At 72.5% G+C, this 55507-nt stretch carries 54 protein-coding genes (2 of these 54 only partly in view); 21 read left to right on the top strand and 33 right to left on the bottom strand.

Annotated features, from left to right (window positions below):
• The 3 genes from ABZX61_RS34990 to ABZX61_RS35000 all read right to left on the bottom strand — a co-directional run.
• A protein-coding gene (locus tag ABZX61_RS34990) for a phospholipase D-like domain-containing protein (protein ID WP_355200361.1) crosses the window boundary here: on the bottom strand, positions 1-937 show its 5' portion. 620 nt of this gene lie to the left of the window's left edge; only the first 937 of its 1557 coding nucleotides appear in the window; it begins with the start codon at positions 935-937; the stop codon falls past the left edge of the window.
• A complete protein-coding gene (locus ABZX61_RS34995; protein WP_355200362.1) occupies positions 934-1725 on the bottom strand; it encodes a DUF1206 domain-containing protein in 792 nt (263 codons plus the stop codon). The genes ABZX61_RS34990 and ABZX61_RS34995 overlap by 4 nt, the downstream gene beginning before the upstream one ends.
• Before the next feature lie 95 nt (positions 1726-1820).
• A complete protein-coding gene (locus ABZX61_RS35000) occupies positions 1821-2357 on the bottom strand; it encodes a DUF3592 domain-containing protein (protein ID WP_350727366.1) in 537 nt (178 codons plus the stop codon).
• Between the two features lie 94 nt (positions 2358-2451).
• Between ABZX61_RS35000 and ABZX61_RS35005 the strand changes: the two genes are divergently transcribed.
• Entirely contained in the window at positions 2452-3201 is a 750-nt protein-coding gene (locus ABZX61_RS35005; RefSeq protein ID WP_355200363.1) for a hypothetical protein, read from the top strand.
• On the opposite strand, the gene ABZX61_RS35010 is transcribed toward ABZX61_RS35005, so the two are convergent.
• Complete coding sequence (locus tag ABZX61_RS35010; RefSeq protein ID WP_355200364.1) at positions 3182-4405, bottom strand: hypothetical protein; 1224 nt, start codon at positions 4403-4405, stop codon at positions 3182-3184. The two genes, ABZX61_RS35005 and ABZX61_RS35010, sit on opposite strands and share 20 nt — an antisense overlap.
• Positions 4406-4488: 83 nt before the next feature.
• Here ABZX61_RS35010 and ABZX61_RS35015 point away from each other — a divergent pair, with 83 nt between their 5' ends.
• From ABZX61_RS35015 to ABZX61_RS35025, 3 genes are all read left to right on the top strand, one after another.
• Positions 4489-5415 (top strand): hypothetical protein, encoded by a 927-nt coding sequence (locus ABZX61_RS35015; protein WP_355200365.1) that lies wholly within the window; start codon positions 4489-4491, stop codon positions 5413-5415.
• Positions 5416-5418: 3 nt separating this feature from the next.
• A complete protein-coding gene (locus ABZX61_RS35020) occupies positions 5419-6264 on the top strand; it encodes a hypothetical protein (RefSeq protein WP_355200366.1) in 846 nt (281 codons plus the stop codon).
• A 101-nt stretch (positions 6265-6365) separates the two neighbouring features.
• Positions 6366-6767: a hypothetical protein gene (locus ABZX61_RS35025; RefSeq protein WP_350727361.1), complete on the top strand. Its 402-nt coding sequence runs from the start codon at positions 6366-6368 to the stop codon at positions 6765-6767.
• 142 nt (positions 6768-6909) lie between these two features.
• On the opposite strand, the gene ABZX61_RS35030 is transcribed toward ABZX61_RS35025, so the two are convergent.
• From ABZX61_RS35030 to ABZX61_RS35045, 4 genes are all read right to left on the bottom strand, one after another.
• Entirely contained in the window at positions 6910-8085 is a 1176-nt protein-coding gene (locus ABZX61_RS35030) for an MFS transporter (protein WP_355200367.1), read from the bottom strand.
• Positions 8082-8681: an SRPBCC domain-containing protein gene (locus ABZX61_RS35035; RefSeq protein ID WP_355200368.1), complete on the bottom strand. Its 600-nt coding sequence runs from the start codon at positions 8679-8681 to the stop codon at positions 8082-8084. Before ABZX61_RS35035 ends, ABZX61_RS35030 begins: the two co-directional genes overlap by 4 nt.
• A gap of 248 nt (positions 8682-8929) precedes the next feature.
• Positions 8930-9838, bottom strand: a complete 909-nt coding sequence (locus ABZX61_RS35040) for a lysophospholipid acyltransferase family protein (RefSeq protein ID WP_355200369.1) — start codon at positions 9836-9838, stop codon at positions 8930-8932.
• The gene (locus ABZX61_RS35045) at positions 9835-10551 is read right to left on the bottom strand and encodes a GNAT family N-acyltransferase (protein ID WP_355200370.1); all 717 of its coding nucleotides are present in this window, start codon (positions 10549-10551) and stop codon (positions 9835-9837) included. Before ABZX61_RS35045 ends, ABZX61_RS35040 begins: the two co-directional genes overlap by 4 nt.
• A 375-nt stretch (positions 10552-10926) precedes the next feature.
• Here ABZX61_RS35045 and fusA point away from each other — a divergent pair, with 375 nt between their 5' ends.
• Entirely contained in the window at positions 10927-12981 is a 2055-nt protein-coding gene (gene fusA, locus ABZX61_RS35050) for an elongation factor G (protein WP_355200371.1), read from the top strand.
• A gap of 72 nt (positions 12982-13053) precedes the next feature.
• Positions 13054-14460, top strand: coding sequence for an FGGY family carbohydrate kinase (locus ABZX61_RS35055; RefSeq protein WP_355200372.1), 1407 nt, complete (start codon positions 13054-13056; stop codon positions 14458-14460).
• A 37-nt stretch (positions 14461-14497) separates the two neighbouring features.
• On the opposite strand, the gene ABZX61_RS35060 is transcribed toward ABZX61_RS35055, so the two are convergent.
• The 5 genes from ABZX61_RS35060 to ABZX61_RS35080 are packed head-to-tail and all read right to left on the bottom strand — an operon-like array spanning position 14498 to position 18749.
• Positions 14498-15475 (bottom strand): zinc-binding alcohol dehydrogenase family protein, encoded by a 978-nt coding sequence (locus ABZX61_RS35060; RefSeq protein ID WP_355200373.1) that lies wholly within the window; start codon positions 15473-15475, stop codon positions 14498-14500.
• Positions 15475-15834, bottom strand: a complete 360-nt coding sequence (locus ABZX61_RS35065) for a hypothetical protein (protein ID WP_350727352.1) — start codon at positions 15832-15834, stop codon at positions 15475-15477. Before ABZX61_RS35065 ends, ABZX61_RS35060 begins: the two co-directional genes overlap by 1 nt.
• Positions 15831-16694, bottom strand: coding sequence for an extradiol ring-cleavage dioxygenase (locus ABZX61_RS35070; protein WP_355200374.1), 864 nt, complete (start codon positions 16692-16694; stop codon positions 15831-15833). Before ABZX61_RS35070 ends, ABZX61_RS35065 begins: the two co-directional genes overlap by 4 nt.
• Positions 16687-17574, bottom strand: coding sequence for a citryl-CoA lyase (locus ABZX61_RS35075; protein ID WP_355200375.1), 888 nt, complete (start codon positions 17572-17574; stop codon positions 16687-16689). The genes ABZX61_RS35070 and ABZX61_RS35075 overlap by 8 nt, the downstream gene beginning before the upstream one ends.
• Positions 17571-18749, bottom strand: coding sequence for a CoA transferase (locus tag ABZX61_RS35080; RefSeq protein ID WP_355200376.1), 1179 nt, complete (start codon positions 18747-18749; stop codon positions 17571-17573). The genes ABZX61_RS35075 and ABZX61_RS35080 overlap by 4 nt, the downstream gene beginning before the upstream one ends.
• A gap of 161 nt (positions 18750-18910) precedes the next feature.
• Here ABZX61_RS35080 and ABZX61_RS35085 point away from each other — a divergent pair, with 161 nt between their 5' ends.
• The 4 genes from ABZX61_RS35085 (at position 18911) to ABZX61_RS35100 (ending at position 25970) form a co-directional block, all read left to right on the top strand.
• Complete coding sequence (locus ABZX61_RS35085) at positions 18911-20353, top strand: amidohydrolase family protein (RefSeq protein WP_355200377.1); 1443 nt, start codon at positions 18911-18913, stop codon at positions 20351-20353.
• Between the two features lie 70 nt (positions 20354-20423).
• Positions 20424-21224, top strand: coding sequence for an IclR family transcriptional regulator C-terminal domain-containing protein (locus ABZX61_RS35090; protein WP_350727347.1), 801 nt, complete (start codon positions 20424-20426; stop codon positions 21222-21224).
• 118 nt (positions 21225-21342) lie between these two features.
• On the top strand, positions 21343-23355 hold the full coding sequence (locus tag ABZX61_RS35095; RefSeq protein ID WP_355200378.1) for a M14 family zinc carboxypeptidase: 2013 nt from the start codon (positions 21343-21345) through the stop codon (positions 23353-23355).
• Positions 23356-23378: 23 nt separating this feature from the next.
• Positions 23379-25970 carry a M14 family zinc carboxypeptidase gene (locus ABZX61_RS35100; protein WP_355200379.1) on the top strand — a complete coding sequence of 864 codons (2592 nt, stop codon included), beginning with the start codon at positions 23379-23381 and terminating at the stop codon, positions 25968-25970.
• On the opposite strand, the gene ABZX61_RS35105 is transcribed toward ABZX61_RS35100, so the two are convergent.
• The 3 genes from ABZX61_RS35105 to ABZX61_RS35115 are packed head-to-tail and all read right to left on the bottom strand — an operon-like array spanning position 25960 to position 30472.
• Complete coding sequence (locus ABZX61_RS35105; protein WP_355200380.1) at positions 25960-28770, bottom strand: FAD-binding and (Fe-S)-binding domain-containing protein; 2811 nt, start codon at positions 28768-28770, stop codon at positions 25960-25962. The genes ABZX61_RS35100 and ABZX61_RS35105 overlap by 11 nt on opposite strands.
• A 36-nt stretch (positions 28771-28806) precedes the next feature.
• Positions 28807-29655, bottom strand: coding sequence for a fumarylacetoacetate hydrolase family protein (locus ABZX61_RS35110; protein WP_350727343.1), 849 nt, complete (start codon positions 29653-29655; stop codon positions 28807-28809).
• A 46-nt stretch (positions 29656-29701) separates the two neighbouring features.
• Positions 29702-30472, bottom strand: a complete 771-nt coding sequence (locus ABZX61_RS35115; protein WP_355200381.1) for an IclR family transcriptional regulator — start codon at positions 30470-30472, stop codon at positions 29702-29704.
• A gap of 177 nt (positions 30473-30649) precedes the next feature.
• On the opposite strand from ABZX61_RS35115, the gene ABZX61_RS35120 reads away from it, so the two are divergent.
• Genes ABZX61_RS35120 through ABZX61_RS35130 form a run of 3 tightly spaced genes read left to right on the top strand, consistent with a single transcriptional unit; the run spans position 30650 to position 32111 of the window.
• Entirely contained in the window at positions 30650-31114 is a 465-nt protein-coding gene (locus tag ABZX61_RS35120; protein WP_355200382.1) for a hypothetical protein, read from the top strand.
• 5 nt (positions 31115-31119) lie between these two features.
• Positions 31120-31362 carry a hypothetical protein gene (locus tag ABZX61_RS35125; RefSeq protein WP_355200383.1) on the top strand — a complete coding sequence of 81 codons (243 nt, stop codon included), beginning with the start codon at positions 31120-31122 and terminating at the stop codon, positions 31360-31362.
• Positions 31363-31397: 35 nt separating this feature from the next.
• On the top strand, positions 31398-32111 hold the full coding sequence (locus ABZX61_RS35130; protein WP_355200384.1) for a phosphatase PAP2 family protein: 714 nt from the start codon (positions 31398-31400) through the stop codon (positions 32109-32111).
• Positions 32112-32157: 46 nt separating this feature from the next.
• Here the strand turns inward: ABZX61_RS35130 and ABZX61_RS35135 are convergent, their stop codons facing one another.
• Positions 32158-32904 (bottom strand): MBL fold metallo-hydrolase, encoded by a 747-nt coding sequence (locus ABZX61_RS35135; RefSeq protein ID WP_355200385.1) that lies wholly within the window; start codon positions 32902-32904, stop codon positions 32158-32160.
• A gap of 27 nt (positions 32905-32931) precedes the next feature.
• On the opposite strand from ABZX61_RS35135, the gene ABZX61_RS35140 reads away from it, so the two are divergent.
• From ABZX61_RS35140 to ABZX61_RS35150, 3 genes are all read left to right on the top strand, one after another.
• Positions 32932-33339 (top strand): MerR family transcriptional regulator, encoded by a 408-nt coding sequence (locus ABZX61_RS35140; RefSeq protein ID WP_355200386.1) that lies wholly within the window; start codon positions 32932-32934, stop codon positions 33337-33339.
• 5 nt (positions 33340-33344) lie between these two features.
• Entirely contained in the window at positions 33345-34154 is an 810-nt protein-coding gene (locus tag ABZX61_RS35145) for an NAD(P)-dependent oxidoreductase (protein ID WP_355200387.1), read from the top strand.
• Between the two features lie 81 nt (positions 34155-34235).
• Positions 34236-34973 (top strand): IclR family transcriptional regulator, encoded by a 738-nt coding sequence (locus ABZX61_RS35150; RefSeq protein WP_350727335.1) that lies wholly within the window; start codon positions 34236-34238, stop codon positions 34971-34973.
• A 63-nt stretch (positions 34974-35036) separates the two neighbouring features.
• On the opposite strand, the gene ABZX61_RS35155 is transcribed toward ABZX61_RS35150, so the two are convergent.
• The 4 genes from ABZX61_RS35155 to ABZX61_RS35170 are packed head-to-tail and all read right to left on the bottom strand — an operon-like array spanning position 35037 to position 39338.
• Positions 35037-35846, bottom strand: coding sequence for a carbohydrate ABC transporter permease (locus tag ABZX61_RS35155; RefSeq protein ID WP_355200388.1), 810 nt, complete (start codon positions 35844-35846; stop codon positions 35037-35039).
• Positions 35843-36769 (bottom strand): sugar ABC transporter permease, encoded by a 927-nt coding sequence (locus ABZX61_RS35160; protein ID WP_355200389.1) that lies wholly within the window; start codon positions 36767-36769, stop codon positions 35843-35845. Before ABZX61_RS35160 ends, ABZX61_RS35155 begins: the two co-directional genes overlap by 4 nt.
• Positions 36766-38052, bottom strand: coding sequence for an ABC transporter substrate-binding protein (locus ABZX61_RS35165; RefSeq protein WP_355200390.1), 1287 nt, complete (start codon positions 38050-38052; stop codon positions 36766-36768). Before ABZX61_RS35165 ends, ABZX61_RS35160 begins: the two co-directional genes overlap by 4 nt.
• Positions 38049-39338, bottom strand: a complete 1290-nt coding sequence (locus tag ABZX61_RS35170) for an alpha-glucosidase/alpha-galactosidase (RefSeq protein WP_355200391.1) — start codon at positions 39336-39338, stop codon at positions 38049-38051. The genes ABZX61_RS35165 and ABZX61_RS35170 overlap by 4 nt, the downstream gene beginning before the upstream one ends.
• Before the next feature lie 241 nt (positions 39339-39579).
• Here ABZX61_RS35170 and ABZX61_RS35175 point away from each other — a divergent pair, with 241 nt between their 5' ends.
• The 3 genes from ABZX61_RS35175 (at position 39580) to ABZX61_RS35185 (ending at position 43051) form a co-directional block, all read left to right on the top strand.
• Complete coding sequence (locus ABZX61_RS35175) at positions 39580-40527, top strand: endo alpha-1,4 polygalactosaminidase (RefSeq protein ID WP_355200392.1); 948 nt, start codon at positions 39580-39582, stop codon at positions 40525-40527.
• A 660-nt stretch (positions 40528-41187) separates the two neighbouring features.
• Positions 41188-42270 carry an alanine racemase gene (locus tag ABZX61_RS35180; RefSeq protein ID WP_355200393.1) on the top strand — a complete coding sequence of 361 codons (1083 nt, stop codon included), beginning with the start codon at positions 41188-41190 and terminating at the stop codon, positions 42268-42270.
• Between the two features lie 16 nt (positions 42271-42286).
• Positions 42287-43051, top strand: a complete 765-nt coding sequence (locus ABZX61_RS35185) for an SDR family oxidoreductase (protein WP_355200394.1) — start codon at positions 42287-42289, stop codon at positions 43049-43051.
• Positions 43052-43069: 18 nt separating this feature from the next.
• Here the strand turns inward: ABZX61_RS35185 and ABZX61_RS35190 are convergent, their stop codons facing one another.
• The 3 genes from ABZX61_RS35190 to ABZX61_RS35200 form a co-directional block, all read right to left on the bottom strand.
• Positions 43070-43513 (bottom strand): MarR family transcriptional regulator, encoded by a 444-nt coding sequence (locus ABZX61_RS35190; RefSeq protein ID WP_355200395.1) that lies wholly within the window; start codon positions 43511-43513, stop codon positions 43070-43072.
• Entirely contained in the window at positions 43510-43722 is a 213-nt protein-coding gene (locus ABZX61_RS35195) for a hypothetical protein (protein ID WP_355200396.1), read from the bottom strand. The genes ABZX61_RS35190 and ABZX61_RS35195 overlap by 4 nt, the downstream gene beginning before the upstream one ends.
• 308 nt (positions 43723-44030) lie before the next feature.
• Positions 44031-44642 (bottom strand): TetR/AcrR family transcriptional regulator, encoded by a 612-nt coding sequence (locus ABZX61_RS35200; RefSeq protein ID WP_350727325.1) that lies wholly within the window; start codon positions 44640-44642, stop codon positions 44031-44033.
• Between the two features lie 22 nt (positions 44643-44664).
• On the opposite strand from ABZX61_RS35200, the gene ABZX61_RS35205 reads away from it, so the two are divergent.
• The gene (locus tag ABZX61_RS35205; RefSeq protein WP_355200397.1) at positions 44665-45582 is read left to right on the top strand and encodes an NAD(P)-dependent oxidoreductase; all 918 of its coding nucleotides are present in this window, start codon (positions 44665-44667) and stop codon (positions 45580-45582) included.
• Here the strand turns inward: ABZX61_RS35205 and ABZX61_RS35210 are convergent.
• The 8 genes from ABZX61_RS35210 to ABZX61_RS35245 form a co-directional block, all read right to left on the bottom strand.
• Positions 45577-46662, bottom strand: coding sequence for a VWA domain-containing protein (locus tag ABZX61_RS35210; RefSeq protein ID WP_355200398.1), 1086 nt, complete (start codon positions 46660-46662; stop codon positions 45577-45579). The two genes, ABZX61_RS35205 and ABZX61_RS35210, sit on opposite strands and share 6 nt — an antisense overlap.
• Complete coding sequence (locus ABZX61_RS35215) at positions 46663-47625, bottom strand: VWA domain-containing protein (RefSeq protein ID WP_355200399.1); 963 nt, start codon at positions 47623-47625, stop codon at positions 46663-46665. It lies immediately after the preceding gene.
• 31 nt (positions 47626-47656) lie between these two features.
• Entirely contained in the window at positions 47657-48544 is an 888-nt protein-coding gene (locus tag ABZX61_RS35220) for a DUF58 domain-containing protein (protein WP_355200400.1), read from the bottom strand.
• A gap of 6 nt (positions 48545-48550) precedes the next feature.
• On the bottom strand, positions 48551-49540 hold the full coding sequence (locus ABZX61_RS35225) for a MoxR family ATPase (RefSeq protein ID WP_355200401.1): 990 nt from the start codon (positions 49538-49540) through the stop codon (positions 48551-48553).
• Positions 49541-49566: 26 nt separating this feature from the next.
• Positions 49567-50361, bottom strand: a complete 795-nt coding sequence (locus ABZX61_RS35230) for a trypsin-like peptidase domain-containing protein (RefSeq protein WP_355200402.1) — start codon at positions 50359-50361, stop codon at positions 49567-49569.
• Between the two features lie 167 nt (positions 50362-50528).
• On the bottom strand, positions 50529-51695 hold the full coding sequence (locus ABZX61_RS35235) for an erythromycin esterase family protein (RefSeq protein WP_355200403.1): 1167 nt from the start codon (positions 51693-51695) through the stop codon (positions 50529-50531).
• 120 nt (positions 51696-51815) lie between these two features.
• The gene (locus tag ABZX61_RS35240; RefSeq protein ID WP_355200404.1) at positions 51816-53306 is read right to left on the bottom strand and encodes a serine hydrolase domain-containing protein; all 1491 of its coding nucleotides are present in this window, start codon (positions 53304-53306) and stop codon (positions 51816-51818) included.
• A 145-nt stretch (positions 53307-53451) separates the two neighbouring features.
• Entirely contained in the window at positions 53452-53799 is a 348-nt protein-coding gene (locus ABZX61_RS35245; RefSeq protein WP_355200405.1) for a DoxX family protein, read from the bottom strand.
• Positions 53800-54139: 340 nt separating this feature from the next.
• Between ABZX61_RS35245 and ABZX61_RS35250 the strand changes: the two genes are divergently transcribed.
• Positions 54140-54934 (top strand): CPBP family intramembrane glutamic endopeptidase, encoded by a 795-nt coding sequence (locus tag ABZX61_RS35250; protein WP_355200406.1) that lies wholly within the window; start codon positions 54140-54142, stop codon positions 54932-54934.
• On the opposite strand, the gene ABZX61_RS35255 is transcribed toward ABZX61_RS35250, so the two are convergent.
• Positions 54900-55507, bottom strand: the 3' portion of a protein-coding gene (locus ABZX61_RS35255; protein ID WP_355200407.1) for a response regulator transcription factor. It continues 79 nt past the right edge of the window; the window shows 608 of its 687 coding nt (coding positions 80-687); its start codon lies off the right edge, out of view; its stop codon occupies positions 54900-54902. The two genes, ABZX61_RS35250 and ABZX61_RS35255, sit on opposite strands and share 35 nt — an antisense overlap.

Consider the following 55507-nt stretch of genomic DNA (forward strand, 5'->3'; position numbering starts at 1 on the left):
GCTCCAGCGCCTCGGCGAACGGCTCGATCACCTCCGTGGACCACAGGTACTGGTCCTCCAGGTAGACCAGCGAGCTCGCCCGCGTCAGAACCTTGCGGTACGCCCTGGCCACGCTGCGCTCCCCCTCCGGCGCGAACGGATAGGCGTGGCGCAGGTGGGGATAGGTCCTCAGGAGCTGCACGGCATGCGTCCCGGCCGCCGGCGGCGCGGGGCCGGGCTCCGGCAGCGGCGGCACGTCGGCCATCCGGGTCATGCGGTCACGCAGCCGCCTGAACGGCTGGCGGGTCTCCGGCGCCGGGTCCTCCCAGCGTTCGCAGAAGACCTTCTCCACCTCGGCCACCGCCGGGCCGCTGATCGCCACCTGGACGTCGTGCCACGGCGGGCGATCGCCGTACGCGCCCGGCATCGGCGCCGCCTGCGGGTCGCCCAGGTGCTCGGCGTCGTCGCGGCGGCTGTGGCACAGGTCGATGCCGCCGACGAACGCCACGTCCCGGCCCGGTCCCCGGTCATGGCGCAGGACGACGAACTTCTGGTGGTGCGAGCCCCCACGCCGCACCCGGGTGTCGAGCAGCGCCTGGCCGCCGGCCGCCTCGATGTCCTCGCCGAGGTGCCGGTTCTCGGCCGAGCTGAAGCGCAGGAAGTCCAGGTGCGAGCGCCAGATCAGCCCTCGGACCAGGGCTCCCCTCTCGGCCGCCCGCGCCATCGCGGCCGCCACCTCGGGGCCGTCCGGCGTGAGCCGCTCGTCGGGGTCGCCGCGCCAGTCGGAGAACAGCAGCAGGTCGTCCTTGTCGAGGCCCGCCAGCCGCGCGGCGAGCTCGGCGAAGTAGGTGGCGCCGTGGACGAGCGGGCGCACCAGGTTGCCCTCCGTCCAGGGTGCGAGCCTGGTCGCGTCGTTCCCGCGTTCGGGGCCGGTGAGGAACCAGTCGTCCAGCCTCATGTACGCCGCCAGCGGGCCTCTCCGAAGCAGTATCCGGCGAACAGCAGCAGCCCGAGGGCCACCACCGCCAGCAGCCAGGGCCCGGCCGGAGTGTCGGCGAACGCCCTGAGCGTGGCGTCGATGCCCCCGGCCTTGTCAGGGTCGAAGGTGACGGCCGCCTGGACCAGGAAGACGCCGGCCAGCCCGGCGATCAGCCCGCGCGCGAGGTAGCCGGCGAGCCCGAGCCGGTCCATCACCGAGCCGGCCCGCCTCGGCATCGGCCTGAGCTCCCTGCGGAACTCCTTCTTGACGCCGTACCGCAGCCAATAGACGCCGAGCGCGACGACGCCGAGCCCGATCACGCCCACGAGGATCTGTCCCGCGGGCAGGTCGAGCAGCTTTCCCGTGAGGTCCTGGGTCCGCTGGTCGTCGGAGGCGGTCTCGTGCGTCAGCAGCATGGTCAGCAGCGCGGTGCACACGAACGCGTAGACCACGACCCGGCCGGCCGACTCCGCCCGGTCCTTGAGCCCGTGGGCGCCGAAGATCGCCTCCGACGCCTGCCACAGGGTCAGGGCGGCGAACCCCACGACCATGACCCACAAGATCACGGCCCCGAACGGCAGCGACGCGACCGTGCTGATCGCCCCGCTCTTGTCGGCCTCCCGCCCGCCGTCCCCGAACGCGATCTGCACGGCCAGCACCCCGATCAGCCCGTACAGCACACCGCGGCAGACCAGCCCGACCCGCGCCAGCCTGTCCATGGCAGGGCTGTCCGCCGCCTGGCGCGCCTTGGCTCCAGCTTCGGTCATGACTTCTCCCAAGAGCTCGTCAAAACCGGCGAACTGCCCTGAATTGCGCGTCCTAGACCTTCACCCGCCGGGACCGGCGGATTTGAGCGTCGGGATCACTCGCCGAGGTCGAGATCGGGCGGGCAGTCGATGGGCTCGTAGGAGCCATCGGGCCGCTGCATCTCGCACTGGGTCTGCCGGTCGCCCTGCTGGTCGCTCTCCCCCGGGCCGGAGGAGGCGGCAAAGCCGGAGAAGCCCGCGAAGAAGGCCAGGCCGATGACGACGGCGACGCATCCGACGATGATCCCGCCGTAGCCTCCGCCGGGGTTGGCCGCGGGCACGGCCCTGGTCGGGTTCTGCGGGTCGTAGAGCACCTCGGTCTCGTTGCCGACGCCGAGGCCGGAGGTGGTCGCCGCTTCGGTGGTGATCTCCTGCCCCTCCAGGGTCGTGAAGGTCAGGACCGGCCGCTGCCTCGCCCTCAGGTGCTCCCCTTGCCCCGTGAACGTGGTCCGGACGTCGCTGACCACGCCCGGCACCCGCTGCGCCCGCCGGACGAACTGCCTGCTGTCGACGGTCCCCTTGATCGAGCCCAGAACGATCACTATGCCCACCGCCACGAACAGCAGCGGGAAGTACTGGAACAGATTTTCCACCGCGGATCTCCTTGGGTCGGCCTGCACTTTAGAACGTCCGGGCGAGCGACAGGTTCCCGGCGGGAGATCTCGGTGGCGGCGGCGCGGAGTACCGTTGATCGACGGGCCGAGTGGCCTGGCGGCGGGACTGACGGGGGCGGCTTTGACCGAGGGCGAGCTCGAACAGCGCTTACGCGGGCATCCGGCGGTGACCGAGTGTGTCGTGGTCGAGGGCGAGCAGCTGATTGCCTACATCGTGGCCGACGAGAAGGACCGGGAACGGGTCACCGAGTTCCTGACGGAGTTGGTGCCGCGGCGGCGGCTGCCCGAGGTGGTCGCGGTGGTACCCGCGTTGCCGCGCACGCCTGAGGGCGAGATCGACGTCGCGGCGCTGCCCCTGCCGGTGGCGGAGGGGCAGCGGCCCGCGGGCGGCAAGGGCGGCGGCGCGACGGCCGGGAGCGGGTCGATGGTGGTCGGGGGCACGCTCCTGTTCGGCTTCCTGGCTTTTTCGACCACCAACGTCTTCTGGCCCTATTCCACCGACCTGTCCGGTGTGCCGCTGCCGTGGGCGGCCCTGTTCTTCGGGCTCTACCTTTTCGAGTGCGCCTCGTTCGGGCTGGGCGTGATGGTCCTGCTGCGGGGCCGCTCGGCGCTGGCCCGACGGGGCCGCTCCGCACCGCTGACCACGGCGGCCTGGCTGGCGCTCGCCTGGCTGCTGCTGGCGTGGTGGCCGCAGGACAACTTCTACCGCCTGGCCGCCAAGACCGACTGGCCGCAACAGGCCGCCCTGGTCTACGGGTTCAACGTCACCCTGATGATCGCCGCGGCGGTGCTCGTCGCCTTCGTCACCGACCGACGGCGATGAACATGGCGCGGAGCGCCTCGTTGGCGGCCCGCACGGCCCGCTCCGCCGCGTCGAGCTCCCGGATCGTCCGGGCGGCGAGCGCGATCCCCAGGTAGGGAAAGGGGTCGAACGCGGCGGTCGGGATGGTGACCAGGAGGATCGCGCCGAGCTCCCGGCAGTGCGCGGCCAGCCGCGTGACGTGCTCGCGCAGCGCGGTCGACGGCAGCCGGGCGCCCAGCGGCAGGCAGTCCCGGGTGCGCACCAGGTGCCCGGCGCCGTGCAGACCGTCCAGCGCTGTCTGAATGGTGAACGCCGCGCAGGGTCCGGTGAGCCGCAGATTGATCTCGGTGGGCGCCAGCAGGCCCGCCCGGTCGGCCACGAAGTCCACGTCGTACCAGCCGCGGTAGCCGTGGCGGGCCAGTGCCGCGCCCACGTCGGCGCCGAACGCGGCCGCGGTCCGCGCCTGCTCGGCGGGCAGCGTGCCGGGTCCGACGGTGACGCCCTGGTAGCGGGTGCCGTCGATCGCCATCGCGCCCGTACCGACCGGGTGCACCTGCCCGTCGGCGTCGATGACGGCGTCGAACGTGGGGTTGGCGACGCCCGCGATGTACTCCTCCAGCAGCAGGCCGCGCACCCTGCGGGGCGGCGGGGACGTGGTCACGACCTGGGTGCCCGTCCCACCCACTCCGTACTCGGTTTTCAGCACGTACGGCATGGCCGCCCCTCGCAGCTCCCGGCGCGCGGCGATCCGGCGTTGTGCCGCGATCCGGATCCCGCGATGGCCCGGAGCCAGCTCGCGGAAGAGCTCGTGGGAGCCGCGTTTGGACTCGAAGCGGCGGACGCACTCCAGCACCCCGGCGGGAGCGGGCCGGATCCGGTCGAACGCGGGCGTGCGGCCCCAGGACAGCACCGCCATCCCGGGCGGGACGAGCTCGGGCAGGCCCGCCAGAGCCGCCGACACCTGCCCGTCCGCTGCGATCCCGCCGCGTACCCGCACCTCGCCCCAGCCCAGCGTCTCGGCCAGGTGCCGGACCCACCAGTCCGGCACGGGCAGCGGCAGCACGACGAGGGCGGGCCGCGGACTGGCGAAGGCCGCCAGGCACGAGTAGTGGTCACGCGCGGCCGGTATCCCGCCGAAGGCGGCGTTGAACTCGGCGGCGTTGCCGACATGAACGGCGGGCAGCCCACCCGTCCAGGCCTTCACCCACGACGGCTCGGCACTCATCCGGCCAGGAAATCCCATGGATCACCCGACGTGCAAGTGGCCCGCAAGCGCGCGGAAACGGCTTGTGGGGATAGTCACGGTTCGTGAGCGCGATCGTCCTTGACCCCGGCCTCCCTGAGGGGCACCGCCGGCTGATGGCCACCCGGCCGGAGCTCCTGCCGCCTGCTCCCGAGCGGCCCGCCTGGGGCGGGCGGACGCTCGGTGACGTCCTGGCCGTCCTGCCTCAGTCGGCGCTGTGGGGTTTCCTCCCCCTCGTCGTCGGCCTGGCCCACCGTGGCCGGATCGTGCTCCTCACCGGGCTGCTGCTGCAGGGGGCCATGCTCGGCGTCTGGATCCGGTACGGCTTCACGACCTTCTTCCTCGCCGGATTGGCCGTGCAGGCATTGGCCTTCCTCGCGCTCCTGGCGCTGGCGGGCGAGTCGCCGGTGGCGGGGTACGGCCGCCGCCACCGCGGCAGGTACGTGACCGCCGCGATGCTGGAGCCGCCGGACGCCGCGCTGCTGGAGCGGACGGTGGCCGCCACCGCGACGGTCCTGCGGTCCAGGCTCGATCGGGACGGCCTGCTCGACGGCATCGCCAACCGGATGATCCTGCCCCGCCAGGCGTGGGAGATCGCCGAGACGCTGACCGAGCTGACCCGGCTGCGGCGCGAGCAGGCGGGCGCGCGGTCGGGACGTGTCACCGAGCGCATCTCCGCCATGCTCGAATCCCAGGAGGAGGCGCTCGACGTGGCGACCCGCGCGCTGGCCCGGCGGATCTCCTCCCTGGAGGAGTACGCGCGGCGTACCGAGGAGGCCGAGGAGGTGTACGCGGAGTGGCGGACCCTGCGGGACCTGGCGGATGACGGCGACGCCTACCGCGAGCTGCTCTCCAGGACCGTACGCGACGACCTGGCGGCCGGCGAGGTCGGCGAGCTGGCCGAGCGCGCCGAGCTCCTCGAGGCGTCCCTGCGCGAGAGCGTCGAGCAGGCCCGGCTCGCCGGCCTCACCCTGATCCCCCGGGAGGGCTGACCCATGCCGCGCACCTCCGACCGCATGAAGCGGCTCCTGGCGCCGTTCCCGAGGTGGGTCCCGCTCCTCGGCACCGCGGTCCTCCTCGCCGAGCTCGTCATCGGCCTCCCCATGGCGGTCGGCGGCGGATCCGCCCGGGAGCCCCGTTCGATGCCGAGCCCTCCCCCGAGCGTGACGGCCGTTCCGCCGAGTCCCGCGTCCGCCGAGCCGGCGCCCACCCCCACCCTCGCGACGGCCACCCCGTCGCCGAGCGGGCTCGCGGTCACGCGGATCCCCGAGGGGAGCGTCGTCAAGCTCCCCCGCCGGCCGGGCCAGGGCTCGCCCGTCATCGACAGGGTGACCGACCCCAAGACCGGCCTGTCGTTCGCCGAGCTGGGCTCCCCGTGGCGGCCGAGCCGCCCGATCGGCGACGGCCCCATCCAGGACGGCCGCTACAACCTCCGCCAGACGCTGCTGACCGAGACCTACGGAACGGACGGCGATCGCGAGTGGTGGGCCGACATCGACTCCCAGCACCTGTGGTCCGACCTCGACGCCGGCGACAGCCTCTACGACGCCGCCCGGGCGATGCTGGACTACAAGCAGGGCAGCGCCTTCCCCTCCGGGACGACGGGCCGTGACATCGCCTCGCAGCCGGTACGGCGTGGCTGGCTGCTCGCCCGGATGATCCGGATGCCGCCGAGCCCGGACGGCCGCAAGGCCAGGCAGGAGCTGTCGGTCGTCATCGCGGTCGACACGGGACGCCCCCGGCCCGCGATCCTGTGGATCACCATTCCCGACACGCACCGGCGCCTGTGGCCGGACGTCGACACGCTGGTGAAGTCCCTCAAGATCGTTCCCCGGCGCTGAGCCGCCGGCCCGGCCGAAAGTCCGTTGAATGCCCTGCTGCCGCCCTGGTCGGCCCTGTTCCCCGTGCCGAGAATCAGTGCGGGAAACCTGAGGAGGCGGACATGGCACACACCGGATCGCGATCGAAGAAGCCGACCATCGTCCTGAGCACGGCGGCAATGCTGAGCACGGCCATCGCGCTGCTCGCGGGCGGGACGGCGCGCGCCGATCAGGCGTCATCGCACGTGGCGCTCGCGGTCACCTGCGGAGACGGCTCGCTGTCGGCCGACTGGTACTTCGACTCCTCGCACTACAACCCCAACGCGTGCGCCAAGTGCCAGGAGGCGGGCGCCAGGCTCGAGGCGACAGGTATCTGGCGCGCCTACTGCAAACGGCGGTACAACCCGGCCGGCACGCTCACCCGGGTGGACCTCTATCGCTACTGCGTGGGTTGCCGGAGCACCGAGGCGGCCCTCACCACGGAGCCGTCGCTCCAGCGGGTCAGCCGTCCGGTCCCCGCCTGACGAGGACGAGCACCAGGACCAGCACGGCCACGCCGGCCAGGCCCACGACGTTGCAGGTGAAGGTCACCGCGGGCGGCGGCGTCGCGGACACCGTCGACGACGCTGCCCACCGACGCCGTACGCCTCACGGTGAGTTGCATCATCATGGTTCCACACGGGTCGAGGGGGCCCTGCGGGCCCGGGGGACGAAGACGCCGGCGAGCGCCATCAGGGCCGCGGTGACCAGCAGCGCAGGCGGGTAGCCGGTCAGGGGTGCCAGGAGGCCGACCGCGAACGCGCCGGCGGCCATGCCGCTGTCGTAGGCGGCGTTCCACAGGGCGCTGACGGTGCTGAACATCTCCGGACGGACGCGCCCGTACATGACGGTCATCGTGGCGTTCTGCAGGACGCCGAACCCGGCGCCGAAGACGGCGGCGCCGCCGACGACGCTCAGGCTCCAGTGCGTCAGCGACACGGCGGCCATCCCGGCCGAGGACAGGACGAGCCCGGCGAGCAGCAGCCCCTCGTGCCCGCGGCGGTCGCCGACGCGGCCGGCGACCCACTTGGCCAGCGTCGCGGTGGCCGACTGGGCCAGCAGCGCGGCCGGCGCGACCCAGACGGGTCCGCCGCGCACCGCGAGCGGCACGAAGGTGCACAGGATCCCGGTCCCGGCGGCCGACGCGGCGAACACCGCCGCCGGCCACATCAGGTACGGCGCGCGCAACCCGGCCATCACCCCCGCGGCCCGCCCCACGACGGCCGGACGACCCGGCAGGAACGGGACGGTGAGGACGGACAGGACGGGGACCGCGGCGGTGGCGACGAAGACGGCGTCGTAGCCCGCGACCTGCGCGAGCCACGTGCCTGCGGGCAGCGCCAGCAGCGCGCTGACGCCGCTGACCAGGCCCACCAGCGCGAGCCCCTCGCCGCGCCGCTCGGCTGGCACGAGCTCGGCGGTGAGCGCGCCGCCCGCCACGACCGTGACCGCGAAGCCGACGCCGCGCAGCGCGCTGACGGCGATGATGGCCGCGGCGTCCGAGGACGTCAGCAACACGAGAGTGGGCCCGCCCAGGGCGACGAGGCCCAGGCCGAGCGTCCACCGGTAGCCGAGCCTGGCCACCAGGGCCGGTGCGGCCAGTTCGACGGCCACGGTGGTCACCAGCAGCGCGGCGTTCGCGGCGCCGGCGACGGTGGCGCCCGCCGACCGCTCGGCGTACTCGGGGACGACGGCGAACGGCAGGAAGAACCCGATCGACGAGGCCACCACGGTGGCCATCCGCACCAGCAGCGCCCCGCTGACGATCGGCGGTCGCGCCGGCGCGCGGGTGGCGGCGATCACGGCCGCGGCTCCCCGCCGGGGAGGGGCCCGGCGGCGTCCCGCCGGGCGGCCGATGGCGCCGGCCCGCCCAGCAGGGTGGCGGCGTCCCGCCCGGTAGCGGATGGCGCCGGCCCGCCCAGCAGCCTGGCGGCGTCCCGCCCGGTGGCCGATGGTGCCTGCCCGCCCAGCTCCGCCTCCAGCGACTTCAGCGCCTCGCGCATGTGCTGCTCGAACTGGGAGGTGTCGTCCTCGGTGAGGAAGGCGGCCTGCTCGGTGTGGACGAGCCTGGTGCCCGGCCCGTGCCGGGCGAACTCGATCGTGGCCAGCGAGACCAGGACGCGTACCTGGTCGAGCAGCACGTCGTAGCTGTAGACGATGCGTTTGCTCGGCACGATGTCGAGGTAGCGGGCCTGGACCGTGCGCGCGGGACCGCCGGCCCGGGTGCCGTGGCAGCGCTCCACTCCGTCGACGCGGAAGTCCAGGTCGAGGCGCGGATTCCAGCCGGGGGGACCACCGGCCCAGCGGGCCTTGACGGCCGGGTCGGCCCAGGCGGAGAAGACCTCGACCGGCGGGACGGCGTACACGTGCTCGGCCACGAAGATGGCGTGCCTGATCATGGGAGCCTCTCGTCGTCGGTTCGCTGCCTGCGACTCTGGCCTGCCACGACCGGCCGCGACATCCGTGGGGACCCCCTGATCGCCACGGAGGAGGTACGGATCCGCCGCGGAAAGAGCACGGAGCCACCGGTCCCCCGACGAGGAGGGCTACTCGTCGATGATCTCCAGCTCGGTCAGCGCCGTCGCCGGCGTGCCCCTGCCTGGCCTCTGAGCCTCGTCTCCCGAGCTCGGCCCGTACGAGGTCCCGCTCAGCGCCGATGCCTGGTGGGAGCGGCGTGGACAAGATCGTCAACGCCGGTGCGGACACGGGCCTCGGCCATCCTGGCCAGCGCCGCGCGGGGCTCGGACCGCCTGCCTTCCAGCCGCACGGGCGGTACGGGGGCGGACAGCGTCACCTCGACGACCAGGTCACGGGTCCCGGCCACCCGGACCATGGAGGCGAGCAGCGAGTCGTCACCGACGTAGCAGGCGCGGGTCGAGGTCACCGTCCCTTCGCGGTAGCGCAGCGTGGCCGGGCGGACCGCGGCGCCCGTGTCGACGGCCGCCTGGAACACCGCGGGCCGGAACCGGCCCATCCCCCGCCCGCACCACGTGGTGCCCTCAGGGAAGGCGACGACGGTGTCGCCTTCCCTGAGCGCGTCCGCGACGGCCGCGACGGCCGCGGGCAGCGCGGAGAGCCGTTCCCGGTCGATGAACAGCGCCCCCGAGCCCCTCGCCAGCGTGCGGATGACCGGCCACTCGCCGATCTCGCGCTTGGCCAGCGGCCTGGACGGCAGCGTGGCCGCGACGACCAGCGGGTCGAGCCAGGACACGTGGTTGGCCACGACCAGGGCTCCCCCGTCCGAGACGGCCGGGGCGCCGGTGACCTCGAGCCGGATCCCGAGCGCGCGCAGGAGCAGCCGCGCCCAGGCCATGGTCAGCTTCGCCCGCCACGCCGTCCGTACCCGCCCCACGAGGGACACCGGCACCCCGGCGAGCACCACGAGGAGCGCGGCGCACAGGCGGGCGACCAGGAGGAAGGGCCTGGTCGCGCGGGCGGCGGGCGCGAGGCAGGCCTGCGCGGTGCAGGGGGCGAACGGGTGCCAGGGGCCGGGGGCGGCCGCCGGAGCCGGTGCCGAGGCGGGGGCCGGGGCCAGGATGTCGACGGCCGTGTTCACAGCGGCTCTCCCAGGAAGTGGCGCAGGTAGCGGGTGTTCACGTTGGCCATCGAGAGCAGGACGAAGAAGTCGGCGGTGCCGAAGTCCCGGTCGTGCGCGGGGGCCCCGCACACCCACGACCCCAGCCGCAGGTAGCCGCGCAGGAGGGCGGGCGGCACGAACCGGTCGGAGCGCACCGCGCCCCGGGGACGCCACGGCACGCGCGGCGTGACCCGGTACTCCTCCGGGCCCAGCGGCACCCGCTCCACCACGGCGGCGGCCACCTCGCCCCCGTCGTCGAGCGGCACCGAGCAGCAGCCCGCCAGCCACTGGTGACCGCCGGAGACCATGTAGCGCGCGATGCCCGCCCACATCAGCGCGACGACCGCGCCGCCCCGGTGGTCGGGGTGCACACACGTGCGGCCCGCCTCGACCAGCCCCTTCCTGATGGGCGCGAGGTTGGCCAGGTCGAACTCGCCGTCGGAGTAGAGCCGCTCCGTGCGCCCCGGGGGAAGCAGCCGGTAGGTGCCGACGACCTCGCGGCCGTCGCGCACGAGGAGGTGGTCGCAGTACGCGTCGAACCTGTCCACGTCGAGGCCGGAGACCGGGCTGTCGAGCCGCGCCCCCATCTCCTCGGCGAAGACCTCGTGCCGCAGCCGCTGCGCGGCCTGGACGTCGGCGGGGCCGGTGGCCATGCCGATCGTGTAGCGACCGGTGTCAAGAGAGATCGTCATGGGCGCGGGTCCTTCCCTGAAAGCGTCTCACGCCTATGTCGACATGCGGAAATGACGGCTGAGCCGCACATCGGGGTCAGCGAGGCGACCGCGTGGTGAACCTCGCACGCACGCGATAAATCGCTTTCTCCACCCGCCGCCGGTTCACTACACTCGCCACTGATCATCGACGAGGGAGAGGAGTACGGCCGTGCGCAACAGCACCGCTGCCGTCATTCCCCCGTCGCGCTACGAGGTGATCCTGGTGTCTCCGTCGTCCCGGTGCCGGCTGCGCGGCCGCCACTGGACGACGCCCTGACGACACCCGCCTCCTGGCCTTTCGTCAGGGGAATCGCGCTGTCCCGCTGAAGAATCCTCCCGAAAGGGTCTTGGGCCGTGCGTCCCCGAATACCTGACAATTCCCTTGCCATCGTCCGCAACCTCGGCATCCTCGCCCACGTCGATGCCGGCAAGACCACCGTCACCGAGCGCATGCTGTTCCTGGGCGGCGCCACGTACAAGCGCGGTGAGGTGCACGACGGCACGACCGTCACCGACTTCGACCCCCTGGAGCGCGACCGCGGCATCACGATCTTCGCCGCCGCGGTGAGCTTCGCCTGGGACGGGCACCGCGTCAACCTGATCGACACCCCCGGCCACGTCGACTTCTCCGACGAGGTGGAGCGCTCGCTGCGGGTGCTGGACGGGGCGATCGCGGTGTTCGACGCCGTCGCGGGAGTCGAGCCGCAGAGCGAGTCTGTGTGGCGGCTGGCCGACCGGTACGGCGTGCCGCGCATCGCGTTCGTCAACAAGCTCGACCGGGCCGGCGCCGACCTGGACACGGCCGTCGAGTCGATCCGCCGCCGGCTGCACAAGGCCCCGCTGGTGGTCCAGCTGCCGATCGGGCAGGAGGGCCGGTTCACCGGGGTCGTCGACCTGGTGCGGATGCGTTCGCTGGTGTGGGCGGGCGGGGGCTGCTCCGCCGGGCCGGTGCCGGAGGACCTGCTGGCGGAGGCGCGGCGGCGACGCCGGCTGCTCGAGGAGTCGGTGGCCGAGCTGCACGCCGGCGCGCTGGAGGAGTTCTGCGTGCGGCCGTCGATCTCCGACGAGACGCTGGCCGGCGCGCTGCGCGACCTCACGCGCAGCGGCGCGGGCCTGGTGGTGCTCTGCGGGTCGGCCTACCGCGACCGCGGGATCGAGCCGCTGCTCGACGCCGTGGTGGCGTACCTGCCGTCGCCGCTGGACGTGCCGCCGGTGCGCGGCGAGGACGGCGCGGAACGGGCCGCCGACCCGGAGGCGCCGCTGGCGGCGCTGGCGTTCAAGGTGAACGCCACCGCCACCGGGCGGCTGACCTACGTGCGGATCTACTCGGGAACGATGCGGAAAGGGGACACGGTACTGGTCACTGGGCTGGACACCGGCGCGGGGCGCACCGAGCGTGTCAGCCGCATCCTGCGCGTGCAGGCCGACCGGCACACCGAGGTGGACGTGGCGACGGCCGGGGACATCGTCGCGGTCGTCGGCCTCAAGTCGGCCCGCCTCGGGACCACGCTGTGCGCGCCCGGCGCGCCGCTGGTGCTCGAGCCGCCGAGCACGGCCGAGCCGGTGGTGTCCGTGGCGGTCGAGGCCCGCAGGAGCACCGACGCCGAGCGGCTGGCCTCCGGGCTGGCGCGGATGGCCGAGGAGGATCCGTCGCTGGCGGTCCGTACGGACGCCGAGACCGGGCAGACGCTGCTGTCCGGGATGGGCGAGCTGCACCTGGAGGTCGCGGTGGACAAGCTCCGGCGCGAGCACGTCCTGGACGTCGCCGTGGGCCGGCCGCAGGTGGCCCACCGGGAGAGGGTCGTGGGCGGCGTGTCCGGGCTGCTGTACCGGCACGTCAAGCAGGACGGCGGCGCCGGGCAGTTCGCCCACGTCGTGCTGGACGTGGAGCCGCTGGACGGCGCCTTGGACGGTGCCGTGGACGGAGGCGGTTTCGCGTTCGCCTCGACCGTCGTCGGCGGCCGGGTGCCGCGCGAGTACGTGCGCGCGGTGGAGGCCGGTTGCCGGGACGCCCTGGCCGACGGCCCGCTCGGCGGCCACCCGGTGACCGGCCTGCGGGTCACGCTGACCGACGGGGCCACCCACCCGAAGGACTCCTCGGACCTGGCGTTCCGCACGGCCGGGCGGCTCGCGCTGCGCGAGGCGCTGCGGGCGAGCGCCATGGAGCTGCTGGAGCCGGTGGTGGAGGTCACGGTCACCGTGCCCGACGACGCGGCCGGCGCCGTGCTCGGCGACCTGGCCGCCAGGCGCGGCCGGATCTCGGGCTCGTCGGCACGGGCCGGGACCGTGGTGATCAGCGCCGTGGTGCCGCTGGCCGAGGTGTTCGGGTACGCGACCCGGCTGCGCAGCCGTACGCAGGGCCGTGGCACGTTCACCACCCGGCCCGCCGGTTACGCCCCCGCCAGGTAAGAGGTGGCCCCGCCCGTACGCGGGCGGGGCCACGCGCCGGGGAGGGCGATCGGATCGGCCATAGTGTGACCCATGAGGTTGCTGGCCGGGGTCGACGTGGGGACCACGCATGTCAAGGTGGGCTTCTTCGACGAGCGGGGCGGCTGCGTCGCGGCCGTGCGGCAGCCGACCCCGCGCGAGCTGCCCGCCCTCGTCGCCGCGGTGACGGGGGCGCTCGGCGAGTGCGCCGCGCGGGCCGGGCGGGGGCCGGCGGCGATCGGGGTCGCGGGCATGGCCGAGACCGGCGTGCCCCTCGACCGCGCGGGGCGGCCGCTCACCCCGCTGCTGTGGTGGAACGACCCCCGGGCCGCGCACGAGGCCGCCGAGCTGGCCCGTGACGCCGTGCGGTTGTACGCGCTGACCGGCCGCCGCGCCGACCCCAAATCGCCGCTGGCCAAGTGGCTGTGGCTGCGGGCCCACTCGCCCGAGGTGCTGGAGTCGATGCGGTGGTGGGCGCACGTGCCGGACGCCGTGGCGTACGCGCTCACGGGGCGCCTGCGGACGCACGGGACGCTGGCCGCCCGCACCCTGGCCTACGACCTGGAGGCCGGAGACTACGACCCGGAGCTGCTCGCGCGGGCCGGGCTGCGCGGCGGGCAACTGCCGGCTCCGGCCGGGTCCGTGGAGCCGGTCGGGCCGCTGACCGCGGAGGTCAGCGGGGTGACGGCCGGGGTCCCCGTGGTGATCGCGGGCCACGACCACGCGGTGGGGTCATGGGCGGCGGGGGTGCGGCGGCCCGGCGACGTGGCCGACTCCCTCGGCACGGCGGAGGCGGTGATGGTGCTGTCGGACTCCCGCCCGGACGCGCGTACGGGACTGGCCCTCGGCATCACGACCGACCCGTCGCTGGACGGGACCCGCAAGGTGGTGGTCGGCGGCCTGCCCACCAGCGGCGCCATGCTCGACTGGCTGCTCTCCCTCACGGGGTACGGCGAGGCCGGGTACGCGGCGCTGCCCGGGCTGCTGGGCGGAGTGCGGTTGCCGACGGGGATCGTGGTGGAGCCGTACCTGCGGGGCCGGGTCGCGCCCGCGCCCGACCCGGCCCGGCGCGTGACGGTGTCGGGGCTCGGGACCGAGCACACCCCGGGCGACCTGCTGGCGGCGGCCGTCGAGGGCACCTGCCTGCACGCCCGCTGGATGCTCGACGAGCTCGCCGCCGTCACCGGCACCGCTCCCGAGCGCCTCGTGGTCCTCGGCGGGCAGGTCAGGATCCCGCTGTGGATGCGGGTCAAGGCCGCGGTCTCGCCTGTCCCGGTCGAGGTGGTGCGATCCGATGACGCGGTCTGCGCGGGCGCGGCGCTCGTCGCCGGGCAGGCGGGCGGGTCGCTCGACGACGTACCCGTGCTCCCCCGTGATCGCCTGCCGCCCGAACCCGAGCTCGCCGCCGCCTACGTCCCCCTCTACGAGCGCTTCCTGGCCTCGGCCCGCACACCCCGATGACGGACCCCGCCTCACACCCCGATGACGGACCGGCGCCTCAGGTGACGCGCAGGACGATCCGGCCGCCGGCCGCGCCCGCCGCCTGGCGCCGCCAGGCCGCTCCCGCCTCCTCCAGCGGCACCACCTCGTGGGCCACCGACAGCCGCCCCCGCGCCGCGTGTTCCGCGATCAGCGTGATGGCCTGGGCGCGTTGCTCCCGGGTCAGCTCGTTGTTGGTGTAGCCGAGCACCCGCAACGACCGGCCGCGCAGGGTGGAGGAGTCGAGCGGGCACGTCTCGGAGGCCGAGCCGCCGAGGTTGACGAGCCGGCCGCCCGGCCGGAGGGTGCGGGCCGCCGCGGCGGCCGGGGCGCCGAAGAGCGGGTCGAGCACCAGGTCCACCGGCCCGTCGCAGGCGGCCGAGAGGTGGGCGGCGAGGCCGGCCATGTCCTGCGTGCCGAGCTCCACCACCGCGTCCGCGCCCGCCCGCTTCGCCCGTTCCCGGCCTTCGGGAGAGCGGGCGGCCGCGACGACCCGGCGCGCTCCGGCGAGGCGGGCGAGCTGGACGGCCGCCTGGCCCACCACGCCCCCGGCGCCCAGCACCATCACCTGCTCCCCCGCCGTGAGCTCGCCGCGCCAGGTCAGGGCCATGTGGGCGGCCACGGCCGACAGTCCGAGCGCGGCGACGGCGTACGGGTCGGCGCCGGCGGGCAGCTCCACCAGGTCCTCCGAACGCACCACCGCCAGCCCGGCCATGCTCCCGTCGCCGGGCGCCATCCCCGCCGGGGTCGGGAACCACACGGCCGTCTCCCCGACGGCCCCGACACCCTGGACGCCGGGCACGTAGGGGACGGCGGGCGTGCCGAAGTAGGAGGCGCCGCCCGCGCACAGCAGGTCCAGCGGCGTGACCGGGGCGGCACGTACACGCACCAGGCTCTCCCCCGGCCCAGCCACCGGCACGGGGACGTCGCCGACCACGGGAGGCCGGCCGCACGTCTCGACCCGGGCCGCGCGCATCCGGCCGTGCTCGCCGGTCATCAGGTCGCGATGTCCGGGTACGGAAGCCGAAAATCCGCCAGCCGCCGCGCGTACTCCGTCTGGAAGCCCAGCGGCGGGTGGTCGCGCTCGAACATCGCGATGAACAGGGTCAGCGTGAGGAACGGGTGCGCCCCCAGCTCGAACAGCTTCGGGTAGTCGTGCGCGGCCAGCGCCTCGCGCTCGGCGTCGTCGAGGCGCAACCAGGTGGAGGACTCGCCGGTGTGGCAGCCGAGGATGCGGTTGGCGTACTCGGACTCCCACCACTCGACGGTGGCGCGCGGCTCCTCGCGGTAACGCTCGACCAGCTCGGGGTCGCGGTCGACGGTGAAGAGGAACTTGTTCAGCAGATATTTGCTCACGAAGACCCTCCGCTCGGATACCAGGTGAAGTACGCCTCCATGGTGTGGAACAGGTCGTACGTGTCCACGTAGTCGGCCTTGCGGCCCTCCCCCGCCACCCCCATCATCAGCATGAAGTCCATGAACCCGTGCGTGGCGTTCCCCGGCTGGTGGAGGCTGTCCAGGGTGACCTCCGACAGGCAGCCCTCGATGTCCCCGGTGGAGATCCACTCGACGGCCTTGCGGTCGAACTCCGGGTCGGGCCCGTGCGGCCCGAACTGGCGCGGCCCGCCCAGCTCCAGCGACAGGTGCCCGGTGCCGATGACCGCCACCCGCCGGTCCGCCGGCCAGGACTCCACGAGCTGCCTGATCGTCCGTCCGAGCTGCACGAACCGCTGGGGACGCGGCAGCGGCGGGGCGAAGATGTTGGTGTAGACGGGCACGATCGGCAGGTCGGCCTCGGGACGCAGGGTGATGATCGGGCACGTGATCGAGTGGTCGATGCGCAGCTCGTTGCTGAAGGCGAGGTCGAAGCCGGCGTCCAGGCCCTCGCGCAGGATGTACGCCGACAGGTCCTCCTGGCCCTTCAGCACCATCCGCGGCAACCCGAACTCGCGTTCCTCGTTGTAGAAGTTCGCGTCGTAGAAGGGCGCCTTGCCGACCAGGAACTGCGGCATGTTGTCCAGCCACAGCTGGTGGAAGTGGTCGGAGCCGACCATCACCAGCACGTCGGGCCGCGCCTTCGTGAGGGTCTCCCTGAACGCCTCCACCTTGCGCACCCACTCGTCGGCGAACGGCGGGCGGTCCTCGCCGGTGGAGGTGCTGGCGCGGTGGTAGAAGGGGTGGTGGGTGGATGCGATGACCGCGACGAGTTCAGCCATGCGTACCTCCGTTGGCGGCATACGGCTCGGGCGGGACGGGACGGTTGTTGAGGTCCACCGAGAGGAAGATGTCGTTGGCCACGGGACGGCGCAGCTCCTCGGCGAGCTGCCCGATCAGCCCGGCCGTCCTGGCCAGCAGCGCGAAGCCGCGCAGCAGCTCCAGCGGCAGCCCCAGGTCGGCCAGCGCCGCGCCGCACGCGCCCGCCCCGTTGAGCGGCAGCGTCCGGCCCAGGACCTGGGGGTGCACGCGGCCGACGGCGGCGAAGAGCGACAGGTGCGGCCCGAACAGGCCCTCCTCGGCCGCGATCTCGAACAGCCGGGCGGTGCGCGGGTCGCCGTCCTTGTGCACGTGGTGGCCGAGGCCGGGGACGCGCCCGCCCGCCTCGCGCCGGGCCCGTACGGTCTCCAGCGCCAGGGCGTCCCAGCCGGCGTCGTCGGCCGGGAGGGGGTCCTGGTCCCGCAGCATGTCGTTGAGGAAGCGGCCACAGTCCTCGGTGACGCCGAGGAAGCGGGAGCCGCCGCCGAGCAGCCCGGCCGCCAGCGCACCCTGGACGGAGTCGGGCGCCGACAGGTACGTCAGCCGCGTCACGATCGCGGTGGGCGTGAACCCGTGGTCGGCCAGCGCGGCCAGCACGGCCTCGAACACGCGCACCTCGCCGCGGGCCGGGCGGCGCTGCGTGGCCAGCCAGAACGCCAGCTCTCCGAAGCCCACCTCGCCCATGACGTCGGCGGCCAGGTCATGGCCGAGCAGGGTGATCGTCTTCAGCGAGGACGCCCCGAGCGCGGTCGGATACTCCTTCGGCTCCCCGCCACGACCACCGACCCCGGCGACCGCCTCCTCCGCGTTCCCGCCGGTGCCGACCCCGTCGCCGCCGCTCACGACCGCGCCTCTTCGGAGGATCCCGAGGTCGGCTCGGTGAGGGTGAGCCACTTGCGCAGCTCCGTGCCGTGCTCGTCGAGCTCCGGCGGCGGCAGCCGGTAGCCCGCGGGCGTCTCCGAGAACCGGATCGGATGCCGCGTCGTCGGCACGGCCCGCTCCCCCTCCCCCACCACGACCACCGGTTCGAGCCCGAACCGCTCGGCCACCGCGAACCCGCCGTCGATCGTGTTGATCGGCCCGCTCGGCACCCCCGCCTCCACCAGCAGGTCGAACCACTCCTCCGCCCGCCGGGTCACGAGCCGCTCCACGAGGATCGGCCTCAGCTCCTCCCGCCGCGCGGTCCGGTCGGCGTTGCGGGCGAAGCGCGGGTCGTCGGCCACCTCGGGGATGCCCAGCACCTCGCACAGCTTGCGGAACTGCCCGTCGTTGGCGGCCGCGACGATCAGCTCGTGGTCCGCCGTCGGCAACGGCTCGTACGGGAACACGCTCGGATGCGCGTTGCCCATCCGGTACGGCACCACGCCCCCGGCCACGTACGCCGAGCTCTGGTTGACCAGCCCCGTCAGCGCCGACGACAGCAGGTTGACCTCGACGTGCTGCCCCTGCCCGGTGGCCTCCCGGTGCCGCAGCGCGGCGAGGATGCCGATGACGGCGTGGTTGCCCGCCATCACGTCGAACACCGAGATCCCGGCCCGGTACGGCGGCCCGCCGGGATCGCCGGTCAGGCTCATCAGCCCCGACATGGCCTGCACCATCAGGTCGTACCCCGGCACCCGCGCGCCCGCCCCGGCGCCGAACCCGCTGATGGAGGCGTACACGACGCCGGGGTTCAGGGCCCGCACGGCCGGGAAGTCCAGCCCGTACTTGGTGAGCCCGCCCGGCCGGAAGTTCTCCACCAGCACGTCCGCGCGCCGGGCCAGCTCCCTGGCCGCCTCCGCGTCGGCCGGGTCGCGCAGGTCGAGGGCGATCGACCGCTTCCCCCGGTTGACCCCGAGGTAGTACGTGGACACCTCGCCCCGCGCGGGCGGCGTCCACGACCGGGTGTCGTCCCCGCCGGGAGACTCGACCTTGACGACGTCGGCCCCCAGGTCGGCCAGGAGCATCGTGGCGTACGGCCCCGCCAGGACCCTGGAGAAGTCGGCCACCAGCAGGCCGGACAGCGGCCCCTCAGGCACGATGGAACTCCCCTTCCCGCGTCCGTTCAACGGACATCTGTCCGCTGAGCCCGATCTCATCACCGACGCGAGCCCGCGTCAACCGTCTTGACACGTAGGCGAGCGCTCATCACAGTGACTTTGACCGTATAGCGGACAATCGTTCGCAAGGAGCGTGTGCCATGAACGAGTTCGAGGCCGGACGGCCCGTGGTGCTGCGCGGCGGCACCGTGCTGCCCATGTCACCCAGTGGGAGCAGGCGGGTTCTGCCCCGTACGGACGTCCTCGTGACCGGGGACAGGATCGCCGCCGTCGGCCCCGAGCTGGAGGCGCCCGAGGACGCGGTCGTGATCGACGCGTCCGGCGGCCTGGTCATGCCGGGCATGATCGACACCCACCGGCACATGTGGCAGACGGCGCTGCGCGGCTACGGCGCCGACTGGACGCTCACCCAGTACTTCGTCTGGTTCTACCTGGAGCACGGCAAGCTGTTCCGGCCCGAGGACATCCACGCGGGCAACACCCTGGCCGCGATCGAGGCGCTGGACGCCGGCGTCACCACCGTCGTGGACTGGTCGCACGGCCTGCGGACCGTCGACCACGCCGACGCCGCGGCCGACGCGCTGGAGTCCGTGCCCGGCCGGTACGTGCTCGCCTACGGCAACATCCAGCAGCCGCCAGCTGAGTGGACGGCCGCGCCCGAGTTCCGCGACTTCGTGCGCCGGCGTGTCTCCGGCGGCGACATGCTCGGCTTCCAGATCGCCTTCGATGTGCTCGGCGACCCCTCCTTCCCGGAGAGGCCCGCGTTCGAGGTCGCCCGCGAGCTCGGCGCCGCCGTCACCACGCACGCCGGTGTGTGGGGCGCCACCAGCGACGACGGCATCCGCCTGATGCACGAGCACGGCTTCATGACGCCGGAGACGATCTACGTGCACGCCGCCTCGCTGTCGGCCGACTCCTACCACCGCATCGCGGCCACCGGCGGCTCGATCTCGGTCTCCACGGAGAGCGAGCAGAGCGCCGGCCAGGGTTACCCGCCCACCTGGGCCGTCCGCGCCCACGGCATCCCGGTGTCGCTGTCCATGGACACCAGCGTGTGGTGGAGCGGCGACCTGTTCTCGGCCATGCGCACCACGCTCGGCGCCGACCGCTCGCGCGAGCACCTGGAGGCGCACGCCAAGGGCGAGACGGTCACGCACTGCGGCCTGCGCGCCGACCAGGTCGTGGAGTGGGCGACCCGGGGCGGCGCCCGGGCGCTGGGCCGCGACGACCTGGGCGTCATCGAGCCCGGTAAGAAGGCCGACCTCGTGCTCGTCAAGAACGAGCACTCGCCGGTGTCGTTCCCGATCCTCAACCCGTTCGGGCACGTCGCGTTCCAGGCCCAGCGCGGCGACGTGCACACCGTGATCGTCGACGGCCGCGTGGTCAAGCACGAGCACCGCCTGCTCGGCGTCGACCTCGCCGGGGCCCGTGCGCAGGTCGAGCGCACGGTCGAGCACCTGCGCTCGACGATGGGCGACGAGGCCTGGGAGAAGGGCATGAACCCGGACATCCCCTCGGCGAAGGTCCTCGACAACCCGTACACGTACACCGACTACCGCAGCGACGCCACCCACCGCCTCTGATCGGCCGCTCTGCGGACGGGCGACCGTCTAGAGTCTGATCGAACGGATTCCGAGCGAGGCGAGGGCGTAGATGGCACGTGGTGACACCGGACCTGACTTCATCGAGGCGCTGGCCCGCGGCCTCGATGTCATCAGGGCATTCCAGCCGGGGCGCCCGGTCATGTCCCTGACGGAGGTGGCGACGGCCGCCGGCCTGGCCCGGCCGACGGCCCGCCGCATCCTGCTCACCCTCCAGGAGCTGGGGTACGCCAGGTCGGAGCAGGGCGGGTTCGCGCTCACGCCGAGGGTGCTGGAGCTGGGCGTCACCTACGTCCGCTCGATGGGGCTGTGGGAGGTGGCCAGGCCGCACCTGGAGCGGCTCGTCACCCAGACCAACGAGTCGTCCTCGATCGCCCAGCTCGACGGCTCCGACATCGTCTACGTCGCCCGGGTCGCGGTGCCGAAGATCGTGTCGCTCCAGGTGCAGATCGGCACCCGCTTCCCCGCGCTCCAGACGTCGCTGGGCAAGGTGCTGCTGGCCGCGCTGCCACCGGCCGAGGTGGAGCGGGTGCTGGCCGAGCCGGGCCGCTCGGGCATCGAGCCGCGCTGGCGCCCGGACGCCAAGGAGCGCGAGGCGGCGCTGCGCGCGGTCCGCGCCAAGGGGTGGGCCGCCACGGACGAGCAGCTCGCGCTGGGGATCCGGTCGGTGGCGGCGCCACTCAGGGACGGGCTCGGCAACGTCATCGCGGCCGTCAACGTCAACGCCCACGCCGCCGAGACGTCCATGGAGAAGCTAACCGAGGAATACCTGCCGCTGCTGCTGACGACGGCCGGCGCGATCAGCGCCGACTGGGCGCTCTACCAGGCGGTCCCGCACGTCACGGCCTCCTGAGATCCATTCCCGCGCCGCCTGGGTCTTGCCGGTTGGGGCAACTCCGCCTTGAATGTGCCCCATACGGGTGATCCAGGAGGGGCAGATGCGTGGTTTACGGGCGTCCGCAGTCGTTCTGTTGATCGTTCTCACGACGTTCGTGGCCGCGGAGCCATCCGTCCCGGCGGTCGCCGGGCCGGGTGACCCGGAGCCGGCCTCGCTGGTCACGCTCTCCGTGCCCGACCGCGCCGCGATGGAGCGGCTGGTGGCCTCGGGAGCCGACCTCACCGAGCGGGTGCGCCCGCAGGCGGACGGCAGCGTCCAGGTGGACGCGGTGGCCACGCCCAGCCAGCTCACCTCCTACGCCGCGCTCGGCGCGACCCTGGCGCCGGGCACGCCGCCCCAGGCGAAGGCCAAGGCCACCACCGCCCAGGACCAGCTCGTCATCGAACGGGCCGTCTGGATGAAGTCCCGCGACGGCTACTTCCTGTCGGTGGAGGCGTCCAGCAGCGCGGGCGAGGCGGCCACGCTCACCGTGACGTGGAAGGGCAAGGGCGGCTCGACCGGCCAGGCGCCGATGGTCGCGTACGTGGACGCGGGCGCGTACCTGGGCCACCAGTTCAGCACCCCGGTGCCCGCCGACGCCCGGCCGCAGTGGGTCACCGTGACCTCCGCCGGCGGCGGCACGGCCGAGGCGAGGGTCAAGGAGTGGCCCGACGGCGACCAGCCGGACCGCGCCGGTCCCGGCTACCAGAAGGACTTCGTCACCCAGTACATGCCGCCGGCGCAGCTCAACGAGCGGATCAAGGCGCTGCACCAGCGCTACCCCAAGCTCACCGAGCTGATCACGCTGCCGTACCCGACCAACGGCTACCGGCGGCACGCCCAGGCGCTGATCGGCACGCCGCCCGCCGCCGCCGTCGTGATCACCTCGGACGCGTACGGCTCCGAAGGCGGCAACGACCTGGCCGCCGAGCTGGTGAACCCCGGCGCGCCCGGCCGCCCGCTGCAGGTCACCGTGAACGGCAAGCTCATCACCGTCAGCCTGGCCACCGACGCCTCGGGCGCCCCCGCCAGCACCGCCGCGCAGGTCACGGCCGCGATCAACGCCACCGTGCCGAACTCCACTGGCGGCACCGGCGTCAAGGCCACGACCTACCGCGGCAACGCGGGCGACGGCGTCATGGCAACCGCGCCGCTCACCCAGCTCAGCGACTTCCTCAACGCGCCCGCGAGCGTCTCCCGCGCGCCCGCCCGGGTGCTGGCCCTGCGGATCGGCGCGCACCGCGACGGCAGCCGCACCGGAGTGCTGGCCTACGCCCAGGAGCACGCCCGCGAGTGGGTGGCGCCGCTCGTCGTGGTCGAGGCGGCCGAGCGGCTGCTGCGCAACTACGCCCGCGACAAGGCCACCCGCAGGCTGCTGGAGCGCACCGACGTCTTCATCGTGCCGACCGTCAACCCGGACGGCGCCAACTACAGCTTCTACGACTTCAACGGCCAGCGGAAGAACATGACGAACCACTGCCCGGCGCAGCAGTCCGACCCGGCGCTGCGCAACACCTGGGGTGTGGACGTCAACCGCAACTACGCCGTCGGCTCGCTGTCCGACGGGTACTTCGGCGCCTCGGCCAACTGCCAGAGCGGCACGTACGCGGGCCCCGCCGAGCACTCCGAGCCCGAGAGCCGCAACGTCATGTGGCTGGCCGAGAAGCACCGCAACATCAGGTTCGCCATGAACGTGCACAGCTACGGCGGCTACTTCATGTGGCCGCCCGGCGCGTACCGGCTCGACGGCCGCGTCACCCTGCCCAGGCCCACGGCGCAGCAGGAGGCGTACTTCCTGCGCTCGGCCCGCACGATCGAGCAGGCCATCGCCGCCGAGCGCGGCACCGTCATCTGGCCCCAGCAGACCGGGCCCGTGACGGACGTGCTCTACTCCGCGGCCGGCAACTCCGCCGACGAGCTCTGGTACGACCACGGCGTCTACGGGTGGGACTTCGAGGTGGGCGCCGACCTGTGGGACCCCGGCACGCGGACGTGGCAGGCCGTGGGCTTCCAGCCGCCGTTCGCAGAGGGGCACGCGGAGGCGCTGGAGTTCGCGTCCGGGCTGATCTCCCTGGTGGGGGTCGCCGCCGACTACCGGGAACCCTGATCCGCACCCTCTGGAGGACTCCCTTGCGCCTGCCCCCTGCCCTGCTCCCGGCTCTGCTCACCGGGCTCCTCGTGAGCCCGCTCGTCCCGCACGCGGTGTCGGCCGACCCGGTCGCGCCGCCGGCCCCGGCCGTGCGCGACTTCGGCAACGGCCCGGAGCGGAACGAGGTCGCCGCCGACGTGCCCGAGCGGGCCGAGGCGCGCGCGGCCGCCCGGTCCGAGCAGGCCGAGCAGCCCGGCATCCTGTCGCACGACCGGGGCTACCCCCGCCGGACCCGGCTGCCGGTGCCCCCCGAGAACCCGGCCGACGCCTCGATCAAGCTGGGCCTGGTGCCCCACCACGGCATCGCGCCCCGGCTGAACGACCTGCAGCAGCGCGGCGACCGGGTCAGCGCGCAGGTCATCGGCCGCTCGTACGGGGGCCGCGACCTCTACCTGGTGACCGTCACCGCGCCGGAGAGCGCCGCCGAGACGCGCGAGCAGGAGCGCATCCGCGACCGCATCGAGAACGACCCGGCCGCCGCCGCCCGCGACCGGAAGCTGGTCAAGAGGTACAAGGCGCCGGTGTTCGTCAACGCCAACATCCACGGCAACGAGTGGGAGGGCACCGACGCCGCCCTGCGCGTCATCGAGGAGCTCGCCACCAGCAAGGATCCCAAGGTCGCCGACCTGCTGGCGCGCACCCGCCTGTACTTCAACATCACCGCCAACCCCGACGGCCGCGTCACCGGCGTGCGCCAGAACGGCGCCGGCTTCGACCTGAACCGCGACTTCGTCACCGCCTCCCAGCCCGAGGTGCGGGCGATGCGCCAGATCATGATCGACGCCCAGCCGGTCACCATGATCGACCTGCACGGCTACGTCAACGGCACGCTCATCGAGCCGACCACGCCGCCGCACGGCGCCAACTACGAGTACGACCTGTTCATCCAGAACACCTACGCCAACGGCCTCGGCATGGAGGCCGCCGTGAACGGGCTGGGCTACACCGTCGAGAAGGACGGCGTGTACCCGGCGCAGATCCCGTTCCGCGACTCCGCGGAGGGCTGGGACGACTGGCCGCCGATCTTCACCCCGCAGTACGCGCCCTTCCACGGCGCGGTGGCCGCGCACACCGTCGAGATCCCGCTGCGGGTCAACGGCTCCGACTACACCCAGCTGCCGGTCGAGGAGCTGCGCCGCCGCTCCGCGATCAACACCGACGTGGCCGCCGCCGCCATCCGGTCCACCTACGCCTTCGTGCGCGACCGGCACGACCGGCTGATCGCCGACCAGATCGAGGTGTTCCGGCGCGGCGCGGCCGGGGAGCCGTCGAAGACGGTGCCGCTCGGCATCGTGCCGGGGTTCGGGCCGGAGGACGTCTACACCACCACCTTCCCCCGGGCGTACGTCATCACCGGCCGGCGCTCGGAGGCGGCCGCCGCGCGCCTGGTGGACCACCTGATCGCGAACGATGTGCGGGTCGAACGGGCCAGGCACGCGTTCCGGGCGGACGGCAGGACGTATCCGGCCGGTTCGTACGTGGTGGACATGCGCCAGCCGAAGCGCGGACTGGCCAACGTCATGCTGGAGGCCGGCGCGGACATCTCGCCCAGGGTGGACGCCATGTACGACATCTCCGGCTGGAGCCACGGCCTGCTCTGGGGCGCCGGCGTGGACGGGGTCACGTCCCTGCGGGTGCAGGCCGACCCGGTCAAGGCCGCCGCGCCGACCGGGTCCGTGCCGCGCACGCCCGGGGCGCTCGCGCTCAAGGTGAGCGACGCCAAGGACGTCCTCGCCCTGAACGACCTCCTGGCCCAGGGCACGGCGGTGACCTGGGCGGACGGCGCGGCCATCGTGCCCGCCTCGGCGCGACAGGCCGCCCGCGAGGTCTCCGAGCGCTACGGCGTCGTCTTCACTCCGGCGGGCACCCCGGCGGACATGGCGTCCGGCGCGCCGCTCTCGCAGGTCAGGATCGCCGCCGCCGCCTCGGCCGACGAGCTGTTCACGCTGCGCGAGCTGGGCTTCTCCGTCACCCCCGTCTCCACGGCGGCCCTCAACGCGGGCTACGACTGGAGCGGGACCGACGTGCTGTTCGTCTCCAGCGGGCTGAGCTACACCGCGCTCAACCCGGCGGCCAGGACGGCGCTCGACGCGTTCCTGACCACCGGCGGCGTGATCACCCGTGGCGGCACCGGAGCGGCCTTCAACGCCGCCGCCGGGCTGCTCACCGCGACCGCCGTCGCGGGCCGCGGCGACGCCAACGGCGTCGTACGCGTGCTCTCCACGGGCGGCCCAGTGAGTGGGCAGGTGGGCGGCGGATCGCCGGACCACTCGTTCGTGTACTCGCCGCGCTGGTTCACCGGCCTCGGGCCGGAGGTCACGGTCGAGCAGTCGTACGCGGCCGAGGGCCCGCTGGTCTCCGGCCACTGGCGGCCCGACGCCGACGGCACCGGCGGCCAGGACGCCGCCCGGGGCCAGGCGGCCGTGGTGAGCGGCAGGGACGAGCGGGGCGCGACCGTGGTGCTGTTCGGCACGGAGCCGATGTTCCGCAACCACCCCAAGGGGCTGTTCCCGCAGGTGGCCAAGGCCCTGTACTGGGCCTCCTCGGTCACCGGCGCGGCCGTCAAGGGGTAGTGACCCGGTCCAGGAGCTCCAGGAGGTGGTGGTACGGCTTGCCGGTGGCGCGGGTCAGGCCGAGCTCGCAGGTGCGGTTGACCGAGGCGTGGGCGGCGAAGTCCTCCCGCGCCACGGCGGCGGCCTCCGCCCGGGTGGCGGAGGCGGTCAGCTCGGGGTGGAGCAGGCCGCGGTCGCCGGCGAAGGCGCAGCACTGCCAGCCGTCCGGCACGACGACCCGTTCGGCGACGGTCTCGGCGACGCGGGTGATGGCGGCGTCGAGGCCGAGCCGGGTCGAGGAGCAGGTCGGGTGCAGGGCCAGTGAGGGCAGCCGGCGGGCGGCGGGCAGGCGCGGCAGGAGGTGCTCGGCGGTGAAGGCGACCGCGTCGAGCACCCGGATGGCGGGCGAGGCCGCGGCGGTGAGGCGTTCGAAGCCCTCGGTGCAGGAGGCGGCGTCGCTGACGACCGGGATCCGGCCGCCGTCCGTGGCCGCCGCCAGCGCGTCCCGGACCCGGTGGCGCATCACCTCGTAGCCGTCCGCGAGGCCCTTGGACGACCAGGGCGTGCCGCAGCACAGGCTGCCGATCCCGTCGGGCACGCGCAGCCGCACGCCCGCCCGCTCGGCCAGGCTGAGCAGGGCGGCCATCGCGCCGGGGCCGCCCTCGGCCGGGGCGAACAGGGTGTTCAGGCAGGACGGGACGAAGACGGCGTCGGCGTCCTCGGCCAGGGCCGGGCGGCGGGGCGTCCCGCCCCGGGGCAGGTCGCGGCTCCACTGCGGGACGGCGTCCTGGCCCGCCACGGCGCGAGCGGCCTTGCTCGCGCTCTCGGCTAGCGGGGCCGGTGTCGCGGCGGCGGCGTCGAGGGCCAGGTTCATGGCCCGGGTGACGCCGTTCCAGTGCTTGGCGGCGGACTTCCAGCCCGCGCGGGCGGCGCGGCCGTGGCGCTCTTCGCGCAGGCGTTTGGTCAGGTCGCCGGTGTTGATGAGGACGGGGCAGGCGGTGGCGCACATGCCGTCCACGGCGCAGGTGTCCACGGCGTCGTAGCCGTACTCCTCCTCCAGCCGTTGCGCCAGCGCGTGGTCGCCCGCCTCCTGGGCGGCGGCCAGCTCCCGCCGGAGCACGATGCGCTGGCGCGGCGTGGTGGTGAGGTCGCGGCTGGGGCAGACGGGCTCGCAGTAGCCGCACTCCACGCACCGGTCGACCTCGGGCTCGACGGTGACGACGTTCTTGAGATCGCGCAGGTGGGCATGCGGGTCGTCGGTGAGGACGACGCCGGGGTTGAGCGTGCCCGCGGGGTCGCACAGGCGCTTGACCTCGCGCATCACCTCGAACAGCTCGTCACCGTACTGGCGGCGGACGAAGGGGGCCATGACGCGGCCGGTGCCGTGCTCGGCCTTGAGCGTGCCGCCCCGGTCGAGCACGGCGGCGACCATGTCCTCGGTGAAGTCGGCGTAGCGCTCCAGGTCGGTGTCGAAGCGCTCGTTGAGCATGAAGTGCAGGTTGCCGTCCTTGGCGTGGCCGAAGATCACGCTGCGCTCGTACCTGTGCTTGGCGAACAGGCCGGCCAGGTCGTCGCAGAGGTCGGCCAGGACGGGCACCGGGACGGCGACGTCCTCCAGGAGCGCGGTGGTGCCGCTGGGGCGGGCGCCGGCGACGGAGGCGTACAGGCCCTTGCGGATGTGCCACAGAGCGGCCCGGCCGCCCGCGTCCCTGCTCAGCCGCGCCGGGGCGGCCAGGTCGAGCGTGGCGAACAGCCGCTCGGCCGTGCGCTCGTGCTCGGCGAGCGGTTCGGGGTCCGACTCCTGCCACTCGACCAGGAGCGCGGCGTGGTCCCGTACGGTCAGCGTGCGCAGGACGTCGTCGGCCCTGGGGTCCCGCTGGGCCACCCGCAGGGACTCGGCGTCCAGCAGCTCGACGGCGGCGGGGCCGGCGGTGACGAGCTGCGGCATCGCCGCCATCGCCCGGCGCAGCGTGGGGAAGACGAGCAGGCCGGTCGCGGCCAGGCGGTGCGCCGGGACCGTGCGCAGGACGGCCTGCGCGACGAAGCCCAGGGTCCCCTCGCTGCCGATCGCGAGGTGGGCGAGGATCTGCGCGGGCGTGTCGTGGTCGAGGAAGCTGTTGAGCCCGTACCCCATGGTGTTCTTCAGGGAGAACTGGGCGGTGACGCGCCGCACCGACTCGGGGTTGCCGCGGACCCGGTCGCGCAGCCGTTCCAGGCCCTGCGCCAGCTCGGGCTCCAGCGCGCGCAGCCGCGCGTCGGCGTCGGGGGCGGCGGTGTCGACGACGGTGCCGCTGGGCAGCACCAGGACCAGCGACTCCAGCGTCTGGTACGTGTTGGCGTGGGTGCCGCAGGTCATGCCGCTGGAGTTGTTGGCGACGACGCCGCCGATCGTGCAGGCCGACTCGCTGGCCGGGTCCGGGCCGAGCTTGCGGCCGTGGGCGGCCAGCCGGGCGTTGACCTGGCGCAGCACGGCGCCCGGCTGCACGCGGACCCGGTCGCCGCCGTCGAGCACCTCGATGCCGCGGAAGTGCCGCCGGGTGTCGACCAGCAGGTGCTCGCTCACGCCCTGCCCGCTCAGGCTGGTGCCCCCGGAGCGGAACGTCAGCGACAGCCCGGTCCGCATGAGCGCCGCCACCTGCTCGGCGCTCTCCGGCACCAGGACCGCCTGCGGGGTGAGCAGGTAGTGGGAGGCGTCATGGGCCATGCCGAGCCGGTCGGTGGCCCGCGTACGGGTGATCCCGGGCACGGCGGCCTCGACCGCCGCCAGGACGGCGGGGTCCGGGGCGGTCAGCCGCCGCTTCTCGGAATGGGTGACGCTCATATCTGTCCTTACCGCTCTGTCCTTACCGCTCTGTCCTTAGCGCGGGCCCAGGACCTGCTGGCGCTGGCTGCCGAGCCTGTCGATGCCCAGCTCGATGACGTCGCCGGGCTGGAGCCAGATGGGCGGGTTGTGGCCCATGCCGACGCCGGGCGGGGTGCCGGTGTTGATCAGGTCGCCGGGCTCCAGCACCATGAACTGGCTCAGGTGGTGCACGATGACGTACGGGTCGAAGATCATCGTCTTGGTGGTGCCGGTCTGCCGGCGTACGCCGTTGACGTCGAGCCACATGCCCAGGTTCTTGACGTCGGGGATCTCGTCCGGGGTGACCAGCCACGGGCCGGCCGGGTTGAAGGTCTCGGCGGACTTGCCCTTGGACCACTGGCCGCCGCGCTCCATCTGGAAGGCCCGCTCGCTCACGTCGTTGACCACGCAGTACCCGGCGATGGCGGCGGCGGCCTCCTCGACCGAGTCGAGGTAGGAGGTGCGCCTGCCGATCACGATGCCGAGCTCGACCTCCCAGTCGGGCTTGGTGGAGCCGCGCGGGATGCGCACCTCGTCGTACGGGCCGATCAGGGTGTTGGGCGACTTGGTGAACAGGATCGGCTCATCCGGCACCGCCTGGCCGGTCTCGGCGGCGTGGTCGCTGTAGTTCAGGCCGATGCACAGGATCTGGTGCGGCCGGGCGATCGGCGCGCCGACCCGCTCACCCGCGAACGCCCGCACCTCGCCCCCGGCGACCCGGTCGGCCAGCAACGCGGCGCCGCCCGCGGCGAAGAAACGCTCGTCGAAATCGGGCGTGACGTCCGAGACGTCGATGTAGTGGGACTCGTCCACGCGGACGACGGGCTTCTCGGCGCCGGGCGCGCCGATGCGCATCAGGTACAACGCTTTCTCCGTGTTCGGCTCGGAAGGGTACGGGCGGCGGTTCGGTTCATGAGGTCTCCCGCCCGGCGACGATGCCGCGGATGGCGGCCAGGTCGTCGACGAGCGACTTCAGCGGCGTCCGGTACGCCAGCCCGCTGACGCTGACGGCACCGCTGGGAACGGTGGGCGAGGTCAGGTAGGCCAGGACGGCCACGCAGTTGACGCCCGGCTCGTTCTCCTGGTCGTCGACGGCGTAGCCCAGCTCGCGGATGCGCGCCAGCTCGGCGTGCAGTTGCTCCACCGTGCCGATCGAGCGCGCGGTCGGCAGCTCCAGCCGCCGCTCCCCCACCCACTCGCGCACCGCGTTCTCGGTGCGCAGGGCGTCGGCGAGCAGCGCCTTGCCGACGGCGGTGCAGTGTGCCGGGTTACGGCCCCCGACGACGGAGGTCAGCCGGACGGCCCCGTCGGACGGGTCGAGCTTGGAGCGGTAGACGACCGAGGTCCCCTCCAGCACCGCGTAGTGCACGGTCTCGCCGTAGCGGTCGCACAGGGCCCGCAGGATCGGTGTGACCCGCACGTGGTCAGGCCGGGCCTCGTGGTGGGCGAAGGCCATCCGCAGGAACTCGTCGCCGAGCACGTACCGCCCGTGGCCGTGCTGCGCCGCGAATCCGGCGCGGCGCAGCGACGCCAGGGCACGGTGGACCGTCGGCTTGGGGCTGGCCACCGCTCGGGCCATCTCCTCCAAGCCGATACCGTCGGGGTGGCGAGCCAGCTCGGCAAGGACCGCCAGCACGCGGTCGGATCCGACGAGCTTGGACTCGGCAGCCATCTCGGACATGTTCCGAACGTTAGACTATCGTTCCGAAAAGTGAAAGTTGGCCCCCCTCTCCGGGTCCGTCACCTCAGCAGCGCCGGCCACCCCTTTGAACACATCACCGCACCCAGCTCTCCCGACCTTCAGGGCGGCTGAAGCTTGCGCTAGGCTTCAGTCACCCTGAAGGTTGGAGATTGAGGAATGCTGGAGCATGTCCTGCTGTCGGTGCACGTCCTGGCCGGCATCGTGTTCGTGGGAGGCTCGGCCGTGGCGACGAGCCTGTTCCCCCGCTACGTGCCGGTCGCGACCGGCGGGCAGGGCGAGCCGCCGCCGGATCCGGGCGAGCGCAACCGGAGTGTCGCGGTCGCGCTGCACCGCATCACCGGGGGCTATGCCGCCTTCGGGCTCATCGTCCCCTTGGCCGGGATCATCCTGGCGAGCGTGCAGGGCCGGATGGGCGAGATCTGGATCACCTTCTCCATGATCCTCACGGCCGTCGCGGGCGCCCTGCTGGCCACGCAGATCTACCCGCGCCAGCGCGCCGCGCTCAGCGAGCCCGGCGACGAACGGCCGCTGCGCGTGATGTCCATGCTGGCCGGCTTCTACAACCTGGCCTGGGCGGTCGTCGTGGTCCTGATGATCGTGCGGCCCGGCGCGGGGGACTGACCGCCATGCGCCTGCTCCGGATCGCGGCCGCCGTCGAGGCCGCCTCCCTCGTGCTCCTGCTCGGCAACCTGTTCACCGTGCACGCCAAGGTGATCACCACGTTCTGCGGCCCGCTGCACGGCACCGCCTACCTCGCCGTGATCGCGGCCACCTGGACGGTCCGGCCCGCCGCCCGCCTGCTCGCGTTCGTCCCGGGGATCGGCGGGCTGCTCGTCCTGCGGACCGCGCGCGCCCGCGCCGGAGGCTGAACTCGGCCTTATCCGGCCCTCTTTATCGTTCCATCATGAGGTCGAACAGAGCGGGGTTCCCGGTTTCGGTTTCGGTGGCGCTCCTCGTTCTCGGCACGGTGATGGGCTTCGCCGCCCGTACGCCCGCGTGGACCGCCGTGGACGCCGCCGTGAGCGACGGGGTCCAGTCGCTCCGGAGCCCGTGGCCGACCGCGGTGGCGCAGGTCCTGAACGTGGGGTTCGGCACGGTCATGGGCCCGCTCCTCGCCGCCGCCCTCGTCGTGGGGGTGGCCGTCTCGGGCCGGCCGCGAGCCGCCGGGCGCGTGCTGGTGGTGATCGCCGCCGGGTGGGGCGTCAGCTGGGTGCTCAAGACCGTCGTCGCCCGTTCCCGGCCCCCGGTCTCCGACTCCCTGGTGTACGGCCTCGGCTCCGGCAGCTTTCCCAGCGGTCACGTGTGCCTGACCCTGTCGATCGTGATCGCCGTCGCGACCCTGGTCAGGCACACCCGCTTCCACCGGCCGGTGCTGGCGGCTGGCTTCGTGCTCGTGGCCGTCCAGATGCTGGCGCGGGTCTACCTGGGAGCGCATTACGCCACCGACACGCTGGGCTCGATCGTCGTGGCCCCCGCCGCGATCCACGTGGCGTTGAACGCGCGCCGGCTGGGGCTGCTCGATGCGCCGTGGAGGCGCCGGCCGGCCCGCCCTGCGGCGGCGGAGCAGGCGGGCGCCGACGCCGTCTCCCCGGGGTCGGACACGTACTCCAGCCGGTAGCCGGCGCCCAGATGCGCCGCCGCGTCGAAGACCCGCACCGGACGGATCAGGCACTCGCGTCGAGTTCCCACCGCTTGCCTGTCGGCAGGTCCACCACGCGCAGCTCCGGACCCGCCAGGGCCACGGCGTCGGAGGCGGTGCCGCCGGTGCGGAACAGCCGCGACAGCGGGTCGTGGCCATGGGCGTCATGCACGGGGACCAGGACCTCGGCGCCGAGCGCGGACGCCCCCGCGACGGCCTGTTCCGGCCCCATCACCAGGCGGGGCCCGAACAGGGGGCGCAGCCCGTTCACGGGCAGCAGGGCCAGATCGGCCCGGTATCGTTCCAGCGGCGCGACCTCCCCCGCCTCCCCTCCGAAGAAGACGACCCGGCCGCCCGCCGTGGTGAAGACGTAGGCGTTGTTGGGCCATACGAGGGTCCGCCCGGACGGCACGACCGTCATGGACAGGCCGGGCGCGAGGTCGAGTGCCCGCCCCCACGTCAGGCGCTCCGCCCGCCGGAATCCGAGGGCTCGGGCCCGGCGGGCCATGCCGCGCGTGGGCACGTACAGCGGTGTGGTGTCCTTGGCCGGGAAGCGGCGCAGCGCGCGCAGGTCCCAGTGGTTGGTGGCCAGGTTGGTGACCACGACGGCGGTGAGCGGGGGAAGGTCGCGAACGCGCAGGCCCAGCGGCTCGCCACGGCGCAGCCACCACCGTTCGGTGAACCAGGGGTCGGTGAGGACGGCGTGGCCGTCGAGTTCGAGCAGGACGCAGGAGTTGACCACCCGCGTCATCGCAACGGTCGGCTTGATCATGCCGCAACCGTGCCGGTTAATGTACACATGAAGTCAAGCGAGGGGATGGCCATCGGAGAGCTGGCGGAGCGGTTCGGCCTGGACACGCATGTCCTGCGCCATTGGGAGAGCATGGGCCTGCTGGCACCCGCGCGGCGCGCGGGTGGTCAGCGTGCCTACGGGCAGCGCGATCTCGAGCGGGTGGCGCTGATCCTGATGGGCAAGGAGGCCGGCTTCACGCTGGGCGAGTTGCGCGTGCTGCTGTCCGCCGCCGATCCGATGGACCACCGTGATCTGCTGCGCCACCACGTCCAGGAGCTGGAACGGCGCATCTCGCGGGCCCGGGCCGCCAAGGAGCTCGTCGAGCACGCCCTCGCCTGCCCGCACAGCTTCGCCGAGTGCGAGCACGCCCGCGAGCAGATCGCCACCCGCATCCCGGAAATCATGGATAAGTGATCAACATGACCAGACTCCCCGAACACGTCCTCGTGACCGGAGCCGCCGGAAACATCGGCCAGGTGCTGCGGCGCACCCTGCTGCCGAAGATCGCGCGGGTGCGCCTGTCCGACCTCCGCGACGTCGGCCCGCTCGCCACGCACGAGGAGTTCGCGCCGGCCGACCTCCTGGACCTCGACCAGGTGCGGGCGGCCGTGCGGGACACCGAGGCGGTGATCCACCTCGGGGGCGTCTCCGACGAGGCCGGCTTCGACGCGATCAAGGGCCCCAACCTGGAGGGCGTCTACAACATCTTCGAGGCGTGCCGCAGGGAGGGCGTCCGGCTCGTCGTCAACACCAGCTCCAACCGCATCACCGGCTTCCACCCGGCGGGGGCGACCCTCGACGGGGAGGAGGCGGTGCGGCCCGACGGCCTGTACGGCGCGGCCAAGGCGTTCGGGGAGGCGCTGGGCAGCCTGTACGCCGACCGCTTCGGCCTCGACGTGATCTCCGTACGCGTCGGCTCCTTCGAGGAGCGGCCCACCGAACCGCGCCACCTGCACACCTGGCTGAGCCACGACGACGCGGCGCGGCTCTACGGCGCCTGCCTGACCGCGCCGCCCGGCTCGGGACACGTGGTCGTCTACGGCGTCTCGCGCAACACGCGGTCGTGGTGGACGCAGAACGCGGCGGCGAGCGCCCTCGGATACCGGCCGATGGACGACGCGGAGGACTTCGCGGCCGGGCTGGGCGCCTACACCGAGCCCCATCAGGGAGGCCGGTACACGCGCTACGAGTACGGCGGGTGGGCGACCCCGCCCGGCGACACCCGCTGACTGGAGCGGTTCCGCGATACGCGCTAGCCTTCCATGAAGCGGAACAGGGAGGCGAGGGTAGTGGCGGACGGGCAGTCCCCGGTGGGAAGCGTCGATCGCGCGCTGCTGATCTTGCAGGAGATCGGCAAACACAGCAGAGGCGTTACGCTCGACGAGCTCGCCACCAGGCTCGGGCTGCCCAAGAGCTCGTTGCACCGGCTGCTGGGGGCCCTGAAGCACCGGGGGTTCGCCGCGCAGCCGGAGCCCAGCGGGCCGTACTTCCTCGGCACCGAGATGCTGGCCACGGCCTTCAGGTTCTACGAGACGATGGACCTGCGCAGCCTGGTGCGGCCGCTGCTCCTGCGGCTGAGCGACGAGTTCGCCGAGACGGTGCACATGGCCATGCTGGACGGCGGCGAGGTCGTCTACCTGGACAAGGTGGAGGCGGTGCGGACGATCACGATGACGTCCGTGGTGGGCGGCCGCAACGCCGCCCACTGCACGGGCGTCGGCAAGGCGCTGCTGGCCTGGACGTACCCGACGGACGAGGCCGTCAAGGCGTGGGCCGCCCGGTACGGCCCGCTGGCCACCAGGACCCGTAACACCATGACGAACCCCGCCAAGCTGGCCACCCACCTGGACCAGGTGCGCACGCGCGGCTACGCGCTCGACCTGGAGGAGAACGAGCCGGGCGTGCGCTGCGTGGCGGTCCCCGTCTTCCTGGGGAGGACCGCGCCGGTCGCGGCGGTGAGCGTGACGGCGCTCAAGGACCGGATGTCGCCGGCCAGGATGGAGGAGATCGGCGAGAAGCTGCGGCAGGCGGTCGCCGAGCAGGCCTGACGCGCGCGGGCGCGGCGGTCCCGACAGCCTTCACCGGGCTCCCCGCCGGCCCGTGCCGCGGCCTCAGCCCTTGACCGCGCCGGTCAGCGCCTGGACGAAACGGCGCTGGCCGAACAGGAACACGGCCAGCACCGGCAGCGTGGTCAGCACTGTGCCCGCCATGATGGCCGGCCAGTCGGCCCGGTGCTGGCCCTGGAAGGTCGTCAGCCCCGCCTGCACCGTGTAGTTGGCCTCGGAGTTGATCGCCACCAGCGGCCAGAACAGGTCGTTCCAGGCCGTGATGAACGTGATCACGGCCAGCGCCGCCATCGCCGGCCTGGCCACCGGCAGCACGACCCGGAAGAACACGCCGAAGCGCGAGCAGCCGTCGATCCGCGCGGCCTCCTCCAGCTCCTTGGGGAACGACTGGAAGAACGAGGTCATCAGGTAGATGCCCACGGCGGAGGCCAGCGACGGCACGATCAGCGCGCCGAGCGTGTCGGTCAGCCCGGCCTCGCTGAAGATCAGGAACGTCGGGATGACCGTGAGCTGGAACGGGATCAGCGCGGTCGCGATGACCAGGATCAGCGCCGTCTTGGAGCCGGCGAACCTGATCCTGGCGAAGGCGTACCCGGCCATGCTGCACAGCACGAGCTGGGCCGCCACGATGGCGCCCGAGACGATCACGCTGTTGAGGAACCAGCGCGGGAAGTTCGAGCGCTCGACGACCGTGCGGTAGCCGCCCAGGTCCACGGCCTCGGGCCAGATCGCCGGCGGGAACCGGTTGAGCTCGGCCTGGGTCATGACGGAGCTGAGCAGCAGCCACACGAACGGCAGCACGACCACCGCCGACATCGGCACCAGCACCAGGTGCCACTTGCTGGGCCATCTCATCCGGTCGCTCCCCTCCGCCGCGCGATCAGCAGGCCCGTGACGATCAGCACCAGGGTGCCGGCGAACAGCACGTACGCCACGGCCGCGCCGTACCCGGCGGTGTTGAAGGTGAAGGCGAGCTGCCAGACGTAGTAGACGATGGTCACGGTCGCGTTGGCCGGGCCGCCCTTGGTGGTGGTCATGACCAGGTCGAAGAACTGCAGCGCGTCGATCATGCCCCACACCGTCAGGAAGATCGTCATCGGCCGTACCGACGGGACGATGACGTGCCTGAAGGTGGTCCACGACCCCGCTCCGTCGATCGCGGCGGCCTCCAGCACCTCCTTGCTGATCTCCTGGATGGCCGCCAGGTAGATGACCACGGCGAATCCGAACCGCGTCCAGAAGAAGATCAGCGTGAGCACCGGCATGGCCTGCGACGGGTCGCTCAGCAGCCCCTGCACCGGCAGCCCGAGCTTGACGAGCAGGCCGTTCATCAACCCGAAGTCGCGGTCGAAGATGTAGCCCATGAGCAGCCCGGTGGCGGTGGCCGAGACGATGTACGGCACCAGGAAACAGGTCCGGTAGAACCCGATCCCGCGGACCTTCCGGTTCAGCAGCACGGCCACGACCAGCCCGGTGACCAGGGAGGCCGGGATGTAGAGCACCAGCAGCAGCCCGGTGTTGGCCACGGCCTGGAGGAACACGGGGTCGTCGAGCAGCGCCCGGTAGTTGGCGAGCCCCACGTTCGTGCCCGGTGTCATCAGGTCGGAGTCGGTGAACGACAACGCCAGCGCCCAGGCCATGGGCACGAGCGAGAAGCCGAGGATGACCAGCGACGCGGGGCCCGCGAACGACCAGCCGGCAACGTTGTCGCCGAGCCTGCGCCGGTCGCGGGGCTGCCGGTGCCCGGTGCGGGCGGCGCTGAGCGCGGTGCTGCTCATGATCCCGGTACGGCCAGCGCGGCGTCCGCCTTGCCGGCCGCCTGGTCCAGGGCGGTCCTGGCGTCGCTCTTGCCGAGCAGCGCCTCGGCGATGGCCTCGGCCACGAAGGCTGAGACCCGGGGATATCGGGTGGTCGGCGGCCGGACCCGTTTGGCGTTGGCCAGGTTCGCCGAGATCACCTCAATGCCCGGATATTTCGCGACATAGTCCTTATAGCCGGGCAGCTTGGTGATCGACTCGCGGATCGGCAGCGAGCCGGTGTCGCCCATCCACTCCAGCTGCTGCTCGGCCGCCGTCAGCCAGGTCAGGAACGTGGCCGCGGCCTTGACCCGGCGCTCGTCGTGCTCGAACACCACCCAGTTGTCCGGCCCCGAGATCGTCTCGTGGTTGCCGTCGGTGCCGGGCAGCTGTGCGACGCCGTAGTCGACCTTGGCCGCCTGCAGGTCGGGCAGCACCCACGGACCGGTCATGAACATGCCGAGCCGCCCCGACTCGAACAGCTTCTGGCCCTTCTCCGCCGGGCTGGAGTCGAGATAGACCGACTTGTCGACCACGGCCATGTCACGCAGCCTGCCGAGCGCCTGCTGGCCGGCGGCGGAGTTGAAGGCGGCCTTCTTGTGGTCGGGCGTAAGGATGTCGCCGCCGGCCTGCCAGAGCATCGGCCACAGACCCCAGACCGCCTCCTCGCCGCCGCTGATCGGCCAGGTGGCGCCGAAGACGCCGTCCTTGGCGCTGGTGACCTGCTTGGCCTTGGCCCGGAAGTCGTCCCAGGTCCAGTCCGGCCCCGGCGCCTCGACGCCGGCCTTGGCCAGCAGTTTCCTGTTGTAGAGGACCACCATGTTGTCGACCACGGCGGGGAAGGCGATGACCTTGCCGTTGACGGTGACAGACTCCCGCTCGCTGGCCCAGAAGTCCTGCCAGTTGATCGCCGGGTCCTTGACGACCTCGGTGAGGTCGGCCGTCTTGGGGTTCCTGGCGATGTTGGGGGCCCAGGAGCCGTACAGGTAGGCGATGTCGGGATAGGCGTCGGAGGCCAGCGCGGCGGTGAGCTTGGGCAGCATCCCGTCGGCGGTGGCCCCGCCGGATTCGGTCTTCACCTTGACGTCGGGGTGGCTCTGGTTGAACCGCGCGACCAGCTTCTCGATCGACTTGGCCGAGTTGTCCTCTTGGCCGTGCCAGATCGTGATCTCCACGGGGCCGCCGGCCGCCTGCTCCTGGCCGCCGCCCGAGCAGCCGGTGACCACCAGGGCGAGGAGCACGGCGGCGACGGGCGCGCGCCTCATCGGACACCCTCGGGGAGCAGGTCGCCGTGGGCGGCGATCATGTCGTCCACGAGGTCGTGGATCTGCTGGAGCGTCAGCGTGGCCGAGGCGTTCGGGTCGAGCATGACGGCGTGGTAGACGTGGTCGCGGCGGCCCTCCAGCGCCGCGCGCACGGTCAGCTCGCCGACGTTGAGGAACGTCCGGTTCAGCGCGGCGAGCTGGGGCGGCAGCGCGCCGATGCGGGTGGGGCGCATCCCGGCCCGGTCCACCAGGCACGGCACCTCGACGCAGGCGTCGTCGGGCAGGTTGGAGATCAGGCCGCCGTTGCGCACGTTGCCGTGCACGACCCTGGGGGTGCCGGTCTCGATGGAGTGGATGACGTCCGAGGCGAGCTCCCCGGCGGGGGCGATCTCGACACCCTCCCCGGCGGCCAGCCGCCGCCTGGTCTCCTCGTACGTGCCGAGGTTCTCCGCCGACCACCGCAGGTAGATCTCGACGGGGATGCGGAAGTGCTCCACCTGGTCGTCGTGGTGCAGGAACCAGGGCAGGTACTCCGAGCCGTGCTCGCTGCTCTCGGTGGGGAAGTGACCGAACCGGCGGTACATCTCCACCCGCACGGTACGGCGCAGCTCCGGGTCACGGGCGATGACCTCGTCGAGCACCGGATACAGGTTCCTGCCCTTGTGCTCGAACTTCAGCACGAACGCCTGGTGGTTGGCCCCGGCGGTGACGAACGACACCTCTTCCTCCGGCACCTCGACGAGCGAGGCCAGCCGGGCCTGGGTGTCGCGTACGGAATGGCAGAGCCCGACGACGTTCCTGAACGCGGTCCCCTCGTAGACGGCGCGGGGGATCATCGCCATCGGGTTGGTGTAGTTGAGCAGCAGTGCGTGCGGGGCCAGTTCGGCCAGGTCCGTGCCCAGGGCCACCATCACCGGGATCGTCCGCAGCGCGCGGAAGACGCCGCCGACGCCGAGGGTGTCGGCGATCGTCTGCCGCAGCCCGTAGCTGCGGGGGATCTCGAAGTCGACGCGGGTGGCCGCGTGCCCGCCGACCGCGATCTCGTTGATCACGTAGTCGGCGCCGTCCACGGCGGCCCGCCGGTCGAGGTGCGCCTCCACCTTGGCGCCCAGGCCGAGCTCGGCGACCATCCAGTTCGCCATGGCCTCGGCCGTGGCCAGCCGCTCGGCGTCGATGTCGTGCAGGACAAGGGTGGACTCCCCCAGCTCGGGGAAGGTCAGGAGGTCGGAGAGGACGTTCTTGGTGAACTCGACGCTGCCCGCGCCGATGAACACGATGCGTGCCATGGGGCTGTTTCCCTCCATTGAGCACGGCGGGCATGGGCCCGCTGCGTGCGGGTGAGTATAACCACGCATCCACCATGCAGACCAGGATTCCATCATTCGGAAAATGATGGTTTGGCGGATACCGCTGGCGAGGTGCCTGCTCTTATGGGATTCTCAACATCAAGATCGGATCGATCACCTCGTCAGCCATGGATTTCCCTTATAACGGAATAGCATTCCGTATCACGGAAGGACCAATGCATTGAACCTCCCGACACTCTTAACCCGGCTCGCCGTGGCCACGGCCCTGATACCGGCCTCCACAACACTCCTCGCGACCCCCGCCCAGGCGGCGGAGTCGGCGGCGATCTGGCGTCCGCCGGTGAACAGCCGCTGGCAGTACCAGCTCCAGGGCAGCAAGACCTACGCCGCCACCGGCGGCGTCAACGTCGACATCTGCGGGGTCCCGCAGAGCGGCGGCGCCTGCGTGCGGCCGACCGTCTTCGACATCGACCTGTACGCCGCCGAGGAGGTCGCCGGCGACAACAAGACGCTCAACACGGCGGCCGTCAAGGCCATCCACGCCCGCGGGGCCAAGGCGATCTGCTACATCGACGCCGGCTCGATCGAGGACTTCCGGCCCGACTACCAGCAGTTCGTGGACTTCCACAAGAAGAGCGGCAACTCCCTGCTGGGCAAGCCGTTCAGCGCCGAGTTCCCGAACGAGCGCTGGGCGAACATCAACAACGACAAGGGCCAGCGCGACTTCCTGCTGAAGATGATGGCGGCCCGCGTCGACAAGTGCGTCCAGGCGGGCTTCGACGGGGTCGAGTTCGACGTCGTCAACGCCCACGAGGAGGGCAAGCCGGTCACCGGCTGGACCGTCTCCCCCGCCGCCCAGCTCGCCTACAACCGCGCGCTGGCCGGCCTGGCCCACGACCGGGGCCTGTCGGTGGCGCTGAAGAACGACCTCAGCCAGGCCGAGGAGCTGGTGTCGTCCTTCGACTACGCGGTCAACGAGGAGTGCTTCCAGTTCGACGAGTGCTCCGAGCTGAGCGTCTTCGTCAAGGCGGGCAAGCCCGTCTTCCACGTGGAGTACGAGACCGCGCCGGCGAGCTTCTGCGCCGAGTCGAAGACGCTGAAGTTCAACTCTCTCAAGAAGCCCGAGGACTACTCGCTCTTCGACAAGCCGTACAAGCCGTGCAGGTAACGGCGGCCCGCCGTCACATCCCGGCCCGCACGCCGTAACGGCGGCCTGCGGGCCCCGGCCCGGCCGGCGCGGCGCAGCGGCCCGCGGGCCCCGGCCCCCACGCGACGCAGCGGCGGCCCGCGAGGACCGACCCGTCTCATCAGCGGCCACGCCACGCAGCCGCACCGACGACCGGCCGGCCACCACGCCGCACCACCGACCACCGCCGACCGCACGGGCCGGCCACTCGCCGCAGCCGGGCCACCCACCGCAGGCCAATTGCCCACCGCGAGCCGGCCACCCACCGCGGGCCAGTCGCCCGCCACAGGACGGCCATCCGCCGCAAGCCGGCCGCTCCTCGCGATCCCGCTCGGCAGCGTGTGACCCGTCGGCGTGGCGGAAGGCGGCGAACCGGGCGGCGTCGTAACGTTCCAGGTCCGCCGCCGGCCCGCCGAGCCGGTGGCCGGGCGCCTCCGGCCGGGGCCGCCGCCCCCACGGGTCGCCGACTCTCATGCCTCGCTCCTCATTCTGTGATGCGGAATGAAGTTCCAAATCCGTGCCAGAACACCAGGAAGCGAGATCGCTGTCAAGAGGGAGCACAGTTCCACATCTCGGAACGCTGGTGCACGATTCGGAATCGGTGCTATTTTCGGGGAAATCTTCCGAAGGGGCGGTCCACCGATGTACCCCGAACTCGACACTCCGGCGCTCGTCATCGACCTCGACGCGGCCAGGGCCAACATCATGGAGATGGCCAAGGCGGCCGCCAAGCACGGTGTCAGGCTGCGGCCCCATATCAAGACGCACAAGATGCCCGAGCTGGCGCGGATGCAGCTCGACGCCGGGGCCGGCGGCATCACCTGCGCCAAGCTGGGCGAGGCCGAGGTGATGGCCGACGCCGGGATCGACGACATCCTGCTGGCCTTTCCCGTCTGGGGAGAGCCCAAGCTGCGCCGCCTGGCCGCGCTGCGCGAGCGCGCCAGGATACGGGTCAGCCTCGACTCCCCCGAGGTGGCCGCCGGGCTCGGCCGGTTGGGCGGCCCGCCGGTGGAGGTGCTGGTGGAGGTGGACACGGGTCAGCACCGGCTGGGCCGCCCGCCCGGCCGTCCCACCGCCGACCTGGTCGCCGAGATCGCCGCCGTCCCCGGCGTCGAGGTCGTGGGGCTGCTCACGCTGGCCGGTCACGCCTACCACGCGCGTACACCGGCGGAGCTCGAAGAGACCGCCCGCCGCGAAGGCGAAGACCTGGTCGCCACCGCCGAGCTGTGCGCCCGGGACGGCATCGAGCTGCGGGAGATCAGCGTCGGCTCCACCCCCACCGCCCGGCACGCGGCCGGCGTGGCCGGTGTGACCGAGATCCGGCCGGGCACGTACATCTTCAACGACACCGCGATGATGCGCCTGGGCGTGGCCACCGAGCAGACCGCGGCGGCCCGCGTGCTGACCACCGTCATCGCCAGGCCGACGCCGGAACGGGTCGTCTTCGACGCGGGCACCAAGTGCCTGACCTCCGACGGGTACGGCACGCCCGGCTGGATCAGGGCCGTGGGCCTGCCGTACCTGCACATGGAGTTCCTCAACGAGGAGCACGCGGTCGCCCACCTGGAGCCCGGGCATCACGGCGAGCTGCCGGTCGGCACGCGGGCGCAGCTCATCCCCGGCCACGCCTGCTCAGCCGTCAACCTCTTCGACCTCGCCTACGGCGTCGAGAACGGGCAGGTCACCACCGAACTCCGCGTCGCGGCCCGCGGCGCGGTCCGCTGACGAAGGAAGGGACATCATGCGGGGACTGGCCGGCAAGCGGGTGCTGATCAGCGGCGGGAGCAGCGGCATCGGCGCCGCCACGGCCCGCAGGTTCCTGGCGGAAGGGGCCAGGGTCGTGCTCGGCGGGCTTCGGCGGGAAGAGGTGGACGGCGCGGTGGCGGAGCTGTCCGCGCTGGGCGAGGTACACGGGCTCGCCGGCGACGTCAGCGCGGAGGCCGACGTGACCCGGCTGGTGGCGGGCGCGATCGCGGCGCTGGGCGGCCTCGACGTCCTGATCAACAACGCCGGTACGGCCTGGCGCGAGCCGTTCCTGGAGATCACGCCCGGCCACTGGGACAGGATCATCGCGGTCAACCTGCGCGGCATGTTCCTCGTCGCCCAGGCCGTGGCCCGCCACCTGGTGGAGCAGGGCACGGGCGGGGTCATCCTCAACATGTCCTCCACCAACGGGCTGGGCGGCGAGGCCGACTACGCCCACTACAACGCCTCCAAGGGCGGCGTGCTGCTGCTCACCAAGACGATGGCCGTCGAGCTGGGCCGGCACGGCATCCGCGTCAACGCGCTCTGCCCCGGCTACATCCAGACCCCGCTCAACGCCTCGATCTCGGCCGGGCTCGCGGGCGACTTCGTCACCTCGTACGAGCGCGAGCACATCCCCCTCGGCAGGGCGGGGCTGCCGGAGGAGGTCGCCGCCGGCTACGCCTTCCTGGCCTCCGACGACGCCGCCTTCATCCACGGCACGGAGCTGGTCATCGACGGGGGCCAGCTCGCGATCATGTGACTCACGGGGCGCTCGCGGCTACCGCTGATCGCTCTCCTCCAGGTTCGCGATCATGCGGTCGAGCGTGCGCATGAACGCGTCGAACTCCTCCTGGTCGATCCCCCGCAGCGCACGGGCGTTGGCCTCACGCGCGCCCCGGGTGAGCTCGGGCTGGAGCTCGCGGGCCCGCTCGGTCAGCCGGTAGTGGGAGCGCCGCCGGTCCTGTGGGTCGGCGGTCCGGACGACCAGCCCGTCACGCTGCATGCGCTTGAGCGTGTGGGCCATCGTCGACTGGTCGATCCTCACCCGTTCGCACAGCTCCTGCTGGGTGAGCCCGTCCTCCTCGAACAGGGCCAGCAACTGCGCGAACTGCCCCGGCGTCACCCCCGTGTCGGCGATGTTGACCCGCAACCCGTTGCCGAGCAGCCTGGCCAGGTGGTTGATCTGGTAGCCGAGGGACGACCGCCGGGGCAACGAGGTCACACACGTTCCTTTGCGCGGATCAGCCGGCGGATGCGCGGCCACTGCCACATGGCCACGCCCGAGGCGAGCAGGACGGGCAGGATGACCCAGCGTATCGCCACATGGGCAGGCGAGTCGGCGGGCGGCGTCAGGTAGACGTAAGCGATGATCGCCAGCCCGGCGATCAGGTGGACGGCGCGCTGAATCGTACGGATCTGCCTGGCCTTCATGGCGACTCCTCGACGATGGATTACATGGCTTGCCATCTATTGTATATGGCAAGCCATGTAATCGCGCGAGGGGTCACCAGGCCCAGTCGGGGTGGCCGGTGGCGGCCTGGGACTCCGCCCACAGCCGGGCGCGGGCGGCCTCGTCATAGGCGAAGGCAGGAGCTCCGACCGGGCAGAGGTTCTCGTCCACGCAGAGCCAGGGTGCCGCCTCTCCCCCGGTGGCGGCTGCGCGAAAGCCTGGGCGTGGCCAAGAGCAGCATGAGCTTCGAGGAGATCGTCGGCATGCCGCACGCGCGCCGCGACCGCCGTCAGCGCAGCCGGAGGGTGGCGGCGGCGGTCTCGACCCAGGCCGCGAGGAACCGCTCCGGGTCGAGACCGCCAGGAGTGTGGCCGATCATGGCCCGGAGCAGCGGATAGTAGGTCAGGGACGCCAGGAGCACGGCCCCGGCCGCCTCCGGATCGTCGACGTCGGCCCTGCCCAGCTCCTTCTGCGCGGCGATCCAGGCGGCCCCCTGGGCGTACACGCCGGCCAGCACCCCCTCCCACATGCGCTCGAACAGGTCGGGAAACCCGTCGTACTCGCGCAGCATGATGCGGATGAGATCGCGGTCGCTCTCCAGCGACTCCCAGACCACCCGCGCCATGCGCTCCAGCGCCGCGCGCCCGTCCGCGTCCGCCGGCCGCTCGGCCGTGGCCGCGGCGGCGCGCCGGGCGACGGCCTCCATGTTCTGCCGCACGGCCTCCTCCAGCAGCGCCCGTTTCGACGGGAAGTGCTTGTAGAGCGCGCCCGAGCCGGTGGTCAGCCCGCACGCCGCCTGGATGTCGGCGACCGAGGTCTCGGCGTATCCGCGGGTGGAGAACAGCCGCACCGCCTCGTCGATGAGCCGCTGCCGGGTGACCCCCGGGGTCGATCTCGCCATAGTGAGAGAGTACTCTCTTTCTATGCGAGTGTTCATCACGGGCGGCACCGGCGCGATCGGCCGCCACACGGTCCCTGCCCTGCTCGCCGCGGGGCACACGGTAACCGCTCTTGCCCGCACGCCGGGGAAGGCGGCCGCCCTCAGCAGCCAGGGGGCCGTCCCCGTCACGGTGTCACTGTTCGACCGCGAGGCGCTGGCCTCGGCCTTCGCCGGGCACGACGCGGTGGTCAACCTGGCCAGCGCGATCCCGCCGATGAGCAAGTTCATGAGCGTCACCGCGCACCGCCAGAACAACCGGGTGCGCGCCGAGGGCTCGGCCGCCGTCGTGGACGCCGCGCTGGCCGCCGGGGTCGGCCGGGTCGTCCAGGAGTCGGTCAGCATGGTCTACCGCGACCAGGGCGCGCGCTGGATCGACGAGGACGCGCCCGTCGATCACTACCCGATGACCCGGGGCAACTTCGCCGCCGAGTCGAGCGCGCACCGCTTCGGCCGGGAGGGCGGCGGCGCGGGCGTGGTGCTGCGGTTCGGCTGGTTCTACGGGCCGGGGGCCGCGCACAGCGAGGAGATGTACGCCCAGGCCCGCCGCCACGTCGGCATGGTGCTCGGTCACCCCGACGGCTACGTGTCCTCCATCCATATGACCGACGCCGCCGAAGCCGTCGTCGCCGCGCTCGGGGCGCCCGCGGGCACGTACAACGTTGTCGACGACGAGCCGCTGACCAAGCGGGAGTACGCTCACACGCTGGCCCGCGCCGCCGACACCCGCCTGTGGCTCAGCGTCCCCGGCCGCGCCGCCTACCTCTTCGGCCACCGCCTCACCTCGCTGACCCGCTCTCTCCGGGTCAGCAACGCCCGCTTTCGCGCGGCCACGGGCTGGGCCCCGCGCTACCCCAGCGCCCGCGAGGGCTGGCCGGCCACCGCCGCCGTCCTCACCTCATGACGCCGACGGGGACCGACGAGGCCTATCAGTGGTCCGGGGGCGGTTCCACCACAGGGACAGGGACAGGGCCGCGGTGATGAGGGCGGCGCCGCCGGCGGCGAAGGCGGCGGCCGTGTCGACCCGCTGGTGGATGACGGTGAAGGTGCCGGGCAGGGCGTCGAGGGCGCTCTGGAGCTGGCCGGCGTTCTCGGCGCGGTGGTAGGAGCCGCCGGTGGTCTGGGCGATCTGCTTGAGCGCGGGCTCGTCGATCAAGCGGACGTTGCGGCCGCGGTCGAATCCGCCGCGGCCGCCGAAGCCACCACCCCAGCCGCCGAAGCCGCGGCCGTCGAACTGGGAGTTGTCGCAGACCATCGGGGCCGGGTTCGTGGTGCCGAAGCCGATGGTGAAGACGCGGACGCGGCGCAGGGCCGCCTCCTGGGCGGCGGTCTGCGGGTCGACGCCCTGGGTGTTGGCGCCGTCGGTGAGCACGACGATCGCGGCACCGGCATAGCCTGCCCCGCCGCCGTCGGTGGGGTTCGCGCCGGTGGGGGCGACCGACGGGTCGACCTCCGCGATCGCGTCGATCGAGGTGAGCATGGCCTGCCCGATCGCGGTGCCACGGGACACGGTGAGGCCGTCCAGCGCCTTGATCAGCGAGTCGGTGTCGTCGGTGGGAGGCACGAGCAGCCCCGCGTTGCCCGCGAAGGTGACCAGGCCGATGCGCGGCCCGCCCCGCTGCGACTCGATGAAGTCGGCGGCGGCCTTCCTCGCGGCGGTGATGCGGTTGGGGTCGACGTCCGTGGAACACATGGAGCCGGAGGTGTCGAGCGCGAGCAGGATCGTCGCCGACGTCATCGGCACCGGCACCGACGCCTGCGGTCGCGCGGCGCCGACCGCGAGCAGCGCGAGTCCGGCGATGAACAGGGCAGCGGGGATCTTCCGCGTCCAGCGCGTACGGCCGGGCAGGGCGCTGCGTACGAGCGCGATCGAGGTGACCCGCACGGCGGCCCGCCGGCGGCGGCGCCCCGCCCACCAGCGGATGGCGAAGATCAGCGGGATGATCAGGACGGACAGCAGCGCCCACGGCCATGAGAACGACATTCAGATCACCCGTCCAGACCGGAGCACGGTGAGCGCCGCTCCGGCGGTGAGCAGCGCGAGGGCGAGCCCGATCAGGGCGCCGGCGAGGGGCAGCGGCTCGTCGGAGACGGTGAGCCGCAGATCGATCGTGTCGGCGATCCCGTCGAGCCGCGCGGTGTCGGAGGCGGGGTGGTAGGCGCCGCCGGTGGCCTGCGCGATCGAGGTGAGGGCGTCCTCGTCCAGCGAGGTCTGCAGGCGGTAGCCGTCGACCTGCACCGCCGCCCCGACCGTGGTGCCGACCCCGACGGTGTGGATGTGGACGCCCGCCTTCTGGGCCACGGCGGCGGCCTGTTCGACGGCCGGATCGCCGGCCCCGCCCTGGTTCTGGCCGTCGGAGAACATCACGATCGTCGCCGACGGCCAGTAGCCGACGTCGGGCGCGGCGCCGTCGCGGCCGATGGCCACCTGCTTACCGGTGATCAGCGTCAGCGAGGCCGTGATGGCCGTCCCCAGCGAGGTGCTGCCGGTGATCTTCAGCCGGTCGATGGCCTTGAGCGCGATGGAGTGGTCGGCATCGGGACGGGCGGCGGTGAGCCCGCCCCGTGCGAACGCGACGACTCCGATGTCGACGCTGTCCGGCTGCGCCGCCACGAATGCGCGGGCCGCCCGCTGCGCTCCCGCCAGCCGGGTGGGCGCGACGTCGTCGGCGCCCATGCTGTTGGAGACGTCGATGGCGAGGACGACGGTGCCCGCGGTGCGCGGCACCGGCACCATGGCCACCGGTCCGGCGGTGGCGATCGCGAGTACGGCGACGCCGGCGATCGTCAGGCCGCTGCCGAGGTACGCCCGCCGGGCACCCGGTACGGCGACGCCGGCGGCGGCGAGCGCGGCCGTGCGGCGGCGCGCCGAGACGACGGCCGCCCAGGCGAGCGCCGCCGTGACGATCAGTCCGACGGCCAGCAGCAGCGGGGAGGACAGGGTCATGAGCCTCCTCCGTGCCCGTTGGTAACCCCTGTCATGGCGACCGGTCCCGGGTTCGGGCGACGACCTCGACGAGCGCCTCGGCCAGGTCGCGGTCGGTGTCGACGCGGTGTACGGGCACCCCGGCCCGGCGCATGCCCGCCGCGAGCCGGGCGTCGCGGGCGTCGACGGCCTCGCGGAAGCGCACCCGCAACAGCGGGTCGGCGGAGTCGACGACGAGCTGCTCGCCGGTCTCGGCGTCCTCGACCACGATCAGCCCGGCTTCGGGCAGCACGTCGTCGGCCGTGTCCACGATGCGCAGCGCGACGACCTCGTGCCGCCGGGCCAGGCGCTGGAGCGAGCGCTCCCAGTCGCCGTCGCCGATGAAGTCCGACAGCACGACGACGAGCGCGCGGCGGCGCGCGAGCCGTCCGGCCGCATCGAGCATCTCCGCCAGGTCGGTGGTGCTGCCGCCATGCGCCGTTCCGGCGGTGCGTTCCAGCTCGGCGCCGATCCGCAGCGCGTGCCGCCGGGAGGTGCCGGGCGGCACGACGCGCAGCATCCCCGTGTCGAACAGCAGGGCGCCGACGCGGTTGCCGCCCCGGCCGAACAGCCGGGCCAGGACGAGCGCGAGCTCGGCCAGCACGTCGTGCTTGCCGCGCCCCGGCCGGCCCGCCAGCATCGACGCCGACCGGTCGAGCACGAGCCACACCGTCAGCTCGCGGTCCTCGGTGAACACGCGCAGGTGCGGCTCGTCCAGCCGCGCGGTCACGTTCCAGTCGATGTGCCGGGCGTCGTCACCGTCGCCGTAGGGGCGCAACCCGGTGAAGTCGATCCCGGAGCCGCGGTGCGCGGTGCGGTGGGCGCCCTGGAGCCGGCCGTCCAGCCTGCGGACGACCTTCCACTCGAGGCGGAGCAGCAGCTTTTCGGGGGCGGTGGCCATGGCGGCTCAGCGGTTCTGCAGGACGACGTCGGGCGCCCGGACGGCCCCGAGCACCCTGCTGATGATCGTGTCGGCGTCGACGTCGTCCGCGAGCGCCTCGTACGACAGCACGAGGCGGTGGCGCAGCACGTCGAGCGCGAGCTCGGACAGGTCGTGCGGCAGGACGTAGTCGCGGCCGCGCAGGAACGCCAGCGCCCGGGCACCCGTGACCAGGGCGATCGACGCCCGCGGGCTCGCCCCGTAGGTGACGTACCGTTCCAGCTCGCCAAGCCCGGCCGTCGCGGGCGAACGCGTCACGGCGACCAGCCGGACCGCGTAGTCGACGATCGCCGGATCGACGTACACCTGCTGAGCGCGGGCCCGCATCGCGATCAGATCCTCGGCCGTCACCATCGCCTGCGGCGGCTCCGGCGGACGCAGCGCGCGTTCGACGATCGCCTGCTCCTCGGACTGCGTCGGATAGTCGACGACCACCTTCATCATGAACCGGTCGACCTGCGCTTCGGGCAGCGGGTAGGTGCCCTCCGACTCGATCGGGTTCTCCGTCGCCATGACCAGGAACGGCTCGGGCACCCGGAACGTCTCACGACCGATCGTCACCTGATGTTCCTGCATCACCTCCAGCAGGGCGCTCTGCACCTTGGCGGGGGCGCGGTTGATCTCGTCGGCCAGCAGCAGGTTCGCGAACACCGGGCCGAGCTCGGTCCTGAACTCCCCGGAGTGCTGGTGGTAGACCCGCGTGCCCACGAGGTCGGCGGGCACCAGGTCGGGGGTGAACTGGACGCGCTGGAAACTCCCGGCTATCGCGGCGGCCAGCGACCTCACCGCGAGCGTCTTGGCCAGGCCCGGCACGCCCTCGACGAGCAGGTGGCCGTCGGCGATCAGCGCGACGGCCATGCGCTCCAGCAGCACGTCCTGCCCGACGATCGTGCGTTTGACCTCGAACAGCACCTGTTCGAGCGGATGAGCCGACTCGGGGGACGTGGTCGAGGTCATCGTCTTCCTTCTCGAGATGTGTCCGGTCAGATCTGGGGTCCTTCGCCCGGCGGGCCGTCACCGTCACCGCCGCCCAGGGCCACGCCGATCGGCACCGCGAACGCGATGCCGGCGAACGCCTCGTCGCCGCCCGGGTCGGCGATCGAGACCACGATCCCGATGACCAGCCCGCGAGCGTCCAGGAGCGGACCGCCGGAGCTGCCCGGGTTGACGGAGGCGTCGAACTGGATGAGCCCGCCCAGGTCGCGGTCGCCTTCTTCGGTGGTCCGGTTCAGGCCCGACACGACGCCGGTGGAGACGCTGTAGGTCAGGCCGAGCGGGTTGCCGATCGCCACGACGGGCGCACCCACGGCCACGGCGCCGCCGAGCGTCGCCGGGACGACGATCTCCGGCAGCTTCGCGGGCTTGAGGGCCGCGACGTCGCGCTTGGGGTTCGACGACACGACCACGGCCTTCGCCTTGGTGCCGTCGGCGAACGTCAGGTTGACGTCCTTCGTGCCCTTGATGACGTGGTGCGCGGTCAGGATCGTCCCGTCCTCGGCCGCGATCACCCCGGTTCCGAGCGACTTCCCGGCCTGGATGACCACCACCGACGGCCCGGCCCTCTGGAAGACCTCGGCGGTCGTGAGGGTCGCACTGGGGGTCGGCGTCGGGCTCGGCCTGGGCGCGGCCGCTTCGCCGTTCCCGCCGCTGCCGCCCAGCCAGTACGCCAGCGCCGCCACGAGGACGAGCACGCCGCCCCCGACGACGAACCGCCGAGCCCTCCCGGCCCCGGCTCCCCGAGCCTCGGCCGCATCGGCCTCCTGCGGCACGTGCTCCATCGCCCCATAGTCATAAAACTCAGCTCAAAGTGCCACAAAATCCACCTGAGAACTCCATGAGAACCGGTGGAGCCCGCCGCGCGGACGCCGGCACGGATCCGGCGTCCGCGTGCTGCCCCGCGACTGGGTCGTCGCGCCTGCCATGATCAACGGGCAGGCGGCGCCTGTCAGCCCAGCTTTTTCAGGTTGACGGCCTGCTTGAGGAAGACGACGCCGTCGATCGTGTCGAGCTGGGCCGGGTCCAGCGGGAAATAGGCGAAATCATCGGAGACGCGCTTGGCAGGCTTCGTGACGGCCTCGGCCAGACGGCGGGCGTCGATGAGAGAGTGGTCCCACGGGAGCGTGGACAGCATGCCCTCGACGGTGTCCGGGGACGGAATGTCGTCGCCGACCGTGCCGAAGGCCGAGGCCAGGAAGGCGAACCGGCCTCCCAGGTGCGCCTCGGCGATCGCCCCCGCGCTCCACCACTCCAACTGCTGGTCGCCGAACGGCATGAGGGTCTTGTTCCGCTGCAGGTGGAGGTTGGAGGCGAAGACCAGGGCCGGGCCGTGCTCGGCGATGGCACGCAGGTTGGCGGCCATCATTACGGCCCGCAGCGCCGACAGCCGGGTCCACCGTTCCGGGGAGGCGTCGGCCATCCAGTAGTGGTAGCGGAGCAGGCCGATGGCGGTGCGCCCGTACAGTTCCGCCCGCTCCCTGTCCTCCGCGCTCAGCTGCGGCGCCTGCGTGTCGAGCGCCGCCAGCAGGTCGTCGGCGATCAGCCGCAGCCGCTGGGCGTCGGCGGACTGGCCGATCGACTGGGACGGATCCATGGCTGTCGCCTCGTTCGACCACCGCTCGTCCGGGCCCAGCAGCGTGTCGAGGGTTTCCCTGCTGCACAGGAGCGGGCCGTCGAGGAGGTCGTGGAGGCCGGTGAGCGCCTCGCGGGGGCTCGCCGCCCAGTACTCCAGAGGGCCGTCGAACCCGAAGAACCGGAGCTTTTCATCATGCTCCTCGTTGTAGGCCCGCATCCAGCGTACGAGCTCGCGGTTGGCCGGTGACGTGCCGAAGGCGTGGCTGAAGCCGCGTTCCATGACGTCGTCGAGCGTGCCCGCGCCCGTCGTGACGTAGTCGTCCACCACGAGGCCCATGAGACAGTCACTCTCGATGGCGAACGACCGGTAGCCCTCGTGCTCGACCAGATGCCGGAAGATCTCGTTGCGCAACTCGCCGAGCTCCCCCACGAAGTGCCTGGCCTCGCCCAGGCCGAGCAGCAAGGGCTGGGCGGGAAGCGACCGGAGGAACGCCGAGATGTTCGCGCCATCGACCGGCCGGGCTGTGTCCTTGATGTCCATGCCTTCAACCGTATCGTTGAACACTCGGTGTAAACTTTTTCCCGAATATCCTCACCATCGTCGCGAAAGACCCTCAATCGATGATGCATCCGCGAGGCGAGTGGGCCCGGCGCGCGTTCCTCAGCTCGCGGCCTGCCCGCCGCAGAACACCTCGTTGACGAGCCTCCGCGTCGCCTTCTGGAACGCCTCCGCCAGGGACAGCTCGGCGTCGTCCACGTAGTTCAGCGCGGCGGTCAGGGTCCTGCCGCCGTCGGGCGTGCTGTACATCAGCGCCCCGTGGCCCGCGATGCCGCCGTTGTGGGTGATGACGGTGCCGCCGCACTCCGTGTCCTGCACGAACACCCCCAGCCCGTAGCCGACCTTCGGCTCCGGCGTGCACATCTCGGCCAGCAGCTCGGCCGGCAGGAGCTTGCCGCCCATCAGCGCGGAGATGAACGTGTGCAGGTCCTGGGTGGTCGAGATCATGTCACCGCCGGTGGAGATCCAGGAGGGGTTCTGGCGGGTGACGTCGACCGTCTCCTGCCGGCCGGGCTCCCCGTACCGGTAGTAGGCGTGGGCGTGCGGCTCGGGGATCTCCGGCGAGGTGTCCGGCACCACGGTGCCCGTCAGGCCGAGCGGCGCCAGGATCAGCCTTCGCATCTCCTCGGCCAGCGAGCGGCCGGTGACCTTCTCGATCAGCAGCCTGGCCAGCACGTAGTTGGTGTTGGAGTAGCTCCAGTCGGTCCCCGGCTCGAACCGCGCCGGCTTGGACAGCGCCAGCCGTACCAGCTCCTCGGGCCGGTAGGTCCTGAACCGGTTGTCCACCCACTCCTGGCCCGACCAGACGATCCCCGGCACGTGCTCGGGGTAGTAATCGCCGGTGAAGTTGAACACCCCGCTGGTGTGCTGCAGCAGCATCCGCACCGTGATCCGCCGGTCCAGCCCGAACTCGGGCAGGTAGTCATCCACCGGGGTGTCCAGCCCGATCCTGCCCTCGCCCACCAGTTGCAGCACCACGGTCGCGGTGAAGGTCTTGGTGTTGCTGCCGATCCGGACGTGCCCGTTCGCCGGCGGTGTGGCGCTCTGACCCAGCTTGCTCCGGCCGGCACTGCCGACCCACTCGCCTCGCTCATCATGCACGCGCAGCGTCACCCCGGTGAAACCGGAATCGACGATCTCCTGGATGGCCTTCTGCAGCTCCGGGCGATCCGGTCCGGACGGCAGGGTGACCGAAGCGACGTCGAGGGCTCCAGTGATCTTGCGGACCATCTCCGCCACGACGGGGCCGGACCTGCCCTGGTGGGTGGCTGCTTCGAGGGCGACGATGACGGTGCTGCGGAAGTTGCCGGCCTCGGCCGGGTCCTGCTTGTTGAGCAGGCTCATGGCGGCGGTCAGGGCCGGCAGCACGTGGTCGGCGAGTTCGGCCACGGACTTGCCGTTCAGCTTGATGTCTCTGGTCTTCGCGGCGAGCACGTGGCCGACCAGGCCGGTCGCGGAGGCCAGGGCGATGGAGCCCTCGGTGGCGATCCTGTGGGGCGAGCCTGCGGCGCCGGCGGCGGCCAGCAGCGAGACGGCACCGTACGCGGCGGTCCGCAGGGTGAGCTTGTCCTGGTCGGTGAGGGTGACGGCCATGGGGAGGCTCCTTCAGTACTGTGGCAGCTGAACGGACAGGCGCTGAACCGTTCATGGCGTCCACCATCTCCGACCGCTCTGATACCGGACCGTCGCCGTCCTGACGCGGACGCTGACACGAGACGGCGAGCGCGCCGGTGGCCTCTCAGGCGACGTATCCCAGGGCCAGGGCGGCGATCACCGGGCCCAGGTAGAGCAGGGGAAAGACGACGGTCGAGTACGAGCGCGCCCGGAGCACGGTGACGACGGCCCCGGCGAAGTACAGCACCAGGCCGATCCCGGCCAGGACGCCGACGACCGGCACGAACAGGCCGGCCAGCAAGATGGCCGAGCCCGCGGCCTTGGCCGCGCCGAGCCAGGCCCACCACGAGCGGGGGACACCGTAGTCCGTCAACGGCTTCACGACCCACTCGGCGCGGCGGAGGAGGGAGAAGGCGGAGAAGCCCACCCAGAGGGCGGCCAGGACGGTGACGACGGTTGCGGTGGTGGACATGGTGACGCTCCTCAGCTGATGCCGGCGCGCCGCTTCCGGGAGCGCTCTATCGCTGCGCGGTCGGCGCCTTCGGTGAGTCCGGCACGGCGGAACTCGTCTTCCTGATCGCGCAGTACGCCGCCATCTCGATGGTGCTCAACGCCTATGACGTCCCGCTGCCACCGGACGCGGAGTGACACCGGGCGTCGTCGAGTGAGCGCCGGCTTCCTGGACCAGCGGTCTAGTCCCGCGGGCGGAAGGGGCAGGTCAGCGGCGGCCGAAATTCGGATCGCCGGTGGATGGCGGCGGCGACGCGTTCGAGAACACTGGCCAGGCCGATTCCCCGAAAGAAGGTCTGCCCATGTTCGAACGGCTCTCTGATCGCGCCACGTCGATCGTCTTCATCGTCCTCGTGCTCACGATCTCCCTGGGCACCGCCGGCATCGCCGGCGGGCTCGTCCTCGCCCTCTCGCCGCTGCTCGTCGTGATGGCCATGCTGCTCGTCATCACCCGAGAGGGGTATTCCAGAGACGGGTGGCGCCGACTCGGTATGGGACGGCTCGGCCTGCGGACCTGGCCGCTCGCGCTCGCCACCACCGCCGGCGTCTGCCTGCTCGCCACCGCGGGTGCGGTCGCGCTCGGCTTCGGCCGGTTCACCGCGCCGCAGGGCGACTGGCTTCAGTCGGCGATCGCCGTGTCCGTCACCGGGCCGATCCTGTCGTTCGCGGAGGAGATCGGCTGGCGGGGCTACCTGCAGCCGCGGCTCGCGTTCCTGGGCGAGCGCTCGGCGATGCTCGTGGTCGGGCTGGTCTGGATCGCCTGGCACCTGCCGTACATCCTGTTCACGCCGTACTACCACAGCGAAGGAGACCGAAGCCTGGTGCTCCTGCTGTTCGGCGGCTCGGTGATCGCGTTCTCGTTCCTCTTCGGGTATCTGCGCGTCATGTCCGGCAGCGTGTGGCCGGTCGTGCTGGCCCACTTCGCGCACAACGCCACCTTCGCCCTGTTGCTGGAGCACGCGATCTCGACCGAGCAGCCCGTGGTGGTGCGCGAGTACCTGGCCGGTGACACCGGGCTGTTCGTGCTCGCCGGCACGGCGGTCTGCACCCTCGCGATCGGGATCAGCCGGTCAGCCCCTGTGTCTGCGCGAGGATGACCGCTTGCACACGGTCGCGTAGCTCGAGCTTGCGCAGCACCGAGCCGAGATGCGTCTTGACGGTCGACTCCGCCAGCTGAAGCCGCGCGGCGATCTCGGCGTTGGTGAGTCCCAGGCCGACGGAGGCGAGGATCTCGCGTTCGCGGGTGGTGAGACGCTCCAGTCTGGACGCGGCGGCGGGCGAGGGCCCGGCGGGTGTGGTCACGGGCGGCGCGAGGACGAACGAGTCGATCAGGCGACGTACGAGCCTCGGCGCGACAGGCGCCTCCCCGGCGGCGGCCGCCCGGATCGCCGCCAGCAGCTCCGCCGCGCCCGCGTCCTTGAGCAGGAACCCTGCCGCCCCGGCCCGAAGGGCGGCCAGGACGAGCTCATCGTCGTCGAACGTGGTCAGCATGACGACGTGTGGCGGGTCGGGTGTGGCCAGCAGCCGCCGGGTGGTCTCCACACCGTCGAGCCCCGGCATACGGATGTCCATCAGGACGACGTCCGCACGGTGCTCCGGCCGCCGCAGCGCGTCCAGGGCCGTCTGCCCGTCGGCGGCCGATCCGACGACCCGCAGGTCCGGGGTGGCGT

Source organism: Nonomuraea sp. NPDC003709, from assembly GCF_040610775.1.
GTDB lineage: Bacteria > Actinomycetota > Actinomycetes > Streptosporangiales > Streptosporangiaceae > Nonomuraea > Nonomuraea angiospora_A.

Coding starts and splice junctions, on each gene's coding strand:
- ABZX61_RS35160 (WP_355200389.1), bottom strand. CDS start 36,769: ATGAGCAGCACCGCGCTCAGCGCCGCCCGCACCGGGCACCGGCAGCCC.
- ABZX61_RS35035 (WP_355200368.1), bottom strand. CDS start 8,681: ATGATCAGGCACGCCATCTTCGTGGCCGAGCACGTGTACGCCGTCCCG.
- ABZX61_RS34995 (WP_355200362.1), bottom strand. CDS start 1,725: ATGACCGAAGCTGGAGCCAAGGCGCGCCAGGCGGCGGACAGCCCTGCC.
- ABZX61_RS35025 (WP_350727361.1), top strand. CDS start 6,366: ATGGCACACACCGGATCGCGATCGAAGAAGCCGACCATCGTCCTGAGC.
- ABZX61_RS35145 (WP_355200387.1), top strand. CDS start 33,345: ATGACCAGACTCCCCGAACACGTCCTCGTGACCGGAGCCGCCGGAAAC.
- ABZX61_RS35250 (WP_355200406.1), top strand. CDS start 54,140: ATGTTCGAACGGCTCTCTGATCGCGCCACGTCGATCGTCTTCATCGTC.
- ABZX61_RS35130 (WP_355200384.1), top strand. CDS start 31,398: ATGAGGTCGAACAGAGCGGGGTTCCCGGTTTCGGTTTCGGTGGCGCTC.
- ABZX61_RS35140 (WP_355200386.1), top strand. CDS start 32,932: ATGAAGTCAAGCGAGGGGATGGCCATCGGAGAGCTGGCGGAGCGGTTC.
- ABZX61_RS35225 (WP_355200401.1), bottom strand. CDS start 49,540: ATGACCTCGACCACGTCCCCCGAGTCGGCTCATCCGCTCGAACAGGTG.
- ABZX61_RS35135 (WP_355200385.1), bottom strand. CDS start 32,904: ATGATCAAGCCGACCGTTGCGATGACGCGGGTGGTCAACTCCTGCGTC.
- ABZX61_RS35010 (WP_355200364.1), bottom strand. CDS start 4,405: ATGAGTGCCGAGCCGTCGTGGGTGAAGGCCTGGACGGGTGGGCTGCCC.
- ABZX61_RS35200 (WP_350727325.1), bottom strand. CDS start 44,642: ATGGCGAGATCGACCCCGGGGGTCACCCGGCAGCGGCTCATCGACGAG.
- ABZX61_RS35220 (WP_355200400.1), bottom strand. CDS start 48,544: ATGGCCACCGCCCCCGAAAAGCTGCTGCTCCGCCTCGAGTGGAAGGTC.
- ABZX61_RS35210 (WP_355200398.1), bottom strand. CDS start 46,662: ATGTCGTTCTCATGGCCGTGGGCGCTGCTGTCCGTCCTGATCATCCCG.
- ABZX61_RS35230 (WP_355200402.1), bottom strand. CDS start 50,361: ATGGAGCACGTGCCGCAGGAGGCCGATGCGGCCGAGGCTCGGGGAGCC.
- ABZX61_RS35245 (WP_355200405.1), bottom strand. CDS start 53,799: ATGTCCACCACCGCAACCGTCGTCACCGTCCTGGCCGCCCTCTGGGTG.
- ABZX61_RS35185 (WP_355200394.1), top strand. CDS start 42,287: ATGCGGGGACTGGCCGGCAAGCGGGTGCTGATCAGCGGCGGGAGCAGC.
- ABZX61_RS35165 (WP_355200390.1), bottom strand. CDS start 38,052: ATGAGGCGCGCGCCCGTCGCCGCCGTGCTCCTCGCCCTGGTGGTCACC.
- ABZX61_RS35115 (WP_355200381.1), bottom strand. CDS start 30,472: ATGTCCGAGATGGCTGCCGAGTCCAAGCTCGTCGGATCCGACCGCGTG.
- ABZX61_RS35070 (WP_355200374.1), bottom strand. CDS start 16,694: ATGGCTGAACTCGTCGCGGTCATCGCATCCACCCACCACCCCTTCTAC.
- ABZX61_RS35045 (WP_355200370.1), bottom strand. CDS start 10,551: ATGACGATCTCTCTTGACACCGGTCGCTACACGATCGGCATGGCCACC.
- ABZX61_RS35155 (WP_355200388.1), bottom strand. CDS start 35,846: ATGAGATGGCCCAGCAAGTGGCACCTGGTGCTGGTGCCGATGTCGGCG.
- ABZX61_RS35120 (WP_355200382.1), top strand. CDS start 30,650: ATGCTGGAGCATGTCCTGCTGTCGGTGCACGTCCTGGCCGGCATCGTG.
- ABZX61_RS35060 (WP_355200373.1), bottom strand. CDS start 15,475: ATGACCGGCGAGCACGGCCGGATGCGCGCGGCCCGGGTCGAGACGTGC.
- ABZX61_RS35240 (WP_355200404.1), bottom strand. CDS start 53,306: ATGGCCGTCACCCTCACCGACCAGGACAAGCTCACCCTGCGGACCGCC.
- ABZX61_RS35105 (WP_355200380.1), bottom strand. CDS start 28,770: ATGAGCGTCACCCATTCCGAGAAGCGGCGGCTGACCGCCCCGGACCCC.
- ABZX61_RS35090 (WP_350727347.1), top strand. CDS start 20,424: ATGGCACGTGGTGACACCGGACCTGACTTCATCGAGGCGCTGGCCCGC.
- ABZX61_RS35205 (WP_355200397.1), top strand. CDS start 44,665: ATGCGAGTGTTCATCACGGGCGGCACCGGCGCGATCGGCCGCCACACG.
- ABZX61_RS35125 (WP_355200383.1), top strand. CDS start 31,120: ATGCGCCTGCTCCGGATCGCGGCCGCCGTCGAGGCCGCCTCCCTCGTG.
- ABZX61_RS35055 (WP_355200372.1), top strand. CDS start 13,054: ATGAGGTTGCTGGCCGGGGTCGACGTGGGGACCACGCATGTCAAGGTG.
- ABZX61_RS35195 (WP_355200396.1), bottom strand. CDS start 43,722: ATGAAGGCCAGGCAGATCCGTACGATTCAGCGCGCCGTCCACCTGATC.
- ABZX61_RS35215 (WP_355200399.1), bottom strand. CDS start 47,625: ATGACCCTGTCCTCCCCGCTGCTGCTGGCCGTCGGACTGATCGTCACG.
- ABZX61_RS35085 (WP_355200377.1), top strand. CDS start 18,911: ATGAACGAGTTCGAGGCCGGACGGCCCGTGGTGCTGCGCGGCGGCACC.
- ABZX61_RS35170 (WP_355200391.1), bottom strand. CDS start 39,338: ATGGCACGCATCGTGTTCATCGGCGCGGGCAGCGTCGAGTTCACCAAG.
- ABZX61_RS35020 (WP_355200366.1), top strand. CDS start 5,419: ATGCCGCGCACCTCCGACCGCATGAAGCGGCTCCTGGCGCCGTTCCCG.
- ABZX61_RS35180 (WP_355200393.1), top strand. CDS start 41,188: ATGTACCCCGAACTCGACACTCCGGCGCTCGTCATCGACCTCGACGCG.
- ABZX61_RS35235 (WP_355200403.1), bottom strand. CDS start 51,695: ATGGACATCAAGGACACAGCCCGGCCGGTCGATGGCGCGAACATCTCG.